The following is a 54,585-nucleotide window of genomic DNA, read 5'->3' as shown; positions in this document are numbered from 1 at the left end:
ATCATCGTGTCGGCGATCATGGCGAGGATCGCCCCGGCCGCCACCGCCGTCACCGCGGCGATCACGGCGGGGGAGAACGCGCCCACCACGGTGTAGCCCAGCACGGCCGACACGGTGCTCGCGGCCGCGATCGCGCCCCAGACCCCGAACACGTACGCCTTGCTCCGGCCGGCCTTGCGCATCCCCGCCGAACTGGACAGCCCCTCGGGCACATTGCTGATGAACACCGCCGCCACGGTCACCAGGCTCACCGCGCCTCCGTCGAGCAGCCCGACCCCGATCACCGCCGACTCCGGGACACCGTCCAGCAGCGCCCCGAGGGCCAGCGCCGTGCCGGAACCGCCCTGCTCGCCCTCCGAGGGCTGCGTCTCGCCCTCCGCGGACCCGGAGCGCTTTCGATGCCGCGCGCCCCGGCGGGCCAGCCACAGGTTGCCGAGGGTGTACGCCAGCGCGCCGACGAGCGTCCCCACGGCGGCGGGGCCCAGCCCGCCCTTGTCGTACGCCTCGCCGACCAGCTCGAAGGAGACCGCCGACAGCAGCACGCCCGCGCCGAACGCCATCACCATGGCGATCACCTTCTGCGGGACCCGCACCCCGTATCCCACCAGCGCTCCCAGCAGCAACGCCGAACCCGCCACCAGTCCCCACAGCCCCGCAAGCACCACTTCAGACATGCCGGTCCGTCTACCCGCGACACCTGCTCGGGATTCACCGCTTCCGAGCCGGCCTCACTTCTGTGCGCCCGGCGCGGGCCGGTAGGAGCTGATGACGTACAGGGCTTCGTCGTCGACGGCGTTCTCCGACCAGTCCAGGGTGATCCGCACGGGATGCCCGTCGGCCGCGTACTGCGCCTGCGCGGTGTCCGCCCCTTCGTCGCGGGCCGTGCGCAGCATCTCCAACAGCCCCCCGATGGTGGGCACCCGGCCGGTCAGCTCCCGCGCCTGACGGCGGCTGTCCGCGTCCAGCCCCTCGGCCGACGTCACCGCCCCGTCCCGCACCCTCACCCGGAACGTCCCGGCGAGCACCTGGGTCGTCGACGTCAACGTGTAGCTGTAGGCGACCGGTTCCTCCCACGCCGCCCCCGGGCCGCCGCTCGCCCCGCCGTCGGTCCCGCCGCCCGGCGCACCGGACGGGCCGCAGGCGGCGACGGAGGACGACAGCACGGCGATCAGCCCGGCGGCGAAGACGGCACGAGCCCGCGAATGCGCGGCAACGGTCATGGCAGCTCCCTGTGTTCGGCTACCGCTGTGACGCCGTCCGGCCGCGAAACGTTCGACTCGGCCTGTTGAAGGGCCCGTCGGCGGGTACGCGGACGGAAGAGGGAACGGTCCCACGGGAGGAGTGAGGGATGAGCAACGTCATTCAGCGCATCAAGGAGTTCGCACGCAGTCCGCAGGGGCGGCGCACCATCGAGCAGGTGCGCCGGCAGGCCGCCGACCCGAGGCGGCGCTCCCAGGCCCGCGGGCTTCTCGCCCGGCTGCGCACCCGGCACTGACACCCGCTCGCACGGCCCGGGTGACTGCCTGTTCTACAGTGACTGCCGTCAGTCAGTTCCGGAGGAATCCGGGGACCGGGGAGGTAGTCGCCCACCATGCCGACGGAAACGTTTGAGTTCCAGGTGGAAGCCCGTCAGCTGCTGCAGCTGATGATCCACTCGATCTACTCGAACAAGGATGTCTTCCTGCGGGAACTCGTCTCCAACGCCTCCGACGCGCTGGACAAGCTGCGTCTGGCGGCGCTGCGGGGCGAGGCGCCGGACGCCGACGCGTCCGATCCGCACATCGAGATCGAGACCGACGCCGAGGCCCGCACGCTCGTCGTGCGGGACAACGGCATCGGCATGTCCCGCGACGAGGTGGCGGACCTCATCGGCACCATCGCCAACTCCGGGACCGCCAAGTTCCTCGAACAGCTGAAGCAGGCCGACGACCCGGCCGGCGCCCAGAACCTCATCGGCCAGTTCGGCGTCGGCTTCTACTCCAGCTTCATGGTCGCGGACGAGGTCACCCTGGTGACCCGGCGGGCCGGCGAGACGCAGGGCACCAGCTGGTCGTCCCGCGGCGAGGGCACCTACACCCTCGGCACGGTCGAGGACGCCCCGCAGGGCACCGCGATCACCCTCCACCTCAAGCCGGCCGACCCCGAGAACCAGCTCCACGACTACACCTCCCCCTGGAAGATCAGGGAGATCGTCAAGCGGTACTCGGACTTCATCACCTGGCCGATCCGGATGGCCGCCGCCGAGCCCGTGAAGTCTGCGAACACCACGGACGCCACGGACTCTGCCGACTCCGCCGAGCCCGCGGAGTCCCCCGCGCCCGAGACGCTCAACTCGATGAAGGCCCTCTGGGCGCGCTCCCGGGAGGAGGTGAAGAGCGAGGAGTACCACGAGCTCTACAAGCACATCAGCCACGACTGGAACGACCCCCTGGAGACCATCCGACTCCAGGCGGAGGGCACCTTCGAGTACCAGGCCCTGCTGTTCATCCCCGCCCACGCCCCGCACGACCTGTTCACCCAGGGCTACAAGCGCGGCGTCCAGCTGTACGTCAAGCGCGTCTTCATCATGGACGACTGCGAGGCCCTGCTCCCGTCGTACCTGCGCTTCGTCAAGGGCGTCGTCGACGCCCAGGACCTCTCCCTCAACGTCTCCCGCGAGATCCTCCAGCAGGACCGGCACATCCAGCTGATGCACCGTCGGCTGGCGAAGAAGGTCCTGTCCTCGGTCAAGGACATGAGGGGCGCCGCGCCCGAGCGGTACGCCACGTTCTGGCGGGAGTTCGGATCCGTCCTGAAGGAGGGCCTGGTCACCGACTCCGAGAACCGCGAAGCCCTCCTCGTCGTCTCGTCGTTCGCCACCACCCATGACAGCGCCGAGCCGACGACGCTCGCGCAGTACGTGGAGAGGATGAAGGACGGGCAGGACGACATCTACTTCATGACGGGCGAGTCCCGCGAGGCCATCGAGAACTCGCCGCACATGGAGGCGTTCCGGGCCAAGGGCATCGAGGTCCTGCTGCTGACCGACCCGGTCGACGAGGTGTGGACCGACGCGGTGGGGGAGTACCAGGGCAAGCGGCTGCGGTCCGTCGCCAAGGGCGAGATCGACCTCGACGCCGGCGCCGGGGACGAGCCCGCCGACAGCCGCGAGAAGCGGGACGAGGAGTACGCCCCTCTGCTCGCCTGGATGAAGGAGCGGCTCGGCGAGGACGTCAAGGACGTACGGCTGTCCTCGCGCCTCACCGTCTCCCCGGCCTGTCTGGTCTCCGACGCGCACGACCTGACCCCGGCGCTGGAGAACCTGTACCGGGCGATGGGCCAGGAGGTGCCCCGCGCCCAGCGCATCCTCGAACTCAACCCGGAGCACACCTTGGTCAAGAGCCTCAACCAGGCCTTCAAGAGCGAGCCCGCGGACGGCGGCACCGCGCTCACCGAGACCGCCGAACTCCTCTACGGTCTCGCCGCGTTGGCCGAGGGAGGCCGTCCGAAGGAGCCGGCCCGGTTCGTCCAGCTGCTGGCCGACCGCATGGAACGCGCGCTCCAGGCGGAGTGATCACAGGGCTCGTCGACGGCGGCCGGACCGGGGCTCGGGCATCGATGTCAGTGCCGTGGTGGAAGATGCGAAGGAAATGAGATCAACTCCGGCCGGGCCGGGTAGGCGGTCTCGTGACCCTGCCACCGGAAAGGCCTCCGTTGATATCGCCCAACCTCCGTTCCGGCGCTCCGCTCAGCCCGGCCGCAGCCGACGTCCTGCGCATCGTCAACGATTCCGGAACGCCCGTTTTCGTCACCGTCCACGCGGACGGACGCCGCAGGTACAGCTACTGGCAGCCGCTGGACGCGCGCACCGGCCGGGGAGGCTGTTACACGGCCCTCCCCACCGCCGAGTGCGACCGGCTGCACTCCGCCGGCCGCATCACCCTCGGTGAGCCCCTCACCGACCCGACCAGGACGATCTACCGGGTCCGGCCCACCCGCACCCCCGCGCCGCCCGCCCGCGCGGCGCGGGCGGCCGCCCCCCGTCCCGCCGCTCGTCCGAGGCCCGAGCGCGGCCGGCTGTGGGCCGCCTGACGGCGGCGGCCCCGGCGCGGCCGGCTCAGAGTCCCGAGCCGAACGACTGCGTGGTGTACGCGCACTCCGTGTACACATAGCCGTTCTCGAGCTTCGCCGTGTCCGAGGCGGGCGTGGAGGAGGAGATGCCGGCGCTGTTCGACTTGTGCACGAAGTACGTGGTGCCCGGCGGCAGGCTGATGGTGCGCTGCGGATAGTTCTTGCCGCCCTCGCACGGCTTGAAGTACGGGCTGATGGTGCTGCCGAGGGGGTAGGCACGGCAGCCGCCGCACGCCTTCAGGGTGAGGCTGCCGGTGACCGGCCCGGTGAACAGGACGGTCACCGCGTCCGGGCTGTCGTTCTTCACCGTGACGGAGATGTTGCCGCCGTTGCGCATCGTGGGCAGCTTCTTGCCGGCTTCCGGCACCGTCTGGGCGACCTCCGCCGCGATCGCGATCTTCTTCGCCAACGGGACGTTCCTGGCCGTCCTGTTGGCCGTGACGTACTCGTTCATCGTGGTCAGCGCGGCGTCGAAGTCGCCGTCCCGGTACTGGTCCACGCCGCAGGTGTAGGTGCCCGAGGCGACCTGGGCCGTGGCCCGGCCGGCGTCCTTGGCGAGGGCCGCGTCGATCCCCGCCTTCTCACCGGGCAGCTCGGTGATCCGGGTGGCGAGAGCGCGCAGCCGCTGGACCGCCGTGCAGGGCTCCGCCCCGCGCAACCCCTTCTCCTCCCGGACGACGGCGGCGTTCACGGCCGGCTCCACCTTCGCGGCCGGCGCCGACTTCGGGAACGTGGTGAGCAGTTCGCCGAACTGCGCCGCCCAGGTCGACTGGTCGGCCGCCAGCCCGCGCGAGGCGCACTCGTACAGCGAGGTCGCCAGCCGGTCGTCGGGCCACTTCTTCAGCTCGCCGAGCTCGGTCTTCTTCACCCGGTCGGGGACCGTGCGCAGATACGTCAGCGGCGCGATCGCCGTGCAGTACTCACGCTGTTCGTACGGGGCGCCGACCGTGGCGTAGTAGGTCTTCATACGGCTTGGCACCCGCGCCGCCGCCCGCGAGTCGGGGTGATCCGCCACCAGGTTCTCGTAGGCGGTCAGCGCCTTGCGGTAGTCGGCCTCGGCCGCGGTGAACTCCTTCTTGCCCGACGCCGCGACCAGCCGGTCGGCCTCCTCCAGCCGGTCCAGCAGCATCTGCTGCACCGCCTCGTCCCGCTCGGCGTCGTACCAGACCACGCCCCCGGCCGGCACGGCGAGCAGGAGCAGCCCCAGCGCCAGCGCGAGCGGCGCGCGGCCCGGAAGGGACAGCGGGGTGCGCAGACCCACCCGCGCCCCGTGCGCCGCCGCCAGGACGAGGAACGCCGCGTACGCCACGAGCGCCGCCTCGGGGACGCCGTCCGGGTCGGCCGGCAGCGCCACGAACAGCAGGACGGCGGTGGCGATCCAGCACAGCGCCGTCAGAGCCCAGCGCCGCGTCAGCGCGTAACCGAGGCCCAGACCACTGAGGTTGAGCACCGCGACCGCGACCGCCCGTGCGCCGTCCGCGGGCGGCGGCGGAGGGGCCGCCGGCATCGGTGGGACGAAGTAGCCGTTGTCGTATCTGCCGTACCCGCCGTCGGACATGGCGGCCTCCCCCGTCAACTCCGCATGTATGTCTGTGACTTGGCAGTGTAAGGGTAGAGGCGGAAAGCCGACAGAGCGGGTCGGAGCACCCGTTGGGGGCGACAACTGGCAGGTCGTGTCCGATCATGCCCAGGCATGATCACTCGTGTTGAATCAGGTGGACCCCGACGACCTGGACCGCGGTCCGCGGGGACGCGACCGGCATCCGCCGGCTCTCACCGGACGCGGTACTCGTCCCACAACGGGCCGAGGTCGTCGTCCGTCGCCGCCTGGGCGGCCCGCTTGAAGTCGGCGGTGGTGGAGACGCCGTACCGGTGGTCGCGGACGTACCGCCGGAGCATCCCCGCCATGGCGTCGGCGCCCAGGACGGCCTCCAGCCGCGCCAGGACGCACGGGCCCACCATGTAGACGACGTGGTACTCGCCCCGGTGCTCGGACCAGTAGGCCATCGAGCGGGTCAGCTCGGTCTCCTCGCTGGGCCAGTAGATCTCCGAGCAGTCGAAGCCCTCCCAGCCGTAGAAGCGCGCGTTGGCGTACTGGGCGAAGCTCTCGTCGAGCCAGGGCGCGGAGTACTGGTCGTTGCCCACGATGCCGTACCACCACTGGTGGGCGATCTCGTGGACGACGGCGCTGCCCTCCTCGGAGGTGCCGAGGAGGACCAGCCCGGGGTACTCCATGCCGCCGCCGAAGCCGCCGGTCATCACCAGATCGATCTCGCCGTACGGATAGCGCCCGAACTCCTTCCCGAAGCGGTCCACGGCGGCCACGCCGTCGCGCCGGTTGACGCGCACGCCCTCGGCCGGTGTGTCCGGCGCCCAGTACGACCGTACGAGCACACCCCCAGGAGAGGTCTGCGTCGCCGTGCGGAACGGCCCGGCCGCCCAGGCGAAGTCCCGCACCCGGTCGGCGACGCTCAGGGTGACCGTGCGCCCTGGCCCGCCGGCGAGGGTCCGGGTGCGGCCGGTCGCCGGGACCTTCAGGGCCGACGGGTGGTCCAGACGCACCCGGAAGTCACCCGCCAGGGAGTAGAAGCTCTCGCCCGTAGCCACGTACGGGTCCAGGTGCCATCCCTGTTCGTCGTGCACCGCGAGCACCGGCAGCGCGTTGCCCAGGAACCGGAACGCGCCCTCCCGTCCGAAGCGTGCGTTGCGCTCGGGCGTCGTGACCGACACGTCGAAGGCGACGCTCGCGCGATCGCCGTGCGCCAGCGGCCTCGGCAGCGCGATCCGCAGCGCGGTGCAGCCCACGGTGAGCGGGCCCGGCGTGCCGCCGCGCACCCCGGACACGGTGACGGAGGAGGGCGCGCCGGCCGTGCCGCACCCGTCCTCGCCGTTGCCCCACAGCCGCACGTACACCTCGCGCAACGGCCGGCCGGAGGCGTTGCGGAACGACACCCGCTCGTGTCCGGTCCAGCGGGAGCCGTCGGCGTCGGCCCGCAGCGTCACGTCGTAGCGGAGGAGGTCGGGCGTCGCGGCCCCGGCCGCGTTCGCGGCGACCTCGGGGGCGGCGACGGGGGCGGCGGCCGCTCCGGTCACCGTGGCGGCCACCGCCACGAGCGACGCGAGCAGCACGACGAGCAGACGGCTAAGGGGAGTTGACGACCACATGGGTAACGGCGACATGGCAGCGGATCCTGCCACACAACGGAGCCGCCCGACCCTTCTGTGACCGATCGGAGACGACCTCGTCCCCTCCTGCGGCCCCGGCGACCGGACGGGGACGTCGATGCCTGCTTTCGGATGACTCGCCCGTCTGTCGCCGAGGCCACCGGGCCGGCATCCCGCACGATCGCTTCCGCCGCCCTTCCGCCCGCCCTTCCCTTCCGCCCGCCCTTCCCAGCCGTCAGTCCTTCCCAGCCGTCCGTCCACCCAGCCGCCCGCCCTTCCCAGCCGTCCGTCCGGAGGCAGCAGTGCACATCCTGCTCGTGGCCAGCGCGTTCAACAGCCTCACCCAGCGCGTCCACGCCGAGCTGCGCGACCACGGCCACACGGTGGCGGTGGAACTCGCCCTGACCGGCCGCTCGCTGACCGAAGCCGTACGGCGGCATGCCCCGCGGCTCGTCCTGGCGCCCATGCTGAAGTCGGCGATCCCGCGGGAGGTGTGGTCGGCGCACACCTGTCTCGTCGTGCACCCCGGGCCCGTGGGCGACCGCGGTCCGTCCTCCCTCGACTGGGCGATCCAGGAGGGCGCGGACCGGTGGGGCGTCACCGTCCTCCAGGCCGACGAGGAGATGGACGCCGGCGACGTATGGGCCTGCGTGCCCTGCGCGCTGCCCCCGGCGGGCAAGAGCGACCTCTACCGCAACGAGGTCGCGGACGCCGCGCTCACGGCCGTCCTGCTCGCCGTGGAACGCTTCGCCTCCGGCACCTACGCGCCCCGGCCGCAGGGACCGGCGGCCCCCGGCGAGGACGGGCCGCGCACCCGCCCCTACCTGGACCAGAGCGTCCGGCGCGTCGACTGGGCCGAGGACGCCACCGAGACCGTCCTGCGCAAGCTGCGGGCCGCCGACTCCCAGCCCGGCGTGCTCGACGTGCTGCTCGGCGGCGAGTGGTACCTGCACGGCGGCCACCCGGAGAGCGAGCTGCGCGGCCGCCCCGGCGCGCTGCTGGCCACCAGGGCGGGCGCGATCTGCCGGGCGACCGCCGACGGCGCGGTGTGGATCCCCGAGCTGCGGCCCCGCCGCGCGCCAGGAGCGCCTCCCACCTTCAAACTCCCCGCCGTCCAGGCCCTCGGCGACCGGCTGCCCGCCTTGCCGGAGGCCTCCCTGCCCCCGCTGCCCGAGGCCCCGCACGCGACCTGGGCGGACATCCGCTACCGCGAGGAGGGGGCGGTGGGTTTCCTGTCGTTCTCCTTCCCCGGTGGCGCCATGAGCACCGCGCAGTGCCGCCGTCTGCTGGACGCCTACCGACGGGCGTGCGCGCGCCCCACCGGCGTGCTCGTGCTGGGCGGCGCCCGGGACTTCTTCTCCAACGGCATCCACCTCAACGTCATCGAAGCCGCGGCCGACCCCGCCGCCGAGTCCTGGGCGAACATCGAAGCCATCGACGACCTCGTCGAGGCCGTCCTGACCACGACGGACCGGCTCGTGGTCTCGGCCGTCGCCGGGAACGCCGCGGCCGGCGGGGTGATGCTCGCCCTGGCCGCGGACGAGGTGTGGTGCCGAGCCGGCGCCGTCCTGAATCCGCACTACCGGCTGATGGGCCTGTACGGCTCGGAGTACTGGACGTACAGCCTGCCGCGCCGGGTGGGCCGCGCGGCGGCCGAACGCCTCATGAGCGAGGCCCTGCCGGTGAGCGCCGCGACCGCCGAGCGGATCGGACTCGTCGACCGCGTCCTCGCCCGCGGCCCGGGGGAGTTCGCCGCCGAGGCCGGCGTTCTCGCCGCCCGCCTGGCCGCGCTGCCGTCGACCGCGTCCCGGATCGCCGCCAAGAAGGCGGACCTGGACCGTCTGCGGAGCACCACCCCGCTGTCCGAGTACCGCGAGCGGGAGCTGGCCCGGATGCGCGCCATCTTCCACGATCCCGACGCCCCCTACCACGCCCTGCGCCGCTCCTTCGTGCACAAGGAACGCCCCCGGCACACCCCTCGGCATCTCGCCCCCGCCGCTCTCTAAACCCCTTCCCCGCCCCCGGTTCGGACTTCACCGCAACGGCCCTCGTCGACATCACCCTCCGAGCGGTCCGCTGGTACGAAGAACCCTGAGGTCGATATGCAGGCCTTCACCCCATTCCTCCCCAGGAGGCGGTCCCATGACTGAGGCGACGCCGAACACCGTCGGCGCTGCGGACGCCGCAGGCGCGCCCGCCGACGAGGCGCCCCCGATCCACATCCTCTGGATCAACGCCGGTCTGAGCTGCGACGGCGACTCGGTCGCGTTCACCGCGGCCATGCAGCCGAGCGTCGAGCAGATCGTGCTCGGTGTCCTGCCCGGCCTGCCGAAGATCGCCGTGCACTGGCCGCTCATCGACTTCGAGTGCGGTCCGGTCGGCGGCTCGGACACGTTCATCGAGTGGTACTTCAAGGGGGAGCGGGGCGAGATCGACCCCTTCGTGCTGGTCATCGAGGGCTCCATCCCCAACGAGGACATCAAGCCCGAGGGCTACTGGTGCGGCTTCGGCGACAACCCCGAGACCGGACAGCCGATCACCACCAGCGAGTGGATCGACCGGCTCGCGCCCAAGGCCCTGGCGGTCGTCGCCATCGGCACCTGCGCCACCTACGGCGGCATCCACGCCATGGCCGGCAACCCGACCGGCGCCATGGGCGTCCCGGACTACCTCGGCTGGGACTGGAAGTCCAAGGCCGGCATCCCCATCGTGTGCGTCCCGGGCTGCCCCATCCAGCCCGACAACTTCTCCGAGACGCTCACCTACCTGCTCTACCAGGCGGCCGGCGCCGCCCCGATGATCCCGCTCGACGACAAGCTCCGCCCGAGCTGGCTGTTCGGGGCCACCGTGCACGAGGGCTGCGACCGCGCCGGCTACTACGAGCAGGGCCAGTTCGCCCTGTCGTACGACTCGCCGAAGTGCCTGGTGAAGATCGGCTGCTGGGGTCCCGTCGTCAAGTGCAATGTCCCCAAGCGCGGCTGGATGAACGGCATCGGCGGCTGCCCCAACGTCGGCGGCATCTGCATCGCCTGCACCATGCCCGGCTTCCCCGACAAGTTCATGCCGTTCATGGACGAACCGCCCGGCGCCAAGGTGTCCAGCAACGCCAGCGGCGCCTACGGCGCGGTCGTGCGCAAGCTGCGCTCGCTCACCGCCAGAACCGTGGACAAGGAGCCCAAGTGGCGCCACACCGGCGACCGCATCACCACCGGCTACCGGCCCCCCTGGTGACACACCGACGCCGGCGCAGCCGCTGAAGAGCGTCCCCGCACAACCCCGACCCCCCCACCAGTTCCCGCGCAAGCGCAACGAAGGGCACGGCACACACGATGGCACCGACGACGAAGACGCCCGGCGACGGCAGCGGCCTGGTGGAGATGGCCTGGGACCCGATCACCAGGATCGTGGGCAGCCTGGGCATCCACACCAAGATCGACTTCAAGCAGAAGCGGGTCGCCGAGTGCTACAGCACCTCGTCGGTCTTCCGCGGCTACAGCGTCTTCATGCGCGGCAAGGACCCCCGCGACGCCCACTTCATCACCAGCCGCATCTGCGGCATCTGCGGCGACAACCACGCCACCTGCTCGGTGTACGCGCAGAACATGGCGTACGGCGTGAAGCCCCCGCATCTCGCCGAGTGGATCATCAACCTCGGCGAGTCCGCGGAGTACATGTTCGACCACAACATCTTCCAGGAGAACCTGGTCGGGGTCGACTACTGCGAGAAGATGGTCAAGGAGACCAACCCCGGCGTCCTCGAACTGGCCGAACGCACCGAGGCGCCGCACGCCGGGGACCACGGCTACCGCACCATCGCCGACATCATGCGCTCGCTCAACCCCATCGAGGGCGAGTTCTACCGCGAGGCCCTCCAGGTCAGCCGGTACACCCGGGAGATGTTCTGCCTCATGGAGGGCCGCCATGTGCACCCCTCCACGCTCTACCCGGGCGGCGTCGGAACCATCGGCTCGGTGCAGCTGTTCACCGACTACCTCAGCCGCCTCATGCGGTACGTCGAGTTCATGAAGCGCGTCGTGCCCCTGCACGACGACCTGTTCGACTTCTTCTACGAGGCCATGCCCGGCTACGAGGAGGTCGGCCGCCGCCGCGTCCTGCTCGGCTGCTGGGGAGCCCTCAACGACCCCGAGTACTGCGACTTCACGTACGCCAACATGACCGACTGGGGCCGGCGCATGTTCGTCACCCCCGGCGTGATCGTCGACGGCAAACTGGTCACCAACGACCTCACCCGGATCAACCTCGGCATCCGCATCCTGCTGGGCAGCTCCTACTACGAGGACTGGCAGGGACAGGAGCAGTTCGTCACCCACGACCCGCTGGGCAACCCGGTGGACCCGCGCCACCCCTGGAACCAGCACACCATCCCCGCCCCGCAGAAACGCGACTTCGACGACAAGTACAGCTGGGTCATGTCCCCGCGCTGGTTCGACGGCAAGGACCACCTCGCCCTGGACACCGGCGGCGGCCCCATCGCCCGCCTGTGGTCGACCGCCCTGTCCGGGCTCGTCGACACCGGGTACGTCAAGGCCACCGGCCACAGTGTGGTCATCAACCTGCCCCGCACCATGACCCGGCCGGAGACCACCTTCGAGTGGAAGATCCCGCGCTGGAGCAACGCCCTGGAGCGCAACCGCGCCCGCACCTACTTCCAGGCCTACACCGCCGCCGTCGCCCTGCACTTCGCCGAGAAGGGCCTCGAGGAAGTACGCGCCGGACGCACCCAGACCTGGGAGAAGTTCGAGGTGCCCGACGAGGGCATCGGCGTCGGGTTCACCGAGGCGGTGCGCGGAGTCCTCTCCCACCACATGGTCATCCGCGACGGCAAGATCGCCAACTACCACCCCTACCCGCCGACCCCCTGGAACGCCAGCACCAGGGACACCTTCGGCACCCCCGGCCCCTACGAGGACGCCGTGCAGAACACCCCGATCTTCGAGGAGAACACCCCGGAGAACTTCAAGGGCATCGACATCATGCGCGCCGTGCGCAGCTTCGACCCCTGCCTGCCCTGCGGCGTCCACATGTACGTCGGCGGCGGCAAGACCGTGCAGAAGATGCACGTCCCCACCGGCCTGAGCGGACTGGGCGGATGAGCGCCGCCACGGCCCGGCCCGTGAACGCCGAGGAGACCGGCCGCCGGGTCGAGGAGGTCCTCGACAGGCTGGCCTCCTCCACCGACCCGGCGGCCGCCCCGGCGGCCGAGGAACTCGTCCGCTCCCTCATGGACTTCTACGGCGCGGGACTCGCCCGGGTGCTGCGCCTGCTGTCCGCGAGCGGCGAACCCCTCGGGACGCTGCTCGGCGACCGGCTCGTCGCGAGCCTGCTCGTCCTGCACGACCTCCACCCCGAGGACCGCGACACCCGCATCGCCCGCGCCCTGGACGACCTCCCCGAACACGCCCTGGAAGTCGCCGGGTTCGACGAGGACGGCGGCGTCCTGCGGCTGCGCTCCCGCGCGGGCGGCGGCTGCGGATGCGGCTCCGACGTTCGGAGCGCCGTCGAGGAGGCGCTCGCCTGCTTCGCGCCCGAGGTCAAATCCGTCGAGGTGCAGGCCGCGCCCGCCGAACCCGCCCTGCTCCAGATCGGCGCCCGCCCGACCGCGGCGAAGGCCCGATGAACACGCCCCCGGCGACGACCCGCCGGCCCTCGGGCCTGCGCAGGTTCCTGACCGGGCGTCCGCCCGAGCCCGAACGGTGCGAACTGTGCGCGGTGACCGTCGGCGAGAGCGACCACCGCCACCTCGTCGACACCGAGCGACGCGCCCTGGCCTGCGCCTGCACGCCCTGCGCCCTGCTCATGGAACGGCCCGGCGCGGCCGCCGGCCGCTTCCGCGCCGTGCCCTCCCGCTACCTCGCCGACCCCGAGCACCGCCTCGACGACCAGGCCTGGGAAGCCCTGCAGATCCCCGTCGGCGTCGCCTTCCTCTTCCGCAACGCGGCGCTCGACCGGCTCGTCGCCCTCTACCCGAGCCCCGCCGGGGCCACCGAGAGCGAACTGGACCCCGCCACCTGGACGGACGTCCTCGGCGGCAGCCGCCTCGCCGCACTCCTCGAACCCGACGTCGAAGCCCTGCTGCTGCGCCGCGTCGAGGGCCGCTGCGACTGCCACCTCGTGCCCATCGACGTCTGCTACGAGCTCGTCGGCCGGATGCGCCTGCTCTGGCAGGGCTTCGACGGCGGCGCCGAGGCCCGCGCCGCGCTGGAGGCGTTCTTCGACGACGTGGTACGGCGCGCCCGGCCCGTCGGCGGGACGGGGGACGCGTGACGGAACTGTCCTTCGCCTGCACCGGCGTGCGCGCCGACCGCTACGCCGCCGGACCGACCCTCGTCTTCCGGCTCCGCGTCACGGCCGCCGACGGCGTCCGCGTGCACGCCCTCGCCCTGCGCTGCCAGATCCGCGTAGAACCCGCCCGCCGGAGCTACACGCCCGCCGAGGCCGACGGCCTGACGGACCTGTTCGGCGAGCGCTCCCGCTGGGGCAGCACCCTCCAGCCGGTGCAGTTCGCGGAAGTGCCGCTGATGGTCCCCGGCTTCACCGGCGAGACCGAGGCCGACCTCGTCGTGCCCTGCACCTACGACCTCGACATCGCCGCCGGCCGCTACCTGTCCGCGCTCACCGACGGCGAGGTCCCCCTGCTGATGCTCTTCTCCGGCACGGCGTTCACCGGCACGCGCGGCTTCCAGGTCGAGCCCGTTCCCTGGGACCGGGAGACCGTCTGCCGGATGCCCGTCGCCGTCTGGCGGGAGATGATCGACCAGCACTTCCCCGGCTGCGGCTGGATCCGGCTGCCCCGCGACACGATGGACGCCCTCCTCGCCTACCGCTCCCGGCGCGCCCTGCCCTCCTGGGAGAGCACCGTCCGCGCCCTGCTCGACGACGCCGGCGCCGCCGGCCCGCCCCCGGCCGACCCGTTCCAGGCCCTCACCGGCAGCACCGGAAGGACGAACCCGTGACCGCGACCGCGTTCGCCCCGCACACCGAGGAACGGTTCGCGCTCGCCCGCCAGGTCGCCGACGCCGTCCTCTTCGAGGGCTACGTCCTCTACCCCTACCGGGCGTCGGCCGCCAAGAACCGGCTGCGCTGGCAGTTCGGCGTGCTCGTCCCGCCCGGCTGGGGCGCCGACACCGAGGAGCACGACTTCCAGCACACCGAGTGCCTGATGGAACCGAAGGCCGACGCTACCCTCTCCGTCGAGCTGCGCTTCCTGCACGCCCGCCGGCGCACCGTGCAGCGGCTGCGACCCGACGGCGGCTTCGACACCGTCGACGAACTCCCCCTCGACGACCGGGTCCTGGTGCCCTGGGACGAGGGCGGCGAGGAGCGCGTCGAAGTCGTCGCCCGCGTCGCCGAACTCCTCGGCGACGGCGTCACCGTCCCCTTCCGCCGCCCCGCGCGCGAAGAGAGCGAACCGGTCCTCGACGCGGCCGGCCGCACCCTCGGCCGGCTGGTGCGCCGGTGCGAGGAGATCAGCGGCGAGGTACGGCTGTCCGCCGTCGAGCTCGACGGCCCCTACCGGGTGCTGCGGCTCACCGCCGTCGTGGAGAACACCACCGCCTGGACCCCGCCCGACGGCGGCGGCGACCGGGACGCGGCCCTGCCGCACTCCCTGGTCGCCTCCCACCTCCTCATGGCCCTCAGCGCCGGATCGTTCCTGTCCATGACCGATCCCCCCGAATGGGCCAGGGGCGCGACCGCCGCCTGCCGCAACCTGCACACCTGGCCCGTCCTCGCCGGCGAACCCGGCCGCGGCGACCTCGTCCTGTCCTCGCCGATCATCCTGGAGGACCACCCGGCGATCGCCCCGGAGAGCCCTGGCGCCCTCTACGACGCCACCGAGATCGACGAGATCCTGGCGCTGCGCACCGCCGCCCTCACCGACGAGGAGAAACGCGAGGCCCGGGGCACCGACGAGCGGGCCGCCGCCGTCATCGACCTCGCCGACACCATGCCGCCCGAGGTGCTCGAACGCCTCCACGGCGCGGTGCGGGGCCTTCGCGAGGCGACCCGCCCCACCGCCACGGCCACCGCCGCGCCCGCCTCCGGCGGCTTCCCCGACGAGCACGGCGTGACCCGCCCGGACACCCCCTGGTGGGACCCGGCGAGCGACGCCGGATTCGACCCCGCCCGCGACCGCGTCCTCGTCGACGGCCGGACCCTCGGCGCGGGCAGCCGCGTCACCCTGCGCCCGGGCCTGCGCCGCACCGACGCCCAGGACCTCTTCCTCCAGGGCCGCACCGCGCGCGTCGAGGCCGTCCTGCACGACGTGGACGGCGCGGTCCACCTGGCCGTGACCGTCGAAGGCGACCCGGGCGCCGACATCCGCCGGGAACAGGGCCGGTTCCTCTACTTCCAGCCCGACGAGATCACCCCCCTGGAGGACGACGCATGAGCCTTCCCCGGCAGCCGGACGCGAGGACCCTCGTCGCCGGCATCGGCAACATCTTCCTCGGGGACGACGGCTTCGGCGTCGAGACCGCCCGCAGGCTCGCCGAGCGGCCCCTGCCCCCGCACACCGAGGTCGCCGACATCGGCGTGCGCGGAGTGCACCTCGCCTACCAGCTCCTCGACGGCTACGACACCCTCGTCCTCGTGGACGCCACGGCGCGCGGCGAAGCCCCCGGCACCCTCTACGTCATCGAGCACGACGGCCCCGGCACGGACGCGCCCGAGACCGTCCCCGCGCTCGACGGGCACCGCATGACCCCCGACACCGTCCTGGCGCTGCTGCACACCCTGTGCGCCGGCGCCGACGGGACCCCGCCGCGCCGCGTCCTGATCGTCGGATGCGAACCGGCCTCGGTGCAGGAGGGCATCGGGCTCAGCGCGCCGGTGGCCGACGCCGTGCCGCAGGCCGTCCGGCTGATCGAGGAACTGCTGCGGGACGACCGGCCGAAGGAACCCGCGACGCGGGCCGCCGCCGGCGAGGCATCCAAGTGAGGAGACACGCAATGAAGAAGAACATCATCGGCGGCGCCGCCCTCGTCGCCGTGGGCGTCCTGGTCCGGGAAGTCCTCCCCGACATCCGGCGCTACCTGCGAATCCGCCGCATGTGACCGATGCCCCGGCGGCACGCCACCGCCCCCGTCGGCGAACGAGCCCGCCCGGACGCGAGCGGCTGCGTCGAACGGCGTACCCGGCAGCTGGCGACGGCGCGCCGGGCCGCCGCCCGCCGCCTCCTCGCCTCTAATGGGAGACCGCCCAGGCCGGCGCAGGCCGGCCGGCCCCGGGAGGACCGAGCACGATGCACGAGATGTCCGTCGCACTCGCCGTGATCGACCAGGTCGAACAGGCCGCCGCGCGAAACGGCGACGTCACCTCGGTGCGCTCCGTCCGGCTCCAGGTGGGCGAACTCGCCGGCGTCGTGCCCGACTCCCTCTCCTTCTGCTTCGAACTCGCCTGCGGCGGCACCCTGTTGGAAGGCGCCGAACTCGTCACCGAAGCGGTGCCCGGCCGCGCCCGCTGCGCGCCCTGCGCACACGAGTGGGCCGTCGGCATGCCGCCGGCGCTGACCTGCCCCCGCTGCGGCGGGACCACCGCCGACCTGCTCTCGGGCCGCGAACTCCAGATCGTCAGCGTGCACTGGGAGGACGGCCCGACGCACGCGCGGACCCGCGAACCCGTCTCCGAGGAGTGCTGAACATGTGCCGTGTGGTCGACCTGCGACAGGCCGTGCTCGCCAAGAACGACACATACGCGCAGACCCTGCGCACCGACCTGGCGGCGCGCGGCGTCGCCGTCGTCAACCTGCTGTCCAGCCCTGGCAGCGGGAAGACCGCGCTGCTGGAGCGCGAACTGACGCTGGCCCGCGAGCGCCGGGTGCCCGTCGCCGCGCTGACCGCCGACCTCGCCACCGAGAACGACGCCAACCGATTGGCGCGGTCCGGCGCCCCGGTCAAGCAGGTCCTCACCGACGGTCTGTGCCACCTGGAGGCGGCCATGCTCGCCGGCCACCTCAGCGGCTGGCTGCCCGACGACACCCGGCTGCTGTTCGTCGAGAACGTCGGCAACCTGGTGTGTCCCGCCTCCTACGACCTGGGGGAGACCCTCCGGGTCGTCCTCGCCTCCGTCACCGAGGGCGAGGACAAACCGCTGAAGTACCCCACCGCCTTCGGCCTCGCCCACCTGGTCGTGGTCACCAAGACCGACATCGCCCACGCGGTCGGCTTCGACGAGGCCGCCTTCCGTGCCCACGTCGAACAGGTCAACCCGGGGGCAGAGGTGCTGCTGACCTCGGCGCGTCGGGGCAGCGGGATCGGCGCGCTGCTCGACCGGGCCGTGGCGGCGGCCGAGGGCGCGCCCGTCCACGAGCCGGTCATGGCCCGCTGCACATCCGAGCTCGCACACGACCACGAGCACGCCCACGACCACGAGCACGCGCATGCCCACGCCCACGAGGACGGCGCCGACGCGCCGGCCCGCACCCACTCGTGAGCGGTCCCCTGCCCCCGGCAGCCTCCCTCACTTCCACCGGGTCCGACGACCCGCCCCTGCGCCGGCGCGTCACCGTACGGGGCGTGGTGCAGGGCGTCGGCTTCCGGCCGTACGTCTACGCCCTGGCCACCGAACTCTCCCTCGCCGGGCACGTCACCAACACCCCGGAGGGCGTGGTGGCCGAGGTCGAGGGCGCCGCCTCGGCCGTGGCCCGGTTCTGCGACCGCATCGCCCCGCAGGCGCCCCCGCTGGCCCGGGTGGAGTCCGTCTCCCACCAGGAGGTGCCCGTCGAGGGCGGCGGCCCCTTCGTCATCCTCGCCTCCCGGACCGACGGTCCCGTACGCACCCTGGTCTCCCCGGACACGGCCACCTGCGCCGCCTGCCTCGAGGAGCTGGCCGACCCCGCCGACCGGCGCCACCGCCACCCCTTCGTCAACTGCACCCACTGCGGCCCCCGCTTCACCATCGTCACCGGCCTGCCCTACGACCGGCCCCACACCACCATGGCCGGCTTCGCCCTGTGTCCCGACTGCGCCCGCGAGTACGCCGACCCCCTCGACCGGCGCTTCCACGCCCAGCCCGTCGCCTGCCCCGGCTGCGGCCCACGCCTGCGCCTGCTCGTGCCCGGGCCGGACGGCACACCGCGGCAGCACCCCGGCGACCCGCTGACCGAATCCCGCGCACTGCTCGCGCGCGGCGCGATCCTCGCCGTGAAGGGCCTCGGCGGCTACCACCTGGCCTGCGACGCCACCGACCGCACCGCCGTCACCGAGCTGCGTCGCCGCAAGAACCGGGGCGACAAGCCGTTCGCCGTCATGGCCCGCGACGCGGCGGACGTCGAGCACCTCGTGCGGCTCGGCCCCGCGGAGCGGGACCTGCTGCACAGCGCCGCCCGGCCCGTCGTACTGCTGCGCCGCCGCACGGACGCGGCCTGCCCGGACGCCGCGGCGCGACGACGCGCCGTCGAAGCCGTCGCCCCCGGCAGCCCCGACCTCGGCGTCATGCTGCCGTACACCCCCGTGCACCACCTGCTCCTCGGGCTGCCCGGCGATCCCGAGGGCCCCCGGCTGCTCGTCATGACCAGCGGAAACGCGGCCGGAGAGCCGATCGTCACCGACGAGGCCGAGGCACTGCGGCGGCTGGCGCACCTGGCCGACGCCTGGCTGACCCACGACCGGCCGATCCAGGTGCCGTGCGACGACTCCGTGGTCCGCGTCAGCGACGGGGAGCCCCTGATCGTCCGCCGCTCCCGCGGCTACGCCCCGCTGCCTCTGTCCCTGCCGCTGCCGGTCGGGCCGGCCCTCGCCGTCGGCGGCGACCTCAAGAACGCCTTCTGCCTCGGCGAGGGCCGCCGGGCCTGGCTGTCCGCGCACATCGGCGACATGGACGACCTCGCCACCCAGGCCGTCTTCGAACGCGCCGTTGCGCACCTGGCCTCCCTCACCGGGGTGCGCCCCGCGACGCTCGCCGCCGATCGGCACCCCGGCTACCGCTCCACCCGGTGGGCCGAACGCCACGCGGCCGGGCGGCCCGTCGTCAGCGTCCAGCACCACCATGCGCACATCGCCGCCGCCATGGCCGAACACGGGCTGGACGGCGAGCGGCCGGTCATCGGCGTCGCCTTCGACGGGACGGGCCACGGCGACGACGGCGCGGTATGGGGCGGGGAGGTCCTCCTCGCCGACTACGACGGCTTCACCCGGTTCGGGCACCTGGCGTACGTCCCGCTGCCCGGCGGCGACGCGGCGGTGCGCCGGCCCTACCGGATGGCGCTGTCCCACCTGCGGGCGGCAGGCCTGGACTTCAGCGGCGACCTCGCCTGCACGGCGGCCTGCCCGCCCGACGAACTCCGGGTGCTGCCGAAGCAGTTGGAGCGCGGCCTGAACTGCGTCCCCACCTCCAGCATGGGCCGGCTCTTCGACGCGGTGTCGTCCCTCGCGGGCATCTGCCACCACGCGGGCTACGAGGCCCAGGCGGCCGTCGAGCTGGAGGCCGCCGCCCTGCACGCGCCCGCAGAGGACACCGCCGCCTACACGTTCGGGTACACCACCGCGGCCGGCGTCGTACGGGCCGACCCCGCGCCCGTCCTCGCCGCGATCGTCGAGGACCTGAGAGCCGGCGCGCCGCCCGCCGTGGTCGCGGCCCGCTTCCACCGGGCCGTCACCGGCCTGGTGCGCCACCTGTGCGACCGGGCACGGCAACGGCACGGGCTGGACACGGTCGCCCTGACCGGAGGGGTGTTCGCCAACGCCCTGCTCTCCGCGGACTGCGCCGCGGCCCTGCGCCGGGACGGCTTCACGGTCCTGCGGCACCGCCTGGTGCCGCCCAACGACGGCGGCCTGGCGCTCGGCCAGCTCATGGTGGCCGCCCGTGCCACCGCCCGGACCGCGACGAACCACTGAGAAACAGCGAGGAGAGGCCCATGTGTCTGGCGGTACCCGGCAAAGTGCTGGACATCGAGGAACGCGACGGCACCCGGATGGCCACCGTCGACTTCGGCGGCGTCGTCAAGGAGGTGTGCCTGGAGTACCTGCCCGATCTCCAGGTCGGCGAGTACGCCATCGTGCACGTCGGGTTCGCCCTGCAGCGACTGGACGAGGAGTCCGCACGGCAGACCCTCGAACTCTTCGCCGAACTCGGCATGCTCCAGGAAGAGTTCGGCGACGCCTGGGAGACGGCGGCGGCACAGGCGGGCATGGACACGGTGGACGAGGTGAGCAACCAGTGAAGTACATCGACGAGTTCCAGGACCCGGACCTCGCGCGCCGGCTCCTCGACGACATCCACGCCACGGTCACCCGGCCGTGGGCCCTGATGGAGGTCTGCGGGGGACAGACGCACAGCATCATCCGGCACGGCATCGACCAGCTCCTGCCCGACCAGGTCGAACTGATCCACGGCCCCGGCTGCCCCGTGTGCGTGACCCCGCTGGAGGTCATCGACAAGGCCCTGGAGATCGCCTCCCGCCCCGAGGTGATCTTCTGCTCCTTCGGCGACATGCTCCGCGTGCCCGGCACCGGCCGGGACCTGTTCCAGGTGCGCGGCGAGGGCGGCGACGTACGCGTCGTCTACTCGCCGCTCGACGCCCTGCGGATCGCCCGGCAGAACCCCGACCGCGAGGTGGTGTTCTTCGGCATCGGCTTCGAGACGACGGCGCCGCCGAACGCCATGACGGTCCACCAGGCCCGCAGGCTGGGCATCCCCAACTTCAGCATGTTGGTCTCCCACGTCCGCGTGCCGCCCGCCATCGAGGCCGTCATGGCCTCCCCGCAGTGCCGGGTGCAGGCCTTCCTCGCCGCCGGTCACGTGTGCAGCGTGATGGGCGTGGGGGAGTACCCCGACCTGGCCGAGCGCTTCCGCGTGCCGATCGTCGTCACCGGCTTCGAACCGCTGGACATCCTCGAAGGCGTGCGCCGCACCGTCCACCAGCTGGAGCGGGGCGAGCACACCGTCGACAACGCCTACGCCCGGGCCGTCCGCCCCGAGGGCAACCCGGCCGCCAGGGCCATGCTGGAGGACGTCTTCGAGATCACCGACCGCGCCTGGCGCGGCATCGGCGTCATCCCCGGCAGCGGCTGGCGACTCGCCCCGAAGTACCGCGACTTCGACGCCGAGCACCGCTTCCCGGTCGACGGCATCCAGACCCGGGAACCGGCCGAGTGCCGCAGCGGCGAGGTCCTCCAAGGGCTGCTGAAACCGCACGAGTGCGAGGCCTTCGGCACCCTGTGCACCCCCCGCACCCCGCTCGGCGCCACCATGGTCTCCAGCGAAGGCGCCTGCGCCGCGTACTACCTGTACCGGCGGCTCGACCTGACCGCCGCCACGGCCCGGGAGGCGACCCCCGTTGTCTGACACCACCGAACTGCCCGCCCCCGGACACGCCGGCGTGCCCGCGATCGACCCGGCGGCCTGGACCTGCCCGGCGCCGCTGCGCGAGACGCCCCGGATCGTCATGGGCCACGGCGGCGGCGGGGCGCTCTCCGCGGAACTCGTCCAGCAGATCTTCGCGCCCGCGTTCGGCGGGGAGACGCTCGCCCAGCTCGGCGACGCCGCCACCCTCTCCCTGGGCGGGGCGCGGCTCGCCTTCTCCACCGACTCCTTCGTGGTCCGGCCGCTGTTCTTCCCCGGCGGCAGCATCGGCGACCTCGCCGTCAACGGCACCGTCAACGACCTCGCCATGAGCGGCGCCCGCGCCGCCTACCTCTCCTGCGGCTTCATCCTGGAGGAGGGCGTCGAACTGCGGACGGTCGGCCGGGTCGCCGAGGCGCTCGGCGCGGCGGCGCGTGCGGCCGGGGTGGAGATCGCGACCGGCGACACCAAGGTCGTCGAGGCCGGCCACGGCGACGGCGTCTACATCAACACCGCCGGCATCGGCCTCGTCCCGGCGGGCGTCGATCTGCGCCCTCAGCGGGTCGTCCCCGGGGACGTCGTGATCGTCAGCGGTGCCGTCGGCGTCCACGGTGTGGCGATCATGAGCGTCCGCGAGGGCCTGGAGTTCGGGGTGGAGATCGTCAGCGACTGCGCCGCTCTCGGCCCGCTCGTGGAGGCCATGCTCGCCGTCACCCCGGACCTGCACGTCCTGCGCGACCCCACTCGGGGCGGGCTCGCCGCCGCGCTCAACGAGATCGCGGCGGCCTCCGGCACGGGCGTCGTCCTCCAGGAACGCGCGGTCCCCGTACCGGACGCCGTGGCCAACGCCTGCGCCGTCCTGGGCCTGGACCCGATGTACGTCGCCAACGAGGGCAAGCTGGTCGCCTTCGTCCCCCGCGAGCACGCCGACGCCGTCCTCGCCGCGATGCGGGCCCACCCGCTCGGCGCGAACGCGGTCGTCATCGGCGAGGCGGTCGAGTCCCACCCGGGCATGGTGGTCGCACGTACCGGACTGGGCGGAACCCGGGTGGTCGACATGCCGCTGGGGGAGCAGCTGCCGCGGATCTGCTGAGAGGCGGACAGAGCAGGCGGGGCGGCTGCGCCGGGAGCCGGTCCTCTATCCGGGCCGGCGCTTGGACGGCGGGTCCTGCGGGTCCACGCCGGTCATCGCGGAGGCGTCCCGGGTGCCGCTGGGACGCCGGGAGCGGCCCTTGGCGCCGGTGTCCCGCATCCCCGCCTCGCTCTCGTCGCCGTACTCCTCGCCGCGCGCACTGTCGCTGCGGACCGTGTCACCCGGGACGGACCTCGACTCCTGGGACGACTTCTTCCGCCCCCGGCCCGGCTCGCCGGCGTGCTCCGCGTGGAAGGAACGGCGGGCGCTGGGGTTGTCCTGCTGACTCGTCTCGTCCACGTCGGGAGCCCAGCCGTGCTGCCCTTCGCCCTGGTGGCGGCTCGGTCCCTCGCCGTGCGACGGCTCGGACGAACGTGGTTTCTTCGGCATGGGACGACCTGCCTGTTCAGTGGGGGGGGGACGCCGGTGGAGCGTCACCGCGATAGGGCAAGTCTCCCACTGTGGAACATATCGGTCATGTCGATGGGGTGGCCGCCGGGCCCCGGGGGCTACTGCCGCCGGAAGCCGCTGGTGATGCGCTGCCACGGGGAACGGGTCGCGCCGAAACCGGTCTCATGGGTCCAGATGTGCGCGCAGGACGGGCACTGCAGATGCAGCAGACTGCCCGTGTTCGACAGCAGATAGCGCCAGTGCTCGGAGCAGGTGCGCCGCTCCTCGCACACCCCGCACCCCTGACTGTCGTCACACTGGGGGCAGGCCACCCAGGCCCGCCGTCCGACGTCGGCCTGCGGATCAAGAGGCAGCACGGCCGCCCCTTCCCGCGGGCAGTACACCGGCCGCCACGAGCTCCTCGTACAGCCGCCGCTGCTCCTCGCTGAGGCCCGAGTACAGCATGTCCTCGGCGGCCTCCTCGTCCCGCAGGACGGCGACGGGATCCCACCCGGGGCCGAGGGCGTCCAGGACGTGGGCGCGCCGCTGCATCTCGTGCGAGGCCAGATCCACGGAGAAGCCGACCGAGTCTTCGGGCAGGACGGGATTCTCGGAGCACATGCCCGCGAACGTAGGTAACCCTTCCGGCCCGGGGCAAGAGCCCGTGGGAGAAGTCACAGGACACCTTGAGGAGCGTGAGCGCTGTGGACATGGACGGTTTCGTCGATCGGCTCGACCCCGACATGTGCGTCGTGACCGCCGTGGCCGGCGGCGAGCGGGCGGGGTGCCTCGTGGGGTTCGCCGCACAGTGCTCCATGCGGCCCGTGCGGTTCGCGGTGTGGCTGTCCAAGGTGAACCGGACCTACCGGGTGGCCCGGCACGCCGAGTTCCTCGCCGTGCATCTGCTGACCCCTCGGCAGTACGGGCTCGCGGAGCTGTTCGGCGGCGAGACCGGCGACGAGGTGGACAAGTTCGCCGGTGTGCGCTGGAGCGAGGCGCACGGCGGGGCCGTCGTGCTGGACGACTCCTGCGCCTGGTTCGTCGGCCGGGTCGAGCAGCGCGTCGACGCGGGCGATCACGTCGGCTTCTTCCTGGAGCCGGTCGAGTCGGGCGGACGAGCGGAGGCCGGCGACGAGGAAGGGGGCGCGCAGGAACGGGGGGCGCTGCTCCGGCTCTCGGACGTCCTCACGATCGACCCCGGCCATCCGGTGGACTGAGTCGCTCCCCGCGGGCCGTCACCCTCCGGTCGCCGGTACCGGCCGCCGCAGCAGATACGCCGCCGCCGTCGAGACGAGGACGGCCATCACCGCGATGAACACCAGCCCCGCCCCCTCCAAGCCCAGCGGTCCCACCAGCAGGCCCACGCCGATCACCGGCACCGAGATGCCCGCGTAGGCCACCAGGAACAGCGTCGAGATCACCGCCGCCCGCGTCTTTGCGGGCGATGCCGCCGCGACGGCCGACAGCGCACCGCGGAACGACAGTCCCTGCCCGGTTCCGCCGACGACCGCGCTCAGCACCACCAGGGCGAACGCGTCCCACAGCAGCGCGCCCGCGAGCAGCGCCAGCCCGGCCAGCAGCAGCGCGCAGCCCAGCGGCAGCGAGCGTCCGATCCCCACCGGGCCCACCGCGAGCTGCCCGGCGGTCGACGAGAAGAAGGCCAGCGCGACGACCAGACCGCTCACCGCGTGATTGTGCACGTCCAGGGACTCGGCGAGGAACGCGGGGCTGACCGACGTGAACACCCCGAACAACGCGAACCCCACGAAGGAGGCGGTCGCCGCCGGCCCGAACACCGCCCGCACCTGCGGCGGCAGACCGGGCCGCTGCGGCCGCAGCTCGCCCAGCGGCCGCCGATCGCGCACGGTCTCCGGCAGCCATGCCAGGACGGCGACCGAACAGGCGATCAGGGCGAGATGGACGACGAACGGCAGATACAGCGGCCAGGGCGCGTACTGAGCGAGGATCCCGGCGAGCAGCGGACCGCAGCCCAGGCCGCCCAGGTTCGCCGCCGTCGCCACGAACGTGGCCCGCGACGCGCCGCCCGACGGGCCCAGGTCCATCACGTACGCCGTGGCGGCCCCGGTGAACAGACCGGCGGACAGGCCCGACAGCAGCCGCCCCGCGTACAGCCAGCCCAGGCCCGTGGCGCACAGGAAGCAGACGGCGCTCGCCGCCGCGAACCCCAGGCCCGTGAACAGCACCGGGCGTCTGCCCACACCGTCCGAGGCGTTGCCCGCGAGGAGCAGCATGCCGATGACTCCGAAGGCGTACACGGCGTACACCACGGTCACCGTCAGCTCGGAGAAGTGGAACTCGTCCTGGTACAGCCCGTACAGCGGGGTCGGCAGCGTGGTGCCGGCCATGCACACGGCGAACACGGCCCCACTGAGCACACACCGCGTCCACCCTCGGCGATCACCGTCCATGCCGCCGACGGTAGCGCGCGGGCCGTGAGCTGCCGGGACAGGCGCGCCCCCGCCGGGCGGGGGAGCCGGCCTCGGCACGCCGCGAAGGCCCGGCCCCGTCGGACGCCCGCCTGTCACGGCGTCCGTGCGGGACCGGGCCTTCCTCGCCGCTGCCTACGGCCGCGCCGGGATGCCCCGGGGCCGGTCAGAGCTGACCGGAGGAGGCGATGGTGATCTTCGCGGAGGTCGAGCCGCTGCGCGAGCCGAGCGCCTCGATCTTCTTGACGAGGGCCATGCTCTGCTCGTCGGCGACCTCGCCGAACACCACGTGCTTGCCGTCCAGCCAGTCGGTCACGACCGTGGTGACGAAGAACTGCGAGCCGTTGGTGTTCCGGCCGGCGTTGGCCATGGACAGCAGGCCCGGCCGGTCGTGCTTGAGGGTGAAGTTCTCGTCGGCGAACTTCTCGCCGTAGATGCTCTTGCCGCCCGTGCCGTCGCCGCGGGTGAAGTCGCCGCCCTGCAGCATGAAGGCGGGGATGACGCGGTGGAAGGAGGAGCCGGCGTAGCCGAAGCCCTTCTCGCCCGTGGCCAGCGCGCGGAAGTTCTCCGCCGTCTTGGGCGTGACGTCGTCGAACAGGTTGAAGTTGATGCGCCCGGCGGGCTCGTCGTTGATGGTGATGTCGAAGTAAACCTTGATCGTCATACCCCTATCCTGCACGCTCCGGCGGTGCCACCGCACCGCGGGTGCCTGATAGGCCCGCGAATCCACCGAAAAAGACCCCGGCGACGTACGTCTCGCGCTCCTGCGTCATACGGCGTCGCCGTCCCGTCCGTCTGCCGGGTGACGCCGCCCGCCCACGACTACGGGAGACCCCATGCGCCTCGACCCCCGCGCCGCCCTCGCGGTGCTGACCGCCGCCCTGCTCACCGGCTCCGCCGCCGGACAGGCGACCGCCGACGCCTCTCAGACCCCGCCGCGCGAGCGCACGACGGCGGCCCGGACCGCGGCGGCCGACCGGATGTACCACACCTGGGCGACCGACGTGAACCTGCGCGCCAACGAAGCCGACCAGACGGTCTGCAGCCGCTACCCCTCCGTCAGCACCTGCCCGGACGTGCGCCAGCGGGTCCAGCCCCACCACCAGCTCTACGTCTACTGCCAGCAACAGGGACAGACCATCGGCGGCAACCCGTACTGGGTCCTCGTCAACGACTACACCGACTCCAACACCGGCTGGCTCGCCGGTTACTACATCGACTACCCGGACAACCGGCTGCCCGACGTCCCCGACTGCTGAGCGGGCCGGGGCAGGAGCGTGCCGTCGACGCGCAGGTCGACGCGCTCGTTGTAGAACGCGACCATGCCCGCGATGTTGGCGACCGCGGGCGTGGGGAAGTCGTACGCCCAGGCGATGTCCTCATGGGTGAGGTCCTCGCCGTCGAACGACCAGTAATCGCTCGTCGTGCCCTTGTACGGGCAGCGGGTCACCGTGTCCGAGTGGCGCAGACGGGTGAAGTCGACATGCGCGCGGTCGAGGTAGTAGCGGGTCGGCAGACCGGTCTCGAACAGCTTCACGCAGTGCGGGGCGTCCGCGAGGACGACCCCGTCCAGCTCCACCCGGACCCCGCTGGAGGAACGCAACGCGTCGACGCGGGAGTACGGGCTGCGGGGGTGGACGAACACCTGCTCGTCCTCCTCGAACCAGGCGTCCAGCGCGTTCCACCGGAAGCGGGCCGTGCCGTGCAGGGCCTCGGGCGCGCCGTCGCCCCACAGCCAGGCCGCGCCCTCGCACACCTCGTCCCCGAGACGCAGGGAGTGCCGGCGGGCGGGCCCGGGGCCCAGCCGTTCGACATGGTCGTCGTCGGTCAGCTCACCGGCGACGTCCTCGACCGGGATGCTGAACTGGGGATAGGGAGGCCACTCCCACACATACAGCGCCCGCCGGGTGTCGAAGACGACCCGCCCTCCGATCAACCCCCGGACCCGCCGGGGGACGGGCTCGACATGCCCCACCGGGACGATCAGCCCCGGATGCTTGACGCCCTCGTCCGTCATCGCTGATCCCCTCACGCCGACGCAGTATCACCCGAAATGCTACCGACCCGACGGCGATCGAGGCCCGCACGACGCCCGCGCCACGCCCCGGGGCCGCCCGGCCCTCGACCACGTGGGGCATCCGGGGAGGGCATGTTCGGCCTCGGACGCGCGCTGCCTCCCGGGACGGCTCGCCGCCGTCAACTCCTCTGCCACTGAGCCGAGTCGAACTCCACGTCGAAGCCGACGAGGACGGTGGCGGCTTCGCCGGGTGGGCGGCGCGTCACTCGCCGCCCACCCCCGCCCCGTGCAACTGGCCCTCTGCGGGGCTGGATCGGGGTCTTCCTACGCGTCGGCGGGGACGGCCTGGGCCGCGTCCTTCGGCGACGACTCGGACGCCTCGGGCGCGTCGGAGGCGGTGTAGAAGACGGACGTCCCCTGCTTGGTGCGGTGCGCGTGGTTCCTGGCGACGAGCCCTTCGAGGGTCGTGCGGATCACCGTCGTCTTGATGCTGCGCTCCGGGTGCGCCTGCGTGAGGGCCGTGGTGACCTCGGCCGCCGAGCGCGGCTCGCTCTGCTCGCCGAGGTGCCGGCGCACCAGGTCGACCAGCGTCGGCTGCGCCGTCTTCGCGGGCGCGGCCTTGCCCGCGGGCTTGGCGGACACGGCCTTCCCGCCCGCGGCCGCACGGGACTTGGCCGGCGACTTGGCGGCCGGCTTGGCCGCGCCCGAACGCTTGCCGACGGCGGGCTTGGCCGCCTTCGTGGTCTTGTTCGCCTTGGCGTCCTTGGACGTCCTCGCGGCGGAGGACGACTGCTTACGGGGAGCCGGAACCGTGACGGCGTCGCCGGACTTCTCCGCCGTGTCCGCGGGAGCGGGCACCGCGTCGATGGCCTGCTGGATGCTGACGAGCACCGCGTGGTTGCGCTGCAGCGCGGCCAACTGCTCGTTGAGCGCGGCGATCTCGTCGGCGATGCGCTCCTGTTCCTTGGTGTTGCGTTCGAGGTCGGAGGTCACCTGAGCGGTGTACTGCGAGGACAGTTCGGTGATGGACGTGTTCTCGGACATGAGGCACACAACCCTTTCCGGTTCGGGGCGGGACATGAGGAACTGCCGCACATGTGTGTCCTCCCGGCTGACGCCGGCGGCAGTGACGATCGACTCACGGAACCTTGCCGTAGAGATAGTACGGACAACCGGAGCGAATCGTTCTCCTCTGTCACATCCTTGTCGCCCACGATCGACCCTGCACATACCAGCCATGAGTACGGACACATGGACGCCGGCCGGGTCACCGGCGGTGGCCGGCGGGGTGTGGATGTGTTCGGCGGTCCCCGAGTGAGAGCGATGCCTCGCCGTGGGGTGTCGACGCGGGGAGATGAGCGGGGCCAACCCACGTTCCTGGACCGCGCCGTTGAGGTCGCCCAGGAGTGTCACGCGGTGACATGTCAGCAGTCCCCGCCATCGACACCGTCGTCCTGGCGAAACGCCAAGTCGGCCATTTCGTCGCCCTGTTCGAGCACAGCCTTCAGGTCGAGGCCACCCGCGGTGACGGGGTAGCAGTCGTAGTCGCCCAGGAGCGACATGACCTTGCTGTGCAGGTAGGCACGGGCGCCGAAGTGCTGGTCCTCGCTGATGCGCGGCCGGTGCTCCATGACGAAAGCGGCACGCGCGGTCCGTGCCCGGATCAGCTGGTAGGGGGACGGCATGAGGCGGACCGCCGGGCCGCGCGCGGATCGGTCAGGAATCGAGAAGCGGGCGACGGCGGCCGCGCCTAGCCTGACGAGCATGGACATCACCATTCACACGAGCGTTCTGCCGCACGACGACCCGGACGCGTCCGTCGCCTTCTACCGCGACGCCCTCGGCTTCGAGGTCCGCAGCGACGTGGGCCAGGGCAAGATGCGCTGGATCACGGTCGGCCCCGTCGGCCAGCCCAGCACGTCGATCCTCCTGGCGCCGCCGGCCGCCGACCCCGGGATCACCGACGACGAGCGCCGCACCATCGCCGAGATGATGGCCAAGGGCACCTACGGCTGGATCCTCCTGGCCACCCCGGACCTCGACAAGACCTTCGAGCAGGTCCAGTCCGGCGACGTCGAGGTCGTCCAGGAGCCGACCGAGCAGCCCTACGGCGTCCGCGACTGCGCCTTCCGCGACCCCGCGGGCAACCTCGTCCGCATCCAGGAGCTCCGCTGAGCCCTCTACCGGTCATCGGGCCGGCCATGACGGCCGGCGTCGACTGAACCCCGCACGGCGGCCGGCACTCCCGGCCGCCGTGCTCGCGTTCGCCCTCCCACCGGCACACCCTCGACGAATCGGAGTCCCTTCATGTGTCACCCCTCCTGGGGTCCCGCACGCATCGCCGCCCAGCACCTGAACGACCTCGCCCGTCTGCGTCGCGTCCGCGACCGCATCGACCGGGAGTACGCCCGGCCACTGGACGTGGAGGCGCTCGCCCGGGACGCGCACATGCCCGCCGGGCACCTCAGCCGCCGGTTCCGGCAGGCGTACGGCAAGTCGCCGTACGCGTACCTCAAGGCCCGCCGCGTGGAACGCGCGACGGCGCTGCTGTGGCGCGGCGGCGACCTCGGTGTCACCCGAAGCCAACCGGTCAGGAATCGAGAAGCGTCCGCACCGCAGCCGCACCTAGCGTGACTGTCATGACTTCCATCGCATCCATCACCCTCGACGTGGCCGACGTGACGGCCGCCGCCCGCTTCTACTCCGCCGCCTTCGGCCTGGACGACACCCGGATCCGGCTGCGGGCCGCGCAGGCGCCCACGGACGGGTTCCGGGGCTTCACCCTGTCGCTCACCGTGTCCCAGCCGTCGACCGTCGACAGCCTCATCGAGTCCGCGCTCGCCGCCGGCGCCACGGTCCTCAAGCCCGCCGCCAAGTCCCTCTGGGGCTACGGTGGCGTCGTACAGGCGCCGGACGGCGCGGTCTGGAAGGTCGCCACCTCCGCGAAGAAGGACACCGGACCCGCCACCCGGGACATCGACGAGATCGTACTCCTGCTGGGCGTCGCCGACGTGACCGCGAGCAAGCGCTTCTACACCGGCCAGGGCTTCACCGTGGGCAAGAGCTTCGGCCGTATGTACGTGGAGTTCACCGCGGAGGACGCCCCCGTCAAGCTCGCCCTCTACCGGCGCCGCGCCCTCGCCAAGGACGCCGGAGTGCCGCCCGAGGGCGCCGGGTCGCACCGCCTCACCCTCACCGGCGGTACGGGGGCCGGCGCCTTCACCGACCCGGACGGCTTCCCCTGGGAGGCGGCCGCGCCGGCGCCGGCGCTGTGACGACGTGCTCCAGCGGGCCGCTCACACCTTCCGTGCCCGCTGGAGTTCGCCGGTCACCGCCTGCTCGTCGCGGCCCAGCACCACCTTCTCCAGGCTGTGGTCGTCCGAGCGGGAGAAGCGTTCGGCCTGGGCGACGTCCTCCTCGCCGAGGACGCGCCCGCACCATTCGCCCCGGCCGACGGTACGGTCGTCGAAGGGCACGGCGGCACCCTCCCCGAGCACGCTCCACCGGCCGGCGCCGGCGTCCGGGCCCGCGCCGCCCTCCCAGCGCAGGGCGAGAAGGTAGGTGTGGCCGGGCTCCAGACGGGGCGCCTCCGGGGTCGTTCTCTTCACACGTCTCCCGCTCTCCCGGTACACGCTCCAGCCCGCGGCCACCATGTCGAAACCCTTGTCGACAGCGCGTCCGCGACCGGCCGCGGACCACAGCACCCGGTCCGTGCGGAACGTCACCGTGCGGTCGGTGACGTACTGGACCGGCCCCGCCTTGAACTCCCGCCGATCGACCTCCTGTTCGCGTACCGGACTGGCGACGACGACATGGTCCGCGGACGACACCCAGTCCTTCGCCGTGACCGACGGCACCGCGTCCTCGGCGATTCCGCAGCCGACCACGGTGCCCAAGCCGTCCTTGCCGACCAGCACGGCGGCGGCGACGCCGGCCAGGGCCGCGCAGCCGACCAGGGACCGGCTGGTGAGCACGTCTCGAACGTTCACGGATGACCACCGCTTTCGCGAGGGGACCGGCCGGCTGACGTCCGGCGTCAGCGACCCGTCCGAAGTGACAGGGCGCCGAAGTAGATGATCTTTCGCCCGGTGACGTGGCCGACATGACCGAATCCGCACAATGTCACGGTCCGGCTGCAGCCCCCGGAACGGGGCGGGGGAGCGGTGCGGCCGGTCCCTCCCTATATCTCCACGCCGTCGGGGCACCCGGCCACCAGGACACCGATCCCGCGGCAGGGACCGACGCGACCAGGACGTCGGCCGGCCGCCCCGGGCTGGAGGCGGCGGACATGGCAGTGAAGCGACTCGGCCTGGTCGTGCACGGCGGGCGGGCCGAGGCCGTGGCGGCGGGCGGTGCGGTCCGGGCGTGGTGCGCGGAGCACGCCGTGCGGTGCACGGACATCGACGTGTGGCAGGACGGCGGGCGGCGCGGCGCGCGCGAGGAGGTCGAGGCCGCCGGCGATCCCGACCTCGTGGTCACCCTCGGCGGGGACGGCACCTTCCTGCGGGGCGCCCGGCTCGCCGTGGAGAACGACGCCCTCGTCCTGGGAGTCGACCTGGGACGGGTGGGCTTTCTGACGCAGGTGTCGGCCGACGGGGTGCGGTCCGCTCTGGACGCGGTGTGCGAAGGCCGGTTCGGCGTCGACCGCCGCATGCTCCTCGCCCTGCGCGCCTCGCGCCGCCTGGAGGTGCCGCCGGCCATGGAGGCCCTCATGGAGTACGGCCGCGGCCCGCTGCTGCCGCCGCCGCAGGTCCGCCCGGACTGCCGGGTCGACGACGAGTGGGGCGTCCCCCTCGACGTGACCGCGCTCAACGACGTCGTGCTGGAGAAACTCGTCAGGGACCGGCAGATCTCGGTCGGGGTGTACGTCTCCGGCCGGCTGCTGGCGTCCTACTCCGCCGACGCGCTGCTCGTGGCCACGCCGACAGGCTCGACCGCGTACAGCTTCGCCGCCGGCGGGCCCGTCGTCTCGCCGCGCGCGGAAGCCCTCGTCTTCACACCGGTCGCCCCGCACATGGCGTTCGACCGGTCGGTCGTCACCGCCCCCGACGAGCCCGTCGGCCTGCGCATCCTCGAACGGTCCGGGCAGGCCGCCGTCAGCGTCGACGGCCAGGTGCGGGGCGTGCTCGGCCCGGGGGACTGGATCGGGGTGTACGCCGCCCCGCGCCGGCTGCGGGCCGTGCGGCTGGAGCGGACGGACTTCTACGGCCGGCTGCGCGAACGCATGAACCTCACCGACGCCCCGGCCGCGGTCGCCGACGGCTCCCCGGCGCCGCTGTGGTCGGTGACCACCCCGCCCCCCGGAGACCTCGCCCACCTCGCCCTGCTCACCGCCCCGGACGGCCCGTCCCCACTGCACTGAGCGCCCCACACCGCACACGGGCGCCCCGGGCCTGTCCGGCGCCTGCGGCGGCGTCGTCGTGGTCGCCGGCTCGTACCGTCGCCGTCCTGCGAACTGTTCCGCCGGACAGGCCTCAGCCGATCCGCTGCATCGCCTTGCGGTGCCGTTCCGCCATCGCGGCCCCCGACTCCCGGCGGGCCATCCTGCGCAGGACGGACGGCGCGAGGAGCAGCCCCGCGACCGCCCAGGCCCCCAGCACGGCCGCCGTCTGTGCGGCCCGCCAGGAATCGCCGACCTCGGCCGCGACCGCCGCCGCCGGCAGCAACGCGGCCCTCAGGCCGAGGCCGAGCCAGTACACGGGGAAGACCTGTCCGACGATCTGCAGCCACTCGGGCATCTTCGACAGCGGGAAGTAGATCCCGGAGATCCCGATGAGGCCCATCACCGGGAGCATCAGCAGACCGACGGTGCGCGGGCTCGCGACCAGCGAGCCGATGACGGCGCCGATCGGCAGCGTGGCCAGCAGGCCCAGCGGCACCACCCACAGCAGCGTCAGCAACGCGCCGCCGCCCTGCGGGGCGACCCCGTCGACGAGGAACACGCCCACGGCGAAGGGGAGCGCCATGGACGCCAGCGCCGTGCCCGACACCATGACGATCTTGCCGACCAGATGGCCGACCATGCCGTTGGGCACGGCCTTCGCCCGCAACAGGGTGCCGTCCTCGCGCTCGGTCGCGAGCAGCTGAGCCGTGGTCATCATCCCGGTGAACGCCAGCGTCATCCCCAGCATGCTCGGCAGCATGAACGCGCCGGTCGAGATGCCCGCGCCCTTCAGCGGATCGTTTCTGCCCAGGAACAGCGGCACCATCAGCAGGACCGTCCACAGCACGTACCCGAACAGGTCCTGCCCGGTGGTGAAGCTCTGCCGCAGCTCCGTCACGCCGCGCCGCACTCCCGCCCTCGCCGCGTACCACACCGGACTCATCGCGATTCCTCCCCGAAGGCGTGCCCCGCCTGCTCGCCGGCGACCCGCCCGGCCTCCAACTCCCGCACCATCGTCAGGTACGTGTCCTCCAGGCTCGCCCGGCGCACCTCCAGGCCGCCGATCGCCTCCCCGTGCTCCTCGAAGAGCCGACGGACGAAACGGGTGGGCTCGGCCGTCGACTCCTCGAAGGAGCGCCCGTCCCGTGTCCAGCGCACGGTCGCCTCGGCCGACGCCTGCCGCGACAGCTCCTCGGCCGAGCCGTCGGCCACGATCCGGCCGCCGGCCAGGATCAGGATGCGGTCGGCGAGCTTCTCCGCCTCCGCGAGGTCGTGCGTGGTCAGCACGATCGTGGTGTTCTCGTTCGCGAGGCCGCGCACCAGGCCGTGGAACTCGCTCCTGGCTTCGGGGTCCAGGCCGGCCGTCGGCTCGTCCAGGAACAGCATCTCCGGTCTGCCCACGATGCCCACGGCCACGTCGAGCCGCCTGCGCTGCCCGCCGGACAGGGTCCCGACCCGCTTGTCCGCCTGCTCGGTCAACCCCACCGCGGCGATCAGCTCCTCGACGTCCCAGGGCCGCCGGACGAGATCGGTGGAGTACGGCGCGTAGTACGAGCCGAGGTGGGCCAGCAGCTCCCGCACCTGCCACTTGCCGTGATCACGCCACGACTGCAGCACGATGCCCAGGCGCGCACGCCACTGCTCGTCCCCGCGGGCCGGATCGCAGCCGAGGACGGTCACGTCCCCGGCCGAGCGCATCCGGAACCCCTCCAGAATCTCGATCGTGGTCGTCTTGCCCGCACCGTTCGGTCCGAGCAGCACGACGACCTCGCCGCGCCGGGCCGTGAGGGAAACCCCCTTCAGCACGTCCTGGGTGCGGTAGCGCATCCGCAGATCCCGCACCTCGATGACCGTGTCGCTCGCCGGCGGCGGGCTCCCCCCGGCCTCCGGTGAGGCGTGAGCGGTCGTCATCCATGTCCCCGTTTCGTCTTGTGGTCGATGCCGGGGACGACCGAACCCCGCAGCACGCTGCCTCGTCCGTGGTCCTGGGACGTGCCAACGCCTTGTCCCCGCAACGTTGTTGCGGTCCGGAACCGGTCGTTCAGGTCTCCCCGGGCGAACACATTACCGAACGGATCACCGGCGGTTCGCCGTGCGCCGCTCTCACGAACCGGTCAGGACCACCAGCCGCTGCGTCGCCCGCGTCATCGCGACATAGCGGTCGACCGCTCCCCGCACCCCGTCGCCGAACCTCTCCGGATCGACGAGGACCACCAGGTCGAACTCAAGTCCCTTCGACAGCACGGGAGTCAGCGACCGGACGCGGGACGTCGCACGGAACGCGGGATCGCCGATGACACAGGCGACGCCTTCGGCGTGCTCGGCGAGCCAGCCGTCCAGGACCGAGGACAGCTCGGACGTCGAACCGTGCACCACGGGAACCCCGCCGCTGCGGATGGACGTCGGCACGTTGGCGTCCGGCAGCACCGCACGGATGACCGGCTCGGCCTCCGCCATCACCTCCCGCGGCGTGCGGTAGTTGACGCTCAGCGAGGCCGACTCGATCCGGGTGAGCCCGACCCGCTCCAGCCGCTCACGCCACGACTCCGTGAAGCCGCCCCGAGCCTGAGCCCGGTCCCCGACGATGGTGAAGCTGCGCGACGGACACCGCGAGAGCAGCATCTGCCACTCCGCGTCGGTCAGTTCCTGCGCCTCGTCGACGACGATGTGCGCGAACGGCCCTGCCAGCAAGTCGGGTTCCACAAAAGACAGTTCGTTCTCGTCGACGAGACTCACCCGGGCGTCCTCGCCGCGCAGCATCGTCACCAGGCCCTCGCCGTCGTCACCGTCGGCGCCGGAGTCGGCCACGGCCGCGATCAGATTGTCGACGACCTGCGTCATCCGCTCGCGCTGGGCGGCGAGAACGGCCGCCTCCCGGCGTTTGCGCCGAGCCGTCTCCGGGTCGCCGAGCCGCTGCCGCGCCGCGTCCAGCAACGGCAGATCCGACACCGTCCACGCCTGGGGGTCCGCTCGCTGCAACTTCCGCACCTCGTCGGCGTCCAGCCAGGGAGCGCACATCCGCAGATACGCGGGCACGGACCACAAGTCGCCCACCAGATCGGCCGCTTCGAGCAGCGGCCACGCACGGCTGAACGCCGTGAGCAGCTCCCTGTTCTGCTGCAGCGACCTGCGGAGCAGAGCGGGCGAGACGTCTCCCTCGCCGTCCCGCCCCGAGGACTCGTCCTCGTGCTTGTCCACCAGGATCGTGAGCAGTTCCTCCCAGACCTGGCCGCGCGCCTCGTTGTGCGGGGTGCCGGGCTCCGCCGCGTCGAACGCCACGGCCCAGTCGTCGGCGCCGAGCCGCACGTCGGACCAAGGAGTGGTCACCGTCATCCCCTCGGCGGGCGGCTCCTCGTAGAAGGCGACCGCCTTCTGGATCGCCTTCACCAGGTCCGCGGACGACTTCAGACGAGCCACGTCCGGGTCGGTCTCCACGGCCGCTGCGGCGCCTTCCGCGACGAGGTCCCGCAGCGTGCACGTCTGCACGCCCTCCTCGCCGAGGCTCGGGAGGACGTCTGCGACGTAGGCCAGATAGGGCCGGTGCGGGCCGACGAACAGCACACCGCCCCGACGGTGACCCAGACGCGGGTCGGAGTGCAGAAGGTAGGCCGAACGGTGCAGGGCGACCACCGTCTTGCCCGTCCCCGGCCCGCCGTCGACGACGAGAGCGCCACGCGAACTCGCGCGGATGATGGCGTCCTGGTCGGCCTGGATGGTGCCCAGCACGTCCCGCATCCGCGCCGAACGGTTGGCGCCGAGACTGGCGATGAAGGCGGACTGGTCGTCGAGCGCGGCGTGCCCGACGAGCCCGTCCGGGGTGAACACCTCGTCCCAGTAGTCGCTGATCCGGCCCCCGGTCCAGCGGTACCTGCGGCGGCTCGCCAGACCCATCGGGTTGGCGTGGGTGGCCCCGAAGAACGGCTCGGCGGCGGGGGAGCGCCAGTCCAGCAGCAGCCGGCGCCCGGTGCTGTCGGTGAGGCCGAGCCGCCCGATGTACACCGGCTCGGAGCCGTCCGCCTCGACCATGTGCCCGAGGCACAGGTCCAGCCCGAAGCGGCGCAGGGCGCGCAGCCGGCCGGTCAGGCGGTGGATCTCCGCGTCCCGGTCCATCGCCTGCCGTCCTGTGCCGCCCGGCGCCCGCCGCTCGGCGTCGAGACGCCCGGTCAATTCCGCGATCGTCTCCTCGAGACTCCGCGCGATCGCCGCGAAGTGCCGATCGTCGTCGGCGATCAGCGCGGGTTCGGCCTTGGGGGAGAGATGGTCGGGAAGGTCGAAGGCGCTGGTGGTGGTCGGGGGTGTCACGTCACTGGCTCCGCATCTCGTGCGCGGACAGGGCAGGGGAGACGGAGCGCGACTGAACCGCCCCCCTGTGTCCGCGGGTTCCGGCCTCGGCCGGAGATTCTGCGCCACAAGGGGGGCCTTGCCACAAGCCCCCCGGTGCGCTATACGTTGAGAGTGGAAAGGAGCGACGATCTCCTTTCCCTTTTCTTTTTTCGCGCCGAGCTTCCAACCTTCTATGGCGCCCCCCGCGAAATGCTCAAGCACCTATGGCGGTCTCGCTGTCCGGGTGGAGGGCGAACACCTGGTCCAGGCCGACCATGCGCAGGACGCGCAAGGTGTTGGCGGGGACGGCGGCGAGGGCGATGTCGGCCTGGGCGGCCTGGGCGTGGTTGCGGGCGGCTATCAGGGCGGTGATGCCGCTGGAGTCGCAGAACTCCATGCCGCCCAGGTCCACGACGAGCCGTTGGCCCGCTCGCAGGGGCAGGGTGGGAAGCAGGTCGCGCAGTTCAGCGGCGTTGGCGTAGTCGAGTTCGCCGCTGATCTCCAGGACGGGACCGGTCGCGGCGTCTCGAGTGGTGATCTTCAGCGGGCTCATCGTGTGCTCTTCGGTGTCCGATCGGGGTCATGGTCCGGGGTTGGGGTCGGGGCTGTCGCGGGCGCTCCCAGGGCCAGGAGGGCGGTGTCGTCGTCCAGGCCGTCGCCGAACTCGTTCAGCAGTCCGGTCAGCGCCTGGACGACGGCTCCCGGGGGCCGGCCGGCATGGCGGGCGGCGAAGGCGCGCAGGGCCTCGTCGCCGTAGAGCCTGCCGTCGTCGCCGGTGCGCGCCTCGGTGAGGCCGTCGGTGTAGAGGAGGAGGGTGTCGCCCACGCCGAGCGTGGTGGTGGCCGTCGTGAAACGCGCGTGCGGCAGGACGCCGACGAGGACGCCGCCGGGGGTGGGCAGGAAGTCGGCGGTGCCGTCGGCGCGCAGGACGAGGGCCGGCGGGTGGCCGCCGGAGGCGAGGTGGACGGCGACGCCGCCGGTCACCGGGTCGGGTTCGAGGACGCCGAATATGGCGGTGCAGTAGCGCGGGTCGCCGCCGGTGTAACGCTCGTGGAGCACCGTGTTGAGGGTGGACAGCGCCGAGACGGGGTCGGCGTCGTGCAGGGCGGCGGCGCGCAGCGTGTAACGGGTCAGTGAGGTGACCGCCGCGGCCTGCGGTCCCTTGCCGCACACGTCGCCGAGGAAGAACGCGAAGCGTTTGCCGTCGACGGGGAAGACGTCGTAGAAGTCGCCGCCGAGCCGGTCGGGCGAGGCGGTGTGGTAGTAGGCGGCCGTCTCCACACCCGGCACCTCGGGCAGCGCGGCGGGCAGCAGGGAGCGCTGGAGCACGGCGAGGGCGTCCTGCAGCCGCGCGCGGTCGGCCTCCGCGCGCTTGCGCGCCTCCTCGGCGGCCTTACGGCCGCGCAGAAGCTCCTCCTCGTAGGCGCGCCGGTCCCGGGCGTCGAAGACGGTGGTCCGGATCAGCAGCGGCTCGCCGGTGCTGCCGTGCTTGACCACCGCGGAGACCAGGACGGGCATCCGGCTGCCGTCGGCCCGCTTGAGGTCGAGCGCGATGCCGTTGATCTCCCCCTGCATGCGCAGCGACGGGGCGAAATGCGTCTCGTGGTACAGCTTGCCGCCCACCGTCAGCAGGTCCGTGAACCGCATCCGGCCCACCACGGCGTCCGGCGCGAGCCCGAGCCAGGTCAGCAACGTGGTGTTGATCTTCGCGATAGTGCCGTCCATCAGCGTGGACAGATATCCGCACGGCGCGCTCTCGTAGAGCTCCTCGGCGCTGTCCTCCAGCAGCGAGGCGAAGACGGCCTGCTGGGTTCTCTCCTCGCCGGCTCCGTGCGGTTCGGACTCCTGCCCGGTGCGGCACATCATCGCAGCTCCGCCAGGAAGCCGGTGATCGCCGCGTTGGTGGTCTCCGGCGCGGACAGGTGCGGGCAGTGCCCGGTCGCGTCGAGGGTGACCAGCGTGGAACCGGGAATCGCCCGGTGCACGAAGGCGCCCACCTCACGGGGCGCGATGACGTCCTGCAGGCACTCCAGCACCAGCGTCGGCACCCGCACCGTCTTCAGGTCGTCCCGGGAGTCCGACAGGAACGTGGTCCGGGCGAAGATGCGCGCCATGTCCGGATCCGTGGCGCAGAAACTCCTCGTCAGCTCCTCGCCCAGCTCCGGGCGCTCGCCGTTGCCCATGATCACCGGCGCCATCGCCGCCGACCAGCCCAGATAGTTCGACTCCAGCGACTCCAGGAGCTCGTCGATGTCCTCGGCGCTGAACCCGCCCCGGTAACCGTCGTCGTCGATGTACCGCGGTGAGGGGGCGACCATCACCAGCGACCCGATGCGCTCCGGCGCCATGTCGGCGGCCAGCACACCGACCATCGCGCTGACCGAGTGCCCCACGAAGGCCGCGTCGCGCAGATCGAGGGCCTCGCACACCTCCACCACGTCCCGGGCGTAGCCGCTCAGCGAGGCGTAGCGGTCCTCGGTGAACGCGGACAGGTCGGAGCCGCCCGAGCCGACGTAGTCGAACAGCACCACCCGGTAGTCCTCGGCGAGCGCCGGCACCGTCAGACGCCACATGTTCTGGTCGCAGCCGAAGCCGTGCGCCAGCACCACCACGGGCCCCTCGGGGTTGCCGGTGATCGTGACGTTGTTCCTGCGCCGAATATCCATACGAGCCATCCTCGCAGGTCGCACCGACAACCGGGGCCACCCCCTCCGGTCCGCGTCCTTCCCCCGGACCGACCGCGTTGTCAGTGCGGTCCGTTACCTTCGGGGTCATGTCGATCACCGCGCATCTGCGCCACTCGGTTCCCCTGCCGGGAGGGCGCGCACTGGTCAACGGCCTCGCCTACGAGGGCCGTGGGGGCGGGCAGCGCCGCGCCCTCCTCGTGCACGGGCACGAGCTGGAGGTGCACGACGTCCACGAGGTCCTCGCGGGCGAGCGGGCGCCGACCGCCGTGTTCCCCCTGCCGTGGCCCGCCTGGGACCGCGGCGTCCACTCGGTGAGCCCCGACGGCTCGTTCGCGGTGTTCTCGGGCCAGCGCGCGATACGGGCCGTGGACCGCCGTGGGAACACGCTGCGGGAGTACCGGCACGGCTGCTGGGGGCCCGAGATCGGCCACCCGCACTCGGGCGACGAGCAGGAGGTGTGCCGCGGTTCGGAACACGGGTCGTGCCGGGTCTCCGACGACGGCCGGCTCGTCTGGGCGCACGTCGTCGGCGCGGAAGCGGACACCGGGGGGACCGAGCGCTGGGTCGTCCTGGACGCCGGGGACGGTCGGGAGCTGGCCCGTCTGCCGTTGGACAGCGTGGCCGCCGGTTCCCACCACCTCTCCCACCCCGACGGCGTCCACATGGGCCTGTGCGTCGGGGAGGGCCAGGACGGCGTCCGGCTGCACTGGGCCCGCTGGGACGGCGGGAAGCTGACGGCCTGGGACGCCGGGGCGTCGGCCGACCGCATCCTGGCGGACGTCCACCCCGGGCACCCGGGCTTCCTGTCGGTCGAGCACTACGGCTCGGACCTGCGCCTGCACGCCCTGGACGGCGCTGTCCTCGCCACCGTGGAGCCCGAGCAGGCCGACGAGGAACCGCTCGACTGGGACCACGGCTGCGGCTTCGTCGACGCCGACACCGTCATCGCCTCGACGGCCGACCCCGACGACGACCCGGAGGCCGGCGCCCACTGGCTGCTCGACGCCCGCACCCTGGAGATACGCGGGCAGGTCGGCTACCCCGCGAGACCCGCCGGCGGCCAGGTGCGCCCGCTCGGCGACGGCACCTGGCTCACCTACGACGAGGAGAGTGAGACCCTGCACCGCTGGAGCCTGTCGGCGCCCTGAGCGAGGTCACGCTCGCCGACCGGCGCCCAGCACGACCACGATGGTCTTCCCGCCGGCCGTCGGTGTGACCGTGACCTGCCGGCTGAGCCGCTGGATGAGGGGCCAGCCGAAACCGCCCGGGGCGGCGGGATCGCTGCGGGGCACGATGTGCGGGAGCGCGGGCGAGACGTCGGTGACGCTGACGGTGAGGACGTCGCCGTCGAGGCGGGCGTCGAAGCCGGCCAGGCCACCGCCGTGCCGTACGGCGTTGGTGACCAGTTCGGTGACGACCAGGAGGGCGTCGTCGACGACGGTCCGGGGCGGGGGAGCGGCGCCGCTGTCCAGGAGCAGGCGTACCCGGGCCCGGGCGGTCGCCGCGGTGAACGGCTGCCGCAGCCGGCCGGCGGCGGGATCCATGGTGGTCACTGCTTCCTCACCCTCCCTCTGCGGCGCGTGCCCGGTCACGACGTACGGGACGGGCCGCCGCCGTGGGCGCGCACCAGTTCCACCGCGTCCGCGAGGGAGGCGGCGAGGGTGAACGCGCGGGCGGTGTCGGTCAGCTCCAGCAGACGCAGTACCAGCGGGCTCACTTCGGCGAGGACGAACGGCAGCCCGGCTCGCTCGTGGTGCTGCTGGGCGGTGAGGAGCGAGTGGAGCAGGGAGGAGTCGGCGAAGGTGACCTTGGAGAGGTCGACCACCGTGGCGACGGCCCGTCTCCCGGAGGGCGCCGGTCTCTCCCGGGGAACGGCGAGACTTCGGGCCACCGTGTCGGCCTCGTCCGCGTCGAACTCACCGCTGACGCGGATGATCCGCACCTGGTCGATCATGTCCACGGTGATCTCGGCTTCGTCGTCCATCCGCGCATTCTCACAGGACGCCGGGCTGGTGAGGAAGCCGGGGCACGGGCTGTCGCCCGATCACACGAACAGGCCGGCGCACGTCGGCCCGGGGCCCGGGCCGGACGCGGCCGGCGCCGGCCGCTCCGTCACGACCCGTGCGGCGCCCGGGGCGGCCGTGCGGAATCGGTCCGCTCCGGTTCGTCAGGGCTCGCGTCGCCCGCGCTCTCGCCCACGTCGTTGAAGACATGGTCGGTGCCGGTGATCTCCAGGAGGCGTTCGAGGTGTGCGGGACGGTCGTCCAGGCGGAGTCGGGCGCCGGCCGCGACCGCCTCACGCTGCACCATGAGCAGGGCGGCCAGGCCGAGCGAGTCGCACAGCGTCATCGCGGCGCAGTCCAGACGCAGCTGACGGGGCGGCGGGTCGGCCCGCAGACAGGCGCGGGCCGCCTCGGTGAGATCGTCCGCGCTGTCCCAGTCCAGATCGCCGGTGATGCGGATGCGGGCATCGCCGACGTCGTCCACGGCGGTGGACAGTTCGAAGGTGTCGTCAGGTGTCGTGGTCATACGTCGTCGTCGGGTCCGGGGGCAGGGGGACGGATGCCGCGCAGCCGCAGGGCGGCGCGGCCCAGGGAGAGGAAGTCGAGGGCTCGGGGGAAGTCCTTCAACTCCTCCTGGAGGAGGGCGAGGCCGGGGTCGAGAACCTGGGCGGGCACGCGCCGGGCCTCCAGGACGCCGCCCGTCCAGTCCAGGAAGCCGGTGAACAGCGCGCTGTCGTCGGTGTAGAGGGCGCAGGCGAGGAAGTCGACGATGTGCGCGATGTCCTCGGCGGTGCGTTCGCGCTGGGCGTCGGTGTAGGCACGCACCGCGGGCAGCCGTTCCTCCAGCCCGGCCAGCGTGCCGCGCACCAGCTGCCGTTTGCCGCGCGCCACGAGGGTGTACTCCTGGTCGCTCAGGTGCGGCAGGTCCTCGACGGTCTGCCGGACGGCGCCGGGCGAGGGCCGGGTCAGCCCGCGGGCGAGCAGGCCGGCGGCGGCGCGGGCGTCGGGAGCCCAGGCGTCCGCGCCCAGCAGCCGGGCGTAGCGGCCGTCGGCGCCGAACGCGGCGCCCCCGGCGAGCACCGGGATGCCGACCGCCTGCACGGCGGTGATCGCGGTGTGCGCCGCGGGGAGGCGGGTGGGGATGGAGGACGACAAAGCCACGACGGCGGGCGCGGTCCGGTGCAGATGGGCCATCAGGTGCCGGGTGGGCACCTGGGCGCCGAGGAAGTCCACCCGGTGGCCGCGGTGGCGCAGGACCTCGGCCAGCAGCCGGGCCGGCAGCGCGTGCCACTCGCCGTCCACGCACGCCACGCTTATGGTCGCGGCCGTCTCGGAAGCCGGCGCCGCCGGGGTGCGGTGGGCCATGGCGGCGATGATCCGCTCGTGGATCGCCGTGGCGGCGTGCTCCTGAGCGACGGTGAACCGGTCGGCCGCCCACTCGGCGCCCACCTTGTGCTGCACGACGGCGATGACGTCCAGCAGGACGTCCTCGGCGTCGGCGCCCTCGTCCAGGGCGGCGAACACGGTCCGGCCGGCGGCGTACTCGTCCCGCTCGCACACCGCCCGCCACAGCTCCGCACGGGCCCGCGCGAGCAGCGCGCTCCCGTCCCTGACCGCGGTGGTGTCCGTCATGCCGTGTACCTGCCCGGGGTGTGACCGTCCACCGCCGTCAGATGCGTGGTGCGGGGCGCGGTGATCGCCAGGACCGCTATGTCGTCGTGCCGGTTGTCGCCGATCCATTCGGCGGTGAGCATCTGGATCCGCTCGACGACCGCTTCGGCGGGCATACCGGCGCATTCGGCGAGCGCGGCCCTCAGCCTCGCGTCACCGAACAGCACATCGCCCAGCGGACCGCCCCGCGCCTCGGTGACGCCGTCGGTGAACAGCAGACACGTCTCTCCCGGCTGCAGATCGACGTCGACGGTGTGCGCCCTGACGTCCGCCAGGGCGCCGATCAGCGTGCCCGAGGTCGCCGCCTCCCGGACCGTGCCGTCGTGGCGCACGACCAGCGGCGCGGGGTGGCCGGCGCTGGTCAGCCTGAGATGCGTGACGCCTCCGCGCCGCCGGACCGACGCCAGCACCAGGGTGGCGAAGCGGGTGTGGTGGCTGCTGAGCAGCGCGCCGTTGAGCAGACGCAGCAGGTGCTGGTGATCGTCGGCCAGCGGCAGCAGCGCCTGCAGCGTGCTGCGGATCTTCCCCGTCAGCACGGCGGCCTGCAGCCCCTTGCCGCACACGTCGCCCAGGACCGCCAGCGTCTCCTCACCGGGGCCGGCGCCCGGATGGACGTCGTAGAAGTCCCCGCCGACGCGATCGGCGTCCTGCGAGGCCCGGTAGCCCGCGGCGAACTCCACGCCGTGCACCTGCTGGAGCGTCGGCGGGAGCAGCTCGGCCATGAGCGTCGCCGTGATGCCGCTCTGCTCCATGTACAGACGGGCCGCGGACAGCGCGGCGCCCGCGCGGGCGGCGAACACCCGCGCGAAGACCTCCTCGGAGGCGTCGAAGGCGGCGTGGTCGTCGCGCCGCAGCAGGATCATCGCTCCAGCCGGGACCCCGTGCCCGGGCAGCGGAGTGACCACCACCGACCCCACGGGCCCCTCGAAGCCGTCCGGCGTCGCCCAGTGCGGCAGCGAGGCCGGGTCGATCCACCGCGACGGCACCGGCGGGAAACCCTGCAACGCCTCGGCCAGCCCGGGGACGGCCGCCGGATCGATCCTCGCCGACAGGTGCGTGACCTCGCCGTCGACGCAGGTCGCCACCGGGTGGCGTTTGCCGGAGGCGGGCGCGATCAGGACGGCGGCGTCGGCCAGGTACTCGGCCGCCAGCTCCACCGCCACTTTCATGCACCGATCGACGTTCAGCGAGGCCAGCAGCCGACTGGACGCCTCGGCCAGGAAACGCGTGCGCTCCTGCTCGCTGCGCAGCGCCGCCTCGGCGAGCGACCGGTCGGTGTCGTCGACGAGCCACCACACCACCTGCCCGTCCGACCCGGGCGTCGCGTGCGCCTCGAACGTCCAGGGACCGTGCCGGCCGCGCACGGTGCTCACCGCGTCCCCGCCGCCGGCCACGGCGCTCCGGTGCCCCTGCGCGAGCCACTCGGGCGCGACCTGCGCGAGCCGCGCCCCGGGAGCCGCCTCAGGGAAGAGCCGGGCAGCCTGTTCGTTGGCCTCCACGACGACGCCCTGCGCGTCGGCGACCAACGCGGGATAGGGCGCCCGCATCCACGAAGCGCCCAGGGAGGACAACAGGCCCTGCGCCGTGCGCGAGGAGCCATCCACACTCGTCATGATCCTCAGCCCCGCACTCGGCGGGGCCGGTCACCTTCCCACTGGAGGAATGCCCCACCTTCTCGCACAACGGACCGGCACATCAACCGACCCCCGGGTTCTTCACGGTTCGGTCACACACGGGGAGCGGCGAGGGCGCGGCGGCCGGGAGGGGGGCCGGCGCCGGTTCCACCGGCAGTGGCCCCCTCCCTCTCAACGGTGTCAGTCCTCGCCGAGGAGTTTCCTCATCTCGGCGATCTCCGCGCTCTGCCCGGTGACGATGTCGTCGGCCATGGCCCTGGCAGGCCCGTAGGCGCCCTTCTCCTTCTGGGCGGCGGCCATCTGGACGGCGCCCTCGTGGTGCTCGATCATCAGGGTCAGGAACATGGTGTCGAAGGCCGCGCCGGACGCCTTCTCCAGCCGGTCCATGTCCTTGCCGTCCATCATCCCGGGCATGTCATGGGCCCCGGACGTCCCGGCCTGCCCTGAGTGGTCCATGCCCGGCATCGAGCCGGCTTCGCTGGGCGCCTGTCCCCAGGACCTGAGCCAGCCGGTCATGGTCTTGATCTCCGGGTCCTGAGCCTCCTCCACCCGGGCGGCGAGATCCTTGACCTGGGCTGAGGAGGCCCGGCCGGCGGCCAGGGCCGCCATCTCCAGGGCCTGCCGGTGGTGCGGGATCATGCCCTGCGCGAAGGCCACGTCCTGGTCGTTGTGCGTGCCGGACGCGGCGTCGGCACCCGCCGGGGACGAGGACGTCGCTGACGGCGTCGACGACGAGGACGCGGAGCTGTGACCGCCGCCGTGCCCGCTGCCGCCGCCCGCGCCGTCGCTCCCGCAGGCGGCGAGAACGAGAGCGGCGGTGGCGGACGCGGCCGCGACGGCGGCCCGACGGGTGAGGGTGGTACGGGTGTTGCGCATGCTGCGACTCCTGCTGTGCTGATGTGCTTCAGGTGTGATCAGGACGTTCCGACGGGCGCCGCGTCGCAGAGCTGTGGACGTGGCGCCGTGCGGTGTCTAGATCCGCAGGAGTTGGAGTTCCGCCAGGGACGGGGGCGCGCGGGCGCCGTCCGGGGGTGAAGTCGCGTACGAGCAAGGCGTGCTGACGCGTACGGGCACGGCCGCCGGGTCGGGCACGAGGCCCGGCAGGACCGGCCCGCCGCTCACCGCCCCCGACGCGCAGGTGGGGTCGGCGTGTTGGGCGTGCCCCGTGCCGCAGTCCCCGGGGCAGCCGTCGTGACCGCCGCTGACGACCGTCATCTCACGCTGGTGCGCGGTGTGTTCGTGGAGCCCGCCGCCGGGGGCCAGCGCGTGCATGCCCAACAGCCCCGCCAGCAGCCCGAGCACGAGCAACGCCCGCCACCGCCCGAGGGGCGGTCGCGGGCTGCGCTGCGGCGCGCGGGCTGTCATGGCGCTCATCGTAATCACGTCGGCTGGGCATTTCTGACGGCGGGCGGGATTCGACGCCGTGCGGCCCTCCGCGGGCGCGCCGCGGGCACGTTCGACCGGGTGCTTGTCAGTGGTGGGCGTGGACGACTGCGTGGCCCTTGCCGCGGCCGATCATCCACTTGTTGACGGGCGTGGTGACCAGGAACGCGATGACGAAGCCGCCCAGCAGCGCCGACCAGAAGAGACCGTCGGAGAGCTGGGCGTCCATCGCGCCCGGGGTGAAGGCCACGATGGCGTTGTCGACCAGTTCCATGACGGCGATGGAAACGGTGTCGGCGGCCAGTGCCACCTTGATCGCCGACCTGAGGTCGAGGCCGGCCCGCCGGACCGCGAACAACGTGAGCGAGTAGCCGAACACGAACGCGAGCGCGATCGCGAGGATCATCGTCGGCACGTTGCCCCACAGCAGGGCCGTGCCGACGGCCATCCCGAGGATCTCCCCGATGGCGCACCCGACCAGGCAGTGCAACGTCGCCTTGGCCGCCGTGCTCCAGGAGGCGGCGGTCGTCGTCGCGTGGCCGCCGTGTAGGACGGCGCCATGGTCGCTGTGGTCGTACGCGGTGCCGGTGTGGTGATCTCTGTGATTCATGGCCTCTCCCGTTCCCATCCATCGTGCGTGGCTCGAACCCGTTCTTCCACACACGGGAACGGTATACCCCCGGGGGGTATTCCCCACTCCCGGAACTCGGGTCATGGGTCAGCCGATGATCGGCGCCACCGGCGGGGGAGTGCCGCACAGGGTGTGCACCGCCGTGCGGGTCGCCCGTTCCACTGCCGCGATGCCGTGGGACATGGTCGGGCTGCCGTGGGAGAGGACGGCGACGTAGAACGTGCTTCCGTGGGCCTTGACCCGGCCCATGCTGTTGATGGCCCAGCGTCGGGACTGGGAGCGCTGCAGCCAGCCGTTCTTGAGCTGCCAGTGGCTGCCTTCCGCGGACACCCCCCAGGCCTGGTCGGCATCGATCCGCCCCATGAAGGTCTGGATCAGACGGCGTGAGGCTCCGCTGAGCGGTGAGCGGTCCTCGAACACGGCTTTCAGCAGGGCGAGTTGATCGGCCGCGGTGGTCCGCGTCAGACCCCAGTGCCCTTCGGGACCCGGTCGGGTGGAGGTCAGCCCCAGGGTCTTGTTCGCCTCGGCGAGTCCCTCGGCGCCGCCGATGCGCCGCCACAGGGCGTCCGCCGAGTCGTTGTCGCTGCTCTGGATCATCGCGGCCGCGGTGGACGTCTCCCACTCGGTGAGCGACCGCCCCTCGCGTTGGGCGAGCAGCAGCAGGGCCGCCAGGATGTCCACCTTCGCCACGCTCGCCGTGATGTGGGTCTGCGGGCCGTACACCGCCCGCCGGCCGGTGCTGGGCTCCAGTACCGCGACCGACACCTGGGTGCCGCCGCGCCCCCGCACCGGTTCGAGCGACCGGGCGAGCACGGTGTTCGCGTCCCTCGGGTTCGGCCGTCGCCGGCCGGGCCCGGCGGGGCCGTGTCTGCCGGGCGAGGCCGAGGCCGACGGCTTGCCCTGGGCCGACCGCGCGGGCGTCCGCTCCTGCGGCGAGGTGCCGGCGGCCCGGTCACCGCCCCCGCCCCCACCGCCACCGCCGGCGAAGCAGCCCGTGAGTATCACTCCGGCCGCCGAGCAGGCCAGCGCCAGGCGTATCCGTCCGCCGCGCGGACGGGCGCCGCCGTTGCCGCCCGCAGTGGGCGGTACGGAGCCGTACCCCGTTCCGCGAGACGGGCAGGCGACTGGACGCGGATTCATCGGGAACCTCGATCGCATGAGGGGGCGGAAGCCGGAGGGGGTGAGCATGCCGACAGTCTTCGCCGGGGTGAGGCGCGCCGCATCCCGGAAGGGATTCCCCCGAAAGGCGCAACAGGTCTGCGACCGAATTGACCTGACGCCCCCTCGGAAACCGTGTGTGGCACCCGTGTTCCCCGCCCGGGCCCTCCTGCCCGCACCACCCCTCGGCGCTCGGCCGACTCTGCCGGTCGTGGACGCCGACACCCGTCCGCGCCACCCTTGCCGGTGAGCGCCCAGCGGCGTTTGGGGGAGTCGGACGGCGTGGCGACGCGCGAGGACCGACTCGATGCGCTCGGCGCGGCACAACGACCCGTCACTGAGCGGGAAAGCAGTGAATGAGGCTCCTCCTGCCCGGAATCGGGCAGAAAAATGGATGTCAGGCGGCTTCATCCGTACGGTGAGCAACCATGATCGCCACGAACGCCTCGTGGACCTCAGCGCCCGGCCACCGACGGAAGGACACACGCATGCGCCCGCTCCCCACCGACGCGGAGGCCGTCGTCTTCGACTGCGACGGCCTGCTGGTCGACACCGAGGCCTGCTGGACCGTAGCCGAGACGGCTCTCTTCGCCGCGCACGGCCACCCCTTCGGCCCGGAGCAGAAGGCGATGGTCCTCGGCCGCACCGTGGAAGGGGCGGCCGAGGTGATGGCCGACTTCTTCGGACGGCCCGGCGCCGGCCCCGAACTCGCCGCCGAACTCCTCGAGCGGGTCCGCGCGGAACTCGCCCGGGGCGCGGCCGCGCTGCCCGGCGCGGTGGAGCTGGTGCGTGCCTGCCGGGCCGCCGTGCCCGTCGCGGTCGCGAGCAACAGCCCCCGGGACCTGCTGGACCGGGCGCTGGAATCCGCGGGTCTCGCCGGCTGCTTCACCCACTCCTTCGCCGCCGACGAGGTGCCCCGCCCCAAACCCGCGGCGGACCTCTACCTGACGGCGTGCGAGGCGCTCGGCGCGCGGCCACAGCGGTCCGTCGCCTTCGAGGACTCGGCGACGGGCGTCTCCGCGGCCCGGGCGGCCGGCCTCTACGTCGCGGTCGTGCCGTCCCTCCCGCACCCCGTCCTCGACCACGACTGGTCCGCCCCCACCCTCGCCGACCCGGCCCTGCAAGCCTGGGCTCGCACCCTGGGCACACATTCCCCCACCCGCCCGACACCGTCCGACCGCTGACCGCCACGGCGTCTTCGCGAGGGTGTCGCCGGCTCTCCCCGTGCGGCCGCCGCGCGGGCCCTCGGCGCCGACGTCCCACTGTCAACTCGCCGCACCACTCCACCGGATGACCCTGTCGACACATGCCCCATCACCCGCCCGGGTGAATCACGGGCCCAGTCCCGCGGCCCACCACATAACCGGGGTGCGCGAGGGGAGAACACCGGCATGCGATGCAGAACCTCTTGACGGAGGGAGGCTGCGAATGAGCGCAGTCGTCTTCACAGCTGATTTCGCCTCCGAGCGCCAATGGGTCGCCGGACGCTCCTGGGCCTATCCGGACGGCGGTCCCACCAATCGGGGCGACAACAAACTCGACCATCTGACCGCGGACCCGTCGTACTCGCGCACCGGCACGTTCAGAGCCACGCGCAGACCCGACGGCCTGTGGGACACGGGCCTGCTGACCACCGAGGGAAGCGCCGAGGGGTTCATGGTCCGCACCGGGGACCGACTCGACGCCCGGGTGCGTCTGCCCGCCGAAGTGGGCGCCTGGCCGGCGATCTGGACCTGGCGGGACGGCGACAACGAGGTGGACGTCTTCGAGTACCACCCCGACAACCCCGACCTGCTGGAACTGACCAACCACGTACGGCTCGCGAACCGCTACCTTCGCGACCGGACCGTCCGCCCCGGCGGCATCGTCGACCTCAGCGTGACCTTCGGCCGGCGCAGCGTCGTCTGGTCGCTGAACGGCAAGCAGGTCTTCGCCGACGGGCAGGGCGTCGGCCGCGAGTGGCGCGCCTACCTCATCGTCAACCTCTCGGTGTGCGCAGGCCGTTACCACCCGGCCCCGAGCCCCGCCACCACGAAGATGTCGTACGAGGTGAGGAGCCTCGTGGTGTACCGCACCCTCGACCGGTACTCCATCCCTCACGACGCCGACGCCGACGCCGCGAGTTCAGAGGTCTCACAGGGCGAAGCCTGACCCACCCGCTCTCAGGCGGACGCCGCTGACGACACCGCCGCCACGACACCGCGCCAGGGGTAGCCGGCGGGCGCGCACCCTCGTCCCGCTAGGATCCCGGCCATGCCGCTGACCGTGCAGGACGTGGACCGGTTCGAGAGCGCGAGGCCCCGTCTGGAGGCCATCGCCTACCGCCTTCTCGGCTCCGCCGGCGAGGCCGAGGACGCAGTGCAGGAGACGTACCTGCGCTGGCAGTCCGCCGATGTCGAACGGGTCGAGGTCCCCGAGGCCTGGCTGACGAAGGTGCTCACCAACCTGTGCCTCAACCAGCTCGCCTCGGCCCGCGTGCGGCGCGAGACCTATGTGGGCCGGTGGCTCCCCGAACCGCTGCTCGACGGCGACCCGATGCTCGGCCCTGCCGCCACCGCCGAGCAGCGCGAGTCGGTCTCGTACGCGGTCCTCACCCTCATGGAACGGCTCACCCCGAACGAGCGCGCGGTGTACGTGCTGCGGGAGGCCTTCGACTACCCGCACCGCGAGATCGCCGAGATCCTCGACCTGAGCGAGGCCGCCAGCCAGCAGATCTTCCACCGCGCCAAGAAGCACATTGCGGAGGGCAAGGCCCGCGCCGAGGTCGACGAGGCCGCCGCCCGCAGAATCGTCGAGGAGTTCCTGGCCGCCGCCACCAGCGGGCGGACCGAGCCGCTCGTACGGCTGCTCACGTCCGACGCGGTCGCGGTCGGCGACGGCGGAGGGAAGGTCCCGGCCCGGACCAAGGGCTTCGAAGGCGCCCTCGCGGTCGCGAAGTTCATGCGCGGCCTGTTCAAGCCCGCACCCGCCAAGCGCGCCCTCCTCGGCGGCGCGGCCGACATGTACATCACGACGGCCAACGGCGGCCCCGCCGTCGTGGCGGTCGTCGAGGGCAGGGTCGTCGGCGTCATGTGCATGGAGATCACCGCCGAGGGCATCGTGGCATTCCGCAGCCAGGCCAATCCCGACAAGCTCGCGCGCGCGAGCGAGGTGTGGGCCGCCGCCGATCACGGGGACCCCCTGTTCCGCATGTTCTGACCGCTTGTTCCGACGCGGTGCGGGACCCCGCCACCATGTGACGTGCTTCACACCTGCTTCCTGTCAGGAATCCGGGGGCTGCCCGGTTCAAGAGGCGAAACCGCGCAAGACCACAGGCGGACCGCGCAGACAGGAGCACGCACATGCAGCACCGCATCATCGTCCTCGGCGCCGGCTACACCGGAGCGATCGCGGCCGGCCGTCTCGCCAAGCGGCTGCACCGGGACGACGTCCACATCACCCTCGTCAACGCCGAGCCCGACTTCGTCGAGCGGGTGCGCATGCACCAGCTCGCGGTCGGCCAGGAGCTGAAGCCCCGGCCCTTCACCGAGATGTTCGCGGGCACCGGCGTCGAGCTGAGGCTCGCGCGGGTCACCGGCGTCGACGTCGACCGCAAGGCCGTCGCCGTCGCCGACGCGGACGGCGCCGCCGGCGAACTGGACTACGACACCCTCGTGTACGCCCTCGGCAGCAGTTGGGACGACCTCGGCGTCCCCGGCGCCGCCGAGCACGCCCACGGCGTCGCCGGCCGGGCCGACGCGCTGCGGCTGCGGGACCGTCTGGCCGCCCTGGACGCCGGAGCGCCGGTGGTCGTCGTCGGCGGCGGCCTGACCGGCGTGGAGGCCGCGACCGAGATCGCCGAGGCCCGCCCGGACCTCGACGTCGTCCTCGCCGCCCGCGGCGGCCTCGGCGACTGGCTCTCGGCCAAGGCCCGCGGGCATCTGCGCAAGGTCTTCGGCAAGCTCGGCATCACCGTGCACGAGCACACCACCGTGACCGCCGTCGAGGCCGACCATGTCGTCACCGCCGACGGCGAGGTAGTCCCCGCCGCGGTCACCGTGTGGACCACCGGCTTCGCGGCCCACCCGATCGCGCGGGCCACCGCCCTGGAGGTCACCGACGCGGGCCGGATCGTGGTCGACGGCACCATGCGCTCCGTCTCGCACCCGGACGTGTACGCCGTCGGTGACGCGGCGTGGGCACTGGGCGCCGGCGGAAAGCCGCTGCGCATGTCGTGCGCCTCGGGCGTCCCCGCCGCCTGGCAGGCCGCCGACGCCATCGCGGCGCGCCTGACCGGCGCGAAGGTCCCGGACGCGTCGGTCCGCTACTTCAACCAGTGTGTCTCGCTGGGCCGCAAGGAAGGCCTCATCCAGTACGTCACCGCCGACGACCGCGCCCTCGACGCGGCCCTCACCGGCAGGCTCGCCGCCCTCTACAAGGAACTGGTGTGCAAGGGCGCGGCCTGGGGCGTGGCCAACCCGACCCTCGGGCTGCCGGCCCGCCGCCGCCGTGTCGTCGCACGGCAGACGGCGGGCCGGACCGACACTGCGGCGAGCGCGTCCGTCTGATCTCCGGGCCGCCCGGCCGGCGAGGCCCTTGGCCGCACGGCGCTCGCAGGGGTGCGGCGCGTCTCCCGGCTCAGATGACGGGGGCGTCGGTCCGCGCGTAGATCAGGCCGTTGCTGGTGCCGGCCGGGGTGACGACCGTGACGGTGACCGGTCCGGACGGCCCCGCCGGGGCCACGGCGGTGATCTGGGTCGGCGAGACCACCGTGAAGGAGACGGGCGTGACGCCGAAACGCACGCTGGTGGTCGTCGTGAGGTTGGCGCCGGTCAGGGTGATGACGGCCCCGGCGTGCGTCGGCCCCTGCGTCGGGACCAGAGAGCTCAGGGTGGGCGCCGCGAGATAGCTGTAGACAAGGGAGTTGCTGGTGCCGCCGGGGGTCGTCACGGTGACTGCGGCGGTGCCGGCCGCGTGGGCGGGGGTGACCGCGGTGATCTGTGTGCTGCTGTCGACGGTGTACGAGGTGGCGGCGACGCCGTCGAACTTCACCGCCGTCGCTCCGAGCAGATCGCTGCCGGTCAACGTGACCGTGGTGCCCCCCGTCGTCGGTCCGGCGCCGGGATTGACCGCGGTCAGGGAGGGCGTCGCGGCGAAGAAGAAGTACGCGCTGGGATTGTCCGGGTTGCTGGTGCCGCCGGGGGTCGTCACGGTGACCGCGGCGGCGCCCGCCACATGGGCGGGGGTGACCGCGGTGATCTGCGTACTGCTGTTGACGGTGAACGAGGTGGCGGCGACGTCGTCGAAGCGCACCTCAGTCGCACCGGTGAGGTTCGTGCCCGTCAGCGTCACCGTCGTGCCGCCGGAGGCCGGGCCCTGACCGGGCGACAGGCCGGTGACGGACGGCGCGGCGGCGAGGTAGGTGAAGGTGAGGGCGTTGCTGGTGCCGCTCGGTGTCGTCACGGTGACCGCGGCGGCGCCGGCCGCGTGGGCAGGGGTGACCGCGGTGATCTGTGTGCTGCTGTTGACGGTGTACGAGGTGGCGGCGACGCCGTCGAACTTGACCGCCGTCGCGCCGGTGAGGTTCGTGCCCGTCAGCGTCACCGTCGTGCCGCCGGCCGGTAGTCCCTGGCCGGGCGAGATGCCGGACAGGGAGGGAGCCGGGGTCGCCGTATAGGTGAAGGGCACCTGCTGCGCGCTGGTGCCCTGGTTCGTGGTGACCGTCACGACGACGCTGCCGGAGCCCGACGGGGCGACCGCGGTGATCTGCGTGCTGCTGTTGACGGTGAAGGAGGTCGCGAGCTTCGTGCCGAAGCGGACGGCGGTGGCGCCGGTGAACCCGGTGCCGGTCACGGTGACGGTGGTGCCGCCGGCGGCCGGCCCCTGGTTGGGGCTGACCGAAGAGACCACAGGGGCAGCCATGGTGATGTACTCCTTGAGGCAGGTGAACGGGGGAGAGCAGTCACGGACGACGGGCCGGCTCGGGGTGCGGCCGCGTCGGGGGCCCGCCCGGGCGGAGGGGGACTGCCGCCCGGACGGGGGTTCACCGCCTCCCCGGGGTGGGAGGCTGACGAGCGGTCAGATGCCGGGGCCGGCGACGTAGGTGAAGGCGTCGGTGGCGGTGTCGGAGCCGGCGGGGTTGGTGACGACGACGTCGACTGCTCCGGCGGT

At 72.7% G+C, this 54,585-nt stretch carries 57 protein-coding genes and 1 pseudogene (1 of these 58 only partly in view); 29 read left to right on the top strand and 29 right to left on the bottom strand.

Annotated features, from left to right (window positions below; all coding sequences use genetic code 11):
- A protein-coding gene (locus tag ACIRS4_RS33490) for a ZIP family metal transporter (protein WP_404203236.1) crosses the window boundary here: on the bottom strand, nt 1–674 show its 5' portion. 88 nt of this gene lie to the left of the window's left edge; only the first 674 of its 762 coding nucleotides appear in the window; its start codon is at nt 672–674; the stop codon falls past the left edge of the window.
- A gap of 54 nt (nt 675–728) precedes the next feature.
- Nucleotides 729–1,220, bottom strand: coding sequence for a DUF6174 domain-containing protein (locus tag ACIRS4_RS33485; protein WP_404203234.1), 492 nt, complete (start codon nt 1,218–1,220; stop codon nt 729–731).
- A gap of 128 nt (nt 1,221–1,348) precedes the next feature.
- On the opposite strand from ACIRS4_RS33485, the gene ACIRS4_RS33480 reads away from it, so the two are divergent.
- From ACIRS4_RS33480 to ACIRS4_RS33470, 3 genes are all read left to right on the top strand, one after another.
- Nucleotides 1,349–1,495, top strand: a complete 147-nt coding sequence (locus ACIRS4_RS33480; RefSeq protein WP_404203232.1) for a hypothetical protein — start codon at nt 1,349–1,351, stop codon at nt 1,493–1,495.
- Nucleotides 1,496–1,591: 96 nt separating this feature from the next.
- Complete coding sequence (htpG, locus tag ACIRS4_RS33475) at nt 1,592–3,553, top strand: molecular chaperone HtpG (protein ID WP_404203230.1); 1,962 nt, start codon at nt 1,592–1,594, stop codon at nt 3,551–3,553.
- Nucleotides 3,554–3,693: 140 nt separating this feature from the next.
- On the top strand, nt 3,694–4,071 hold the full coding sequence (locus ACIRS4_RS33470) for a hypothetical protein (protein ID WP_404203228.1): 378 nt from the start codon (nt 3,694–3,696) through the stop codon (nt 4,069–4,071).
- 25 nt (nt 4,072–4,096) lie between these two features.
- On the opposite strand, the gene ACIRS4_RS33465 is transcribed toward ACIRS4_RS33470, so the two are convergent.
- Nucleotides 4,097–5,668, bottom strand: coding sequence for a MerC domain-containing protein (locus ACIRS4_RS33465; RefSeq protein ID WP_404203226.1), 1,572 nt, complete (start codon nt 5,666–5,668; stop codon nt 4,097–4,099).
- Nucleotides 5,669–5,883: 215 nt separating this feature from the next.
- Nucleotides 5,884–7,290 carry a M1 family metallopeptidase gene (locus tag ACIRS4_RS33460; protein WP_404203224.1) on the bottom strand — a complete coding sequence of 469 codons (1,407 nt, stop codon included), beginning with the start codon at nt 7,288–7,290 and terminating at the stop codon, nt 5,884–5,886.
- Between the two features lie 287 nt (nt 7,291–7,577).
- Here ACIRS4_RS33460 and ACIRS4_RS33455 point away from each other — a divergent pair, with 287 nt between their 5' ends.
- The 15 genes from ACIRS4_RS33455 to hypE all read left to right on the top strand — a co-directional run bounded on the left by ACIRS4_RS33455 (nt 7,578) and on the right by hypE (nt 22,669).
- On the top strand, nt 7,578–9,281 hold the full coding sequence (locus tag ACIRS4_RS33455) for an enoyl-CoA hydratase-related protein (RefSeq protein WP_404203222.1): 1,704 nt from the start codon (nt 7,578–7,580) through the stop codon (nt 9,279–9,281).
- 136 nt (nt 9,282–9,417) lie between these two features.
- Nucleotides 9,418–10,506, top strand: coding sequence for a hydrogenase expression protein HypE (locus ACIRS4_RS33450; RefSeq protein ID WP_404203220.1), 1,089 nt, complete (start codon nt 9,418–9,420; stop codon nt 10,504–10,506).
- Nucleotides 10,507–10,604: 98 nt separating this feature from the next.
- Entirely contained in the window at nt 10,605–12,389 is a 1,785-nt protein-coding gene (locus tag ACIRS4_RS33445) for a nickel-dependent hydrogenase large subunit (protein ID WP_404203218.1), read from the top strand.
- A complete protein-coding gene (locus ACIRS4_RS33440; protein WP_404203216.1) occupies nt 12,386–12,913 on the top strand; it encodes a hypothetical protein in 528 nt (175 codons plus the stop codon). Before ACIRS4_RS33445 ends, ACIRS4_RS33440 begins: the two co-directional genes overlap by 4 nt.
- On the top strand, nt 12,910–13,560 hold the full coding sequence (locus ACIRS4_RS33435; RefSeq protein ID WP_404203214.1) for a DUF5947 family protein: 651 nt from the start codon (nt 12,910–12,912) through the stop codon (nt 13,558–13,560). Before ACIRS4_RS33440 ends, ACIRS4_RS33435 begins: the two co-directional genes overlap by 4 nt.
- Complete coding sequence (locus tag ACIRS4_RS33430) at nt 13,557–14,249, top strand: DUF6084 family protein (protein ID WP_404203212.1); 693 nt, start codon at nt 13,557–13,559, stop codon at nt 14,247–14,249. Before ACIRS4_RS33435 ends, ACIRS4_RS33430 begins: the two co-directional genes overlap by 4 nt.
- On the top strand, nt 14,246–15,685 hold the full coding sequence (locus ACIRS4_RS33425; protein ID WP_404203210.1) for a hypothetical protein: 1,440 nt from the start codon (nt 14,246–14,248) through the stop codon (nt 15,683–15,685). The genes ACIRS4_RS33430 and ACIRS4_RS33425 overlap by 4 nt, the downstream gene beginning before the upstream one ends.
- On the top strand, nt 15,682–16,233 hold the full coding sequence (locus ACIRS4_RS33420; RefSeq protein ID WP_404203208.1) for a hydrogenase maturation protease: 552 nt from the start codon (nt 15,682–15,684) through the stop codon (nt 16,231–16,233). Before ACIRS4_RS33425 ends, ACIRS4_RS33420 begins: the two co-directional genes overlap by 4 nt.
- An 11-nt stretch (nt 16,234–16,244) precedes the next feature.
- Nucleotides 16,245–16,349 (top strand): DUF6893 family small protein, encoded by a 105-nt coding sequence (locus tag ACIRS4_RS33415; protein ID WP_389339162.1) that lies wholly within the window; start codon nt 16,245–16,247, stop codon nt 16,347–16,349.
- A gap of 188 nt (nt 16,350–16,537) precedes the next feature.
- A complete protein-coding gene (gene hypA, locus ACIRS4_RS33410; protein ID WP_404203206.1) occupies nt 16,538–16,933 on the top strand; it encodes a hydrogenase maturation nickel metallochaperone HypA in 396 nt (131 codons plus the stop codon).
- Between the two features lie 2 nt (nt 16,934–16,935).
- Entirely contained in the window at nt 16,936–17,727 is a 792-nt protein-coding gene (hypB, locus tag ACIRS4_RS33405) for a hydrogenase nickel incorporation protein HypB (RefSeq protein ID WP_404203204.1), read from the top strand.
- Nucleotides 17,724–20,129: a carbamoyltransferase HypF gene (hypF, locus tag ACIRS4_RS33400; protein ID WP_404203202.1), complete on the top strand. Its 2,406-nt coding sequence runs from the start codon at nt 17,724–17,726 to the stop codon at nt 20,127–20,129. The genes hypB and hypF overlap by 4 nt, the downstream gene beginning before the upstream one ends.
- 20 nt (nt 20,130–20,149) lie before the next feature.
- Nucleotides 20,150–20,455 carry a HypC/HybG/HupF family hydrogenase formation chaperone gene (locus ACIRS4_RS33395; RefSeq protein ID WP_404203200.1) on the top strand — a complete coding sequence of 102 codons (306 nt, stop codon included), beginning with the start codon at nt 20,150–20,152 and terminating at the stop codon, nt 20,453–20,455.
- Nucleotides 20,452–21,579: a hydrogenase formation protein HypD gene (gene hypD, locus ACIRS4_RS33390; RefSeq protein ID WP_404203198.1), complete on the top strand. Its 1,128-nt coding sequence runs from the start codon at nt 20,452–20,454 to the stop codon at nt 21,577–21,579. The genes ACIRS4_RS33395 and hypD overlap by 4 nt, the downstream gene beginning before the upstream one ends.
- A complete protein-coding gene (hypE, locus tag ACIRS4_RS33385) occupies nt 21,572–22,669 on the top strand; it encodes a hydrogenase expression/formation protein HypE (protein ID WP_404203196.1) in 1,098 nt (365 codons plus the stop codon). Before hypD ends, hypE begins: the two co-directional genes overlap by 8 nt.
- 45 nt (nt 22,670–22,714) lie before the next feature.
- On the opposite strand, the gene ACIRS4_RS33380 is transcribed toward hypE, so the two are convergent.
- From ACIRS4_RS33380 to ACIRS4_RS33370, 3 genes are all read right to left on the bottom strand, one after another.
- On the bottom strand, nt 22,715–23,098 hold the full coding sequence (locus ACIRS4_RS33380; protein WP_404203194.1) for a hypothetical protein: 384 nt from the start codon (nt 23,096–23,098) through the stop codon (nt 22,715–22,717).
- Between the two features lie 119 nt (nt 23,099–23,217).
- Nucleotides 23,218–23,475: a hypothetical protein gene (locus ACIRS4_RS33375; protein ID WP_404203192.1), complete on the bottom strand. Its 258-nt coding sequence runs from the start codon at nt 23,473–23,475 to the stop codon at nt 23,218–23,220.
- Nucleotides 23,462–23,719 carry a DUF6400 family protein gene (locus ACIRS4_RS33370; protein WP_404203190.1) on the bottom strand — a complete coding sequence of 86 codons (258 nt, stop codon included), beginning with the start codon at nt 23,717–23,719 and terminating at the stop codon, nt 23,462–23,464. Before ACIRS4_RS33370 ends, ACIRS4_RS33375 begins: the two co-directional genes overlap by 14 nt.
- Nucleotides 23,720–23,808: 89 nt before the next feature.
- Here ACIRS4_RS33370 and ACIRS4_RS33365 point away from each other — a divergent pair, with 89 nt between their 5' ends.
- A complete protein-coding gene (locus ACIRS4_RS33365) occupies nt 23,809–24,315 on the top strand; it encodes a flavin reductase family protein (protein WP_404203268.1) in 507 nt (168 codons plus the stop codon).
- Nucleotides 24,316–24,333: 18 nt separating this feature from the next.
- On the opposite strand, the gene ACIRS4_RS33360 is transcribed toward ACIRS4_RS33365, so the two are convergent.
- Both ACIRS4_RS33360 and ACIRS4_RS33355 read right to left on the bottom strand, forming a co-directional pair.
- The gene (locus ACIRS4_RS33360) at nt 24,334–25,527 is read right to left on the bottom strand and encodes an MFS transporter (RefSeq protein ID WP_404203188.1); all 1,194 of its coding nucleotides are present in this window, start codon (nt 25,525–25,527) and stop codon (nt 24,334–24,336) included.
- 184 nt (nt 25,528–25,711) lie between these two features.
- Nucleotides 25,712–26,209 (bottom strand): peptidylprolyl isomerase, encoded by a 498-nt coding sequence (locus ACIRS4_RS33355; RefSeq protein WP_358797241.1) that lies wholly within the window; start codon nt 26,207–26,209, stop codon nt 25,712–25,714.
- 172 nt (nt 26,210–26,381) lie between these two features.
- Here ACIRS4_RS33355 and ACIRS4_RS33350 point away from each other — a divergent pair, with 172 nt between their 5' ends.
- On the top strand, nt 26,382–26,804 hold the full coding sequence (locus tag ACIRS4_RS33350; RefSeq protein WP_404203186.1) for a hypothetical protein: 423 nt from the start codon (nt 26,382–26,384) through the stop codon (nt 26,802–26,804).
- On the opposite strand, the gene ACIRS4_RS33345 is transcribed toward ACIRS4_RS33350, so the two are convergent.
- The 3 genes from ACIRS4_RS33345 to ACIRS4_RS33335 all read right to left on the bottom strand — a co-directional run bounded on the left by ACIRS4_RS33345 (nt 26,765) and on the right by ACIRS4_RS33335 (nt 29,328).
- Nucleotides 26,765–27,562 (bottom strand): DUF427 domain-containing protein, encoded by a 798-nt coding sequence (locus ACIRS4_RS33345; RefSeq protein WP_404203185.1) that lies wholly within the window; start codon nt 27,560–27,562, stop codon nt 26,765–26,767. The two genes, ACIRS4_RS33350 and ACIRS4_RS33345, sit on opposite strands and share 40 nt — an antisense overlap.
- A gap of 324 nt (nt 27,563–27,886) precedes the next feature.
- A complete protein-coding gene (locus ACIRS4_RS33340) occupies nt 27,887–28,606 on the bottom strand; it encodes a hypothetical protein (protein WP_404203183.1) in 720 nt (239 codons plus the stop codon).
- Nucleotides 28,607–28,986: 380 nt separating this feature from the next.
- On the bottom strand, nt 28,987–29,328 hold the full coding sequence (locus tag ACIRS4_RS33335; protein WP_404203181.1) for a hypothetical protein: 342 nt from the start codon (nt 29,326–29,328) through the stop codon (nt 28,987–28,989).
- Here ACIRS4_RS33335 and ACIRS4_RS33330 point away from each other — a divergent pair.
- The 3 genes and pseudogenes from ACIRS4_RS33330 (at nt 29,327) to ACIRS4_RS33320 (ending at nt 30,837) form a co-directional block, all read left to right on the top strand.
- Nucleotides 29,327–29,737, top strand: a complete 411-nt coding sequence (locus tag ACIRS4_RS33330) for a VOC family protein (protein WP_404203179.1) — start codon at nt 29,327–29,329, stop codon at nt 29,735–29,737. The genes ACIRS4_RS33335 and ACIRS4_RS33330 overlap by 2 nt on opposite strands.
- Nucleotides 29,738–29,869: 132 nt before the next feature.
- A pseudogene (locus ACIRS4_RS33325) lies at nt 29,870–30,139 on the top strand (helix-turn-helix domain-containing protein); the annotation flags it as partial.
- Nucleotides 30,140–30,201: 62 nt separating this feature from the next.
- The gene (locus ACIRS4_RS33320; RefSeq protein WP_404203177.1) at nt 30,202–30,837 is read left to right on the top strand and encodes a VOC family protein; all 636 of its coding nucleotides are present in this window, start codon (nt 30,202–30,204) and stop codon (nt 30,835–30,837) included.
- 21 nt (nt 30,838–30,858) lie between these two features.
- On the opposite strand, the gene ACIRS4_RS33315 is transcribed toward ACIRS4_RS33320, so the two are convergent.
- The gene (locus tag ACIRS4_RS33315) at nt 30,859–31,551 is read right to left on the bottom strand and encodes a hypothetical protein (protein WP_404203175.1); all 693 of its coding nucleotides are present in this window, start codon (nt 31,549–31,551) and stop codon (nt 30,859–30,861) included.
- Nucleotides 31,552–31,850: 299 nt separating this feature from the next.
- Between ACIRS4_RS33315 and ACIRS4_RS33310 the strand changes: the two genes are divergently transcribed.
- A complete protein-coding gene (locus ACIRS4_RS33310; RefSeq protein WP_404203173.1) occupies nt 31,851–32,924 on the top strand; it encodes an NAD(+)/NADH kinase in 1,074 nt (357 codons plus the stop codon).
- A 112-nt stretch (nt 32,925–33,036) separates the two neighbouring features.
- Here the strand turns inward: ACIRS4_RS33310 and ACIRS4_RS33305 are convergent, their stop codons facing one another.
- From ACIRS4_RS33305 to ACIRS4_RS33280, 6 genes are all read right to left on the bottom strand, one after another.
- Complete coding sequence (locus ACIRS4_RS33305) at nt 33,037–33,888, bottom strand: ABC transporter permease (RefSeq protein WP_404203171.1); 852 nt, start codon at nt 33,886–33,888, stop codon at nt 33,037–33,039.
- Nucleotides 33,885–34,856, bottom strand: coding sequence for an ABC transporter ATP-binding protein (locus ACIRS4_RS33300; RefSeq protein WP_404203169.1), 972 nt, complete (start codon nt 34,854–34,856; stop codon nt 33,885–33,887). Before ACIRS4_RS33300 ends, ACIRS4_RS33305 begins: the two co-directional genes overlap by 4 nt.
- A gap of 192 nt (nt 34,857–35,048) precedes the next feature.
- Nucleotides 35,049–37,247, bottom strand: a complete 2,199-nt coding sequence (gene helR / locus ACIRS4_RS33295) for an RNA polymerase recycling motor ATPase HelR (RefSeq protein WP_404203167.1) — start codon at nt 37,245–37,247, stop codon at nt 35,049–35,051.
- A gap of 235 nt (nt 37,248–37,482) precedes the next feature.
- The gene (locus ACIRS4_RS33290) at nt 37,483–37,821 is read right to left on the bottom strand and encodes an STAS domain-containing protein (RefSeq protein ID WP_404203165.1); all 339 of its coding nucleotides are present in this window, start codon (nt 37,819–37,821) and stop codon (nt 37,483–37,485) included.
- Nucleotides 37,818–39,131 carry a PP2C family protein-serine/threonine phosphatase gene (locus ACIRS4_RS33285; RefSeq protein ID WP_404203266.1) on the bottom strand — a complete coding sequence of 438 codons (1,314 nt, stop codon included), beginning with the start codon at nt 39,129–39,131 and terminating at the stop codon, nt 37,818–37,820. Before ACIRS4_RS33285 ends, ACIRS4_RS33290 begins: the two co-directional genes overlap by 4 nt.
- Nucleotides 39,131–39,934 carry an alpha/beta fold hydrolase gene (locus ACIRS4_RS33280; protein WP_404203163.1) on the bottom strand — a complete coding sequence of 268 codons (804 nt, stop codon included), beginning with the start codon at nt 39,932–39,934 and terminating at the stop codon, nt 39,131–39,133. Before ACIRS4_RS33280 ends, ACIRS4_RS33285 begins: the two co-directional genes overlap by 1 nt.
- 107 nt (nt 39,935–40,041) lie before the next feature.
- Between ACIRS4_RS33280 and ACIRS4_RS33275 the strand changes: the two genes are divergently transcribed.
- A complete protein-coding gene (locus ACIRS4_RS33275) occupies nt 40,042–41,103 on the top strand; it encodes a hypothetical protein (protein ID WP_404203161.1) in 1,062 nt (353 codons plus the stop codon).
- A 6-nt stretch (nt 41,104–41,109) separates the two neighbouring features.
- On the opposite strand, the gene ACIRS4_RS33270 is transcribed toward ACIRS4_RS33275, so the two are convergent.
- The 9 genes from ACIRS4_RS33270 to ACIRS4_RS33230 form a co-directional block, all read right to left on the bottom strand.
- A complete protein-coding gene (locus ACIRS4_RS33270) occupies nt 41,110–41,499 on the bottom strand; it encodes an ATP-binding protein (protein ID WP_404203264.1) in 390 nt (129 codons plus the stop codon).
- Nucleotides 41,500–41,543: 44 nt separating this feature from the next.
- The gene (locus ACIRS4_RS33265) at nt 41,544–41,939 is read right to left on the bottom strand and encodes an STAS domain-containing protein (protein ID WP_404203159.1); all 396 of its coding nucleotides are present in this window, start codon (nt 41,937–41,939) and stop codon (nt 41,544–41,546) included.
- 128 nt (nt 41,940–42,067) lie between these two features.
- The gene (locus ACIRS4_RS33260) at nt 42,068–42,484 is read right to left on the bottom strand and encodes an STAS domain-containing protein (protein WP_404203157.1); all 417 of its coding nucleotides are present in this window, start codon (nt 42,482–42,484) and stop codon (nt 42,068–42,070) included.
- Nucleotides 42,481–43,590: a B12-binding domain-containing protein gene (locus ACIRS4_RS33255; protein WP_404203155.1), complete on the bottom strand. Its 1,110-nt coding sequence runs from the start codon at nt 43,588–43,590 to the stop codon at nt 42,481–42,483. Before ACIRS4_RS33255 ends, ACIRS4_RS33260 begins: the two co-directional genes overlap by 4 nt.
- Nucleotides 43,587–45,242 (bottom strand): SpoIIE family protein phosphatase, encoded by a 1,656-nt coding sequence (locus tag ACIRS4_RS33250; protein ID WP_404203153.1) that lies wholly within the window; start codon nt 45,240–45,242, stop codon nt 43,587–43,589. The genes ACIRS4_RS33255 and ACIRS4_RS33250 overlap by 4 nt, the downstream gene beginning before the upstream one ends.
- Nucleotides 45,243–45,443: 201 nt before the next feature.
- Nucleotides 45,444–46,139: a DUF305 domain-containing protein gene (locus ACIRS4_RS33245; RefSeq protein ID WP_404203151.1), complete on the bottom strand. Its 696-nt coding sequence runs from the start codon at nt 46,137–46,139 to the stop codon at nt 45,444–45,446.
- A 96-nt stretch (nt 46,140–46,235) separates the two neighbouring features.
- Nucleotides 46,236–46,628 carry a DUF6153 family protein gene (locus tag ACIRS4_RS33240; protein ID WP_404203149.1) on the bottom strand — a complete coding sequence of 131 codons (393 nt, stop codon included), beginning with the start codon at nt 46,626–46,628 and terminating at the stop codon, nt 46,236–46,238.
- A gap of 106 nt (nt 46,629–46,734) precedes the next feature.
- Nucleotides 46,735–47,256, bottom strand: coding sequence for a DUF4396 domain-containing protein (locus ACIRS4_RS33235; RefSeq protein WP_404203147.1), 522 nt, complete (start codon nt 47,254–47,256; stop codon nt 46,735–46,737).
- 108 nt (nt 47,257–47,364) lie between these two features.
- Nucleotides 47,365–48,417, bottom strand: coding sequence for a serine hydrolase (locus tag ACIRS4_RS33230; protein ID WP_404203145.1), 1,053 nt, complete (start codon nt 48,415–48,417; stop codon nt 47,365–47,367).
- Between the two features lie 506 nt (nt 48,418–48,923).
- Between ACIRS4_RS33230 and ACIRS4_RS33225 the strand changes: the two genes are divergently transcribed.
- From ACIRS4_RS33225 to ACIRS4_RS33210, 4 genes are all read left to right on the top strand, one after another.
- Entirely contained in the window at nt 48,924–49,619 is a 696-nt protein-coding gene (locus ACIRS4_RS33225) for an HAD family hydrolase (RefSeq protein WP_404203143.1), read from the top strand.
- 244 nt (nt 49,620–49,863) lie between these two features.
- Entirely contained in the window at nt 49,864–50,586 is a 723-nt protein-coding gene (locus tag ACIRS4_RS33220) for a beta-glucanase (protein WP_404203141.1), read from the top strand.
- 102 nt (nt 50,587–50,688) lie between these two features.
- Nucleotides 50,689–51,633 (top strand): RNA polymerase sigma-70 factor, encoded by a 945-nt coding sequence (locus tag ACIRS4_RS33215; protein WP_404203139.1) that lies wholly within the window; start codon nt 50,689–50,691, stop codon nt 51,631–51,633.
- 143 nt (nt 51,634–51,776) lie between these two features.
- Nucleotides 51,777–52,982 (top strand): NAD(P)/FAD-dependent oxidoreductase, encoded by a 1,206-nt coding sequence (locus ACIRS4_RS33210; protein ID WP_404203137.1) that lies wholly within the window; start codon nt 51,777–51,779, stop codon nt 52,980–52,982.
- A gap of 70 nt (nt 52,983–53,052) precedes the next feature.
- On the opposite strand, the gene ACIRS4_RS33205 is transcribed toward ACIRS4_RS33210, so the two are convergent.
- Complete coding sequence (locus ACIRS4_RS33205; protein WP_404203135.1) at nt 53,053–54,336, bottom strand: IPT/TIG domain-containing protein; 1,284 nt, start codon at nt 54,334–54,336, stop codon at nt 53,053–53,055.
- Nucleotides 54,337–54,585: the final 249 nt, after the last annotated feature.

It is taken from the genome of Streptomyces sp. NPDC101166 (assembly GCF_044768125.1).
Lineage (GTDB): Bacteria > Actinomycetota > Actinomycetes > Streptomycetales > Streptomycetaceae > Streptomyces.
Note: the sequence above shows the minus strand (reverse complement) of the source record. Positions and strands in the feature narration are given on the sequence as shown.

Bases quoted from the DNA above. Each gene is read 5' to 3' on its own strand.
- ACIRS4_RS33485 (WP_404203234.1), bottom strand. From the start codon at position 1,220: ATGACCGTTGCCGCGCATTCGCGGGCTCGTGCCGTCTTCGCCGCCGGG.
- ACIRS4_RS33480 (WP_404203232.1), top strand. From the start codon at position 1,349: ATGAGCAACGTCATTCAGCGCATCAAGGAGTTCGCACGCAGTCCGCAG.
- htpG (WP_404203230.1), top strand. From the start codon at position 1,592: ATGCCGACGGAAACGTTTGAGTTCCAGGTGGAAGCCCGTCAGCTGCTG.
- ACIRS4_RS33465 (WP_404203226.1), bottom strand. From the start codon at position 5,668: ATGTCCGACGGCGGGTACGGCAGATACGACAACGGCTACTTCGTCCCA.
- ACIRS4_RS33460 (WP_404203224.1), bottom strand. From the start codon at position 7,290: ATGTCGCCGTTACCCATGTGGTCGTCAACTCCCCTTAGCCGTCTGCTC.
- ACIRS4_RS33450 (WP_404203220.1), top strand. From the start codon at position 9,418: ATGACTGAGGCGACGCCGAACACCGTCGGCGCTGCGGACGCCGCAGGC.
- ACIRS4_RS33445 (WP_404203218.1), top strand. From the start codon at position 10,605: ATGGCACCGACGACGAAGACGCCCGGCGACGGCAGCGGCCTGGTGGAG.
- ACIRS4_RS33440 (WP_404203216.1), top strand. From the start codon at position 12,386: ATGAGCGCCGCCACGGCCCGGCCCGTGAACGCCGAGGAGACCGGCCGC.
- ACIRS4_RS33435 (WP_404203214.1), top strand. From the start codon at position 12,910: ATGAACACGCCCCCGGCGACGACCCGCCGGCCCTCGGGCCTGCGCAGG.
- ACIRS4_RS33420 (WP_404203208.1), top strand. From the start codon at position 15,682: ATGAGCCTTCCCCGGCAGCCGGACGCGAGGACCCTCGTCGCCGGCATC.
- ACIRS4_RS33415 (WP_389339162.1), top strand. From the start codon at position 16,245: ATGAAGAAGAACATCATCGGCGGCGCCGCCCTCGTCGCCGTGGGCGTC.
- hypA (WP_404203206.1), top strand. From the start codon at position 16,538: ATGCACGAGATGTCCGTCGCACTCGCCGTGATCGACCAGGTCGAACAG.
- hypB (WP_404203204.1), top strand. From the start codon at position 16,936: ATGTGCCGTGTGGTCGACCTGCGACAGGCCGTGCTCGCCAAGAACGAC.
- ACIRS4_RS33395 (WP_404203200.1), top strand. From the start codon at position 20,150: ATGTGTCTGGCGGTACCCGGCAAAGTGCTGGACATCGAGGAACGCGAC.
- ACIRS4_RS33380 (WP_404203194.1), bottom strand. From the start codon at position 23,098: ATGCCGAAGAAACCACGTTCGTCCGAGCCGTCGCACGGCGAGGGACCG.
- ACIRS4_RS33370 (WP_404203190.1), bottom strand. From the start codon at position 23,719: ATGTGCTCCGAGAATCCCGTCCTGCCCGAAGACTCGGTCGGCTTCTCC.
- ACIRS4_RS33365 (WP_404203268.1), top strand. From the start codon at position 23,809: ATGGACGGTTTCGTCGATCGGCTCGACCCCGACATGTGCGTCGTGACC.
- ACIRS4_RS33360 (WP_404203188.1), bottom strand. From the start codon at position 25,527: ATGGACGGTGATCGCCGAGGGTGGACGCGGTGTGTGCTCAGTGGGGCC.
- ACIRS4_RS33355 (WP_358797241.1), bottom strand. From the start codon at position 26,209: ATGACGATCAAGGTTTACTTCGACATCACCATCAACGACGAGCCCGCC.
- ACIRS4_RS33350 (WP_404203186.1), top strand. From the start codon at position 26,382: ATGCGCCTCGACCCCCGCGCCGCCCTCGCGGTGCTGACCGCCGCCCTG.
- ACIRS4_RS33345 (WP_404203185.1), bottom strand. From the start codon at position 27,562: ATGACGGACGAGGGCGTCAAGCATCCGGGGCTGATCGTCCCGGTGGGG.
- ACIRS4_RS33340 (WP_404203183.1), bottom strand. From the start codon at position 28,606: ATGTCCGAGAACACGTCCATCACCGAACTGTCCTCGCAGTACACCGCT.
- ACIRS4_RS33330 (WP_404203179.1), top strand. From the start codon at position 29,327: ATGGACATCACCATTCACACGAGCGTTCTGCCGCACGACGACCCGGAC.
- ACIRS4_RS33335 (WP_404203181.1), bottom strand. From the start codon at position 29,328: ATGCTCGTCAGGCTAGGCGCGGCCGCCGTCGCCCGCTTCTCGATTCCT.
- ACIRS4_RS33320 (WP_404203177.1), top strand. From the start codon at position 30,202: ATGACTTCCATCGCATCCATCACCCTCGACGTGGCCGACGTGACGGCC.
- ACIRS4_RS33310 (WP_404203173.1), top strand. From the start codon at position 31,851: ATGGCAGTGAAGCGACTCGGCCTGGTCGTGCACGGCGGGCGGGCCGAG.
- ACIRS4_RS33305 (WP_404203171.1), bottom strand. From the start codon at position 33,888: ATGAGTCCGGTGTGGTACGCGGCGAGGGCGGGAGTGCGGCGCGGCGTG.
- ACIRS4_RS33300 (WP_404203169.1), bottom strand. From the start codon at position 34,856: ATGACGACCGCTCACGCCTCACCGGAGGCCGGGGGGAGCCCGCCGCCG.
- ACIRS4_RS33290 (WP_404203165.1), bottom strand. From the start codon at position 37,821: ATGAGCCCGCTGAAGATCACCACTCGAGACGCCGCGACCGGTCCCGTC.
- ACIRS4_RS33285 (WP_404203266.1), bottom strand. From the start codon at position 39,131: ATGTGCCGCACCGGGCAGGAGTCCGAACCGCACGGAGCCGGCGAGGAG.
- ACIRS4_RS33280 (WP_404203163.1), bottom strand. From the start codon at position 39,934: ATGGATATTCGGCGCAGGAACAACGTCACGATCACCGGCAACCCCGAG.
- ACIRS4_RS33275 (WP_404203161.1), top strand. From the start codon at position 40,042: ATGTCGATCACCGCGCATCTGCGCCACTCGGTTCCCCTGCCGGGAGGG.
- ACIRS4_RS33270 (WP_404203264.1), bottom strand. From the start codon at position 41,499: ATGGATCCCGCCGCCGGCCGGCTGCGGCAGCCGTTCACCGCGGCGACC.
- ACIRS4_RS33265 (WP_404203159.1), bottom strand. From the start codon at position 41,939: ATGGACGACGAAGCCGAGATCACCGTGGACATGATCGACCAGGTGCGG.
- ACIRS4_RS33260 (WP_404203157.1), bottom strand. From the start codon at position 42,484: ATGACCACGACACCTGACGACACCTTCGAACTGTCCACCGCCGTGGAC.
- ACIRS4_RS33255 (WP_404203155.1), bottom strand. From the start codon at position 43,590: ATGACGGACACCACCGCGGTCAGGGACGGGAGCGCGCTGCTCGCGCGG.
- ACIRS4_RS33250 (WP_404203153.1), bottom strand. From the start codon at position 45,242: ATGACGAGTGTGGATGGCTCCTCGCGCACGGCGCAGGGCCTGTTGTCC.
- ACIRS4_RS33245 (WP_404203151.1), bottom strand. From the start codon at position 46,139: ATGCGCAACACCCGTACCACCCTCACCCGTCGGGCCGCCGTCGCGGCC.
- ACIRS4_RS33240 (WP_404203149.1), bottom strand. From the start codon at position 46,628: ATGACAGCCCGCGCGCCGCAGCGCAGCCCGCGACCGCCCCTCGGGCGG.
- ACIRS4_RS33235 (WP_404203147.1), bottom strand. From the start codon at position 47,256: ATGAATCACAGAGATCACCACACCGGCACCGCGTACGACCACAGCGAC.
- ACIRS4_RS33230 (WP_404203145.1), bottom strand. From the start codon at position 48,417: ATGAATCCGCGTCCAGTCGCCTGCCCGTCTCGCGGAACGGGGTACGGC.
- ACIRS4_RS33225 (WP_404203143.1), top strand. From the start codon at position 48,924: ATGCGCCCGCTCCCCACCGACGCGGAGGCCGTCGTCTTCGACTGCGAC.
- ACIRS4_RS33220 (WP_404203141.1), top strand. From the start codon at position 49,864: ATGAGCGCAGTCGTCTTCACAGCTGATTTCGCCTCCGAGCGCCAATGG.
- ACIRS4_RS33215 (WP_404203139.1), top strand. From the start codon at position 50,689: ATGCCGCTGACCGTGCAGGACGTGGACCGGTTCGAGAGCGCGAGGCCC.
- ACIRS4_RS33210 (WP_404203137.1), top strand. From the start codon at position 51,777: ATGCAGCACCGCATCATCGTCCTCGGCGCCGGCTACACCGGAGCGATC.
- ACIRS4_RS33205 (WP_404203135.1), bottom strand. From the start codon at position 54,336: ATGGCTGCCCCTGTGGTCTCTTCGGTCAGCCCCAACCAGGGGCCGGCC.